The following is a 55595-nucleotide window of genomic DNA, read 5'->3' on the forward strand; positions in this document are numbered from 1 at the left end:
AACGCTGGACGTGCCGCTCGTGCTGCACGGCTCCTCCGGAGTCCCGGACGGCGAACTCGCCGCGGCGGTCGCGGGCGGCATCGCCAAGGTCAACGTCGGCACCGCGCTCAACATCGCCATGACGGGCGCGATCAGGGAGTACCTCGCCTCCCACCCCGACGCCGTCGACTCGCGCCGCTACCTCACCGTGGGCAGGGAGGCCATGGTGCGGACCGTCGCGGCGCTCACCCGGGTGGTCACCGGCGCTACCGCTTGACGGCCTTCAGCACCACGAACTTGCGGTCGCTCGCCACGAGATGGCTGTTGCCGAACAGCCGCCGCAGCTTGACGTGGTAGCCGAGGTGCCGGTTGCCGACCACCCACAGCTCACCGCCGGGGCGCAGCACCCGCTTCGCCCCGGTGAACATCCGCCACGCCGTGGCGTCGGTCGTCGCCTGGTGGGAGTGGAACGGCGGATTGTTGAGCACCAGGTCCACGCTGCCGTCCGGCACCCCGGCCAGCCCGTCGCCGACCCGGAACTCCGCCTGCCCCGGCACCCCGTTCGCCTTGTACGTGGCCTCCGCCGAGGCCACGGCCTGGAACGACTCGTCGGTGAACAGGACCTCGGCGTCCGGATCGGCCAGCGCCACCGCCGTACCGACCACGCCGTTGCCGCAGCCCAGGTCCACCACCCGCCGGGCGCCCCGGCCGTCCGGCAGGTGCTGGAGGAAGAGCCGGGTGCCGATGTCGAGCCGGTCCGCGCAGAAGACGCCGGCGTGGTTGACGACCGTCCGGCCCGAGAGCGCGCCGATACCCTCGGGCAGCGGGTAGCTGAGCGGCCACGGGTTGGCGGGCCGTGCCCGCGCGGGATCGGGCGTGCTGAAGACGAGCCGTGCCTTCTTCTCGGCGAGCGAAGTGCGGGTCGGGCCGATGATCCGCTCGAACAGCGCGAGCGTCGAGGTGTGGATCTCCTTGACCATGCCGGTGCCGACGACGACCGTGCCCTCGTGCACGGCGGGCGCCAGCCGCAGCAGCTGGTCCTCCAGCAGCGCCAGGCTCTTCGGCACCCGCACCAGCAGGACGTCGATCCGCCCGGGCGGCGGGTCCTGCGTGGTGAGCAGCCGCACCGAGCCGGGCTCCACGCCGTTGCGCGCCAGGTTGGCGCGGGTCGCCTCCTGGGCGAGGTGGGAGTCGGTGATCTGCACCGGCCGGTGCGCCGCCAGCGCCGTCACCAGCGCACCCCAGCGGTCGCCGGCCACCACGACCGTGCCGGACAGCGGGACCTCCTGGTCCGCCAGATGCCGGAGCAGGTACTCGTCGGAGGCGTCCCAGGCGCGCAGCCGGTCGCGCGGATCCTCGGGGAAGCGGGCCAGCGTGTGCTCGCCCCACGGAGTCGTCATACGGTCGCTGCGGTCGTTCATCGTGCGTCCAGGCTAGCGGAGCCGCAGCTCAGACCGGATCGGGACGGTCGGGCGGGGCGGTCGGGCAGGATGGACGCATGGACGCCGAGCTGTTCCCGAGGGACCGCACCGAGGTCGCCCCGGGCGCGGTGCACCTGCCGGACTGGCTGGACGCCGGCCGGCAGCGCGAGCTGCTGCATGCCTGCCGGGAGTGGGCACGCCCGCCCGCCGGACTGCGCACCGTCCGCACCCCCGGCGGCGGCACGATGACCGCCCGGCAGGTGTGCCTCGGCCGGCACTGGTACCCGTACGCCTACGCCCGCACCGTCGTCGACGGCGACGGCGCCCCGGTGAAGCCGTTCCCGGCCTGGCTCGGCGACCTCGGACGCCGCGCGGTGACCGACGCGCTGGGCGCGGAGGCGGCCACGGCGGCGGCCTACGACATCGCGCTGATCAACTTCTACGACGCCGACGCCCGCATGGGCCTGCACCGCGACGCCGAGGAGCGGGCGGACGCGCCCGTGGTCTCCCTGAGCCTGGGCGACACCTGCGTCTTCCGCTTCGGCAACCCCGACACCCGCAGCCGCCCCTGGACCGACGTCGAACTGCGCAGCGGCGACCTGTTCGTCTTCGGCGGCCCGTCCCGGCTCGCGTACCACGGGGTGCCCCGGGTGCACGCGGGCACCGCACCGCCCGAGCTGGGGCTCACCGGGCGACTGAACATCACCCTCCGGGTCAGTGGCCTCCAGGCACCCCGGGCCGGCGGCCTGTAAGTGCACGGCCGGCGGATCATGGGAGACTCCCCCTCATGAGCGGCAAGGCGGACCCCCGGACGGCGGGGGAAGGGACCACCTCGAGGACGCGGCTGGACCGGGGGCGCGGCGCGCTCGGACCCGCGTTGGAGCTCGTGCACACCGGACGCGCCCCCACCCGGGCCGTCCTCACCGCCGAACTCGGAGTGACCCGCGCCACGGCCGGCGCGGTCGCCGCCGAACTGGAGGCACTCGGCCTGATCCGGGTCGACGCCCGGCCCGGCGCCGCGGCCGGTTCGCAGGGCCGTCCCTCGCACCGGCTCGCCGTCGCCGAGGACGGCCCCGTCGCCCTCGCCGCCCAGGTCCACGCGGACGGGTTCCGCGCGGCCCTGGTCGGTCTCGGCGGCCGGCTCGTCGCCACCGCGCCCGGCTGCGAGGTCGTCGACGCCGATCCGGCGAAGGTGCTCGGTTCCGTCGTCGAGGCGGGCGCCGACCTGCTGCGGCAGACCGGGCGGCGCTGCGTCGGCGCGGGACTCGCCGTCCCGTCCGCCGTCGCGGAGCCGGAGGGCCTGGCCCTGAACCCGCTGCACCTGGCCTGGCCGGCCGGCGCCCCGGTGCGGCGGATCTTCGCCGAGCAGGTGCGCGCCGCCGGCATCGAAGGACCCGCCTTCGCGGCGAACGACGTCAACCTCGCCGCCCTCGCCGAACACCGGCACGGCGCCGGACGCGGCGCCCGCGACCTGCTCTGCGTCGCCACCGGCCACCGGGGCGTCGGCGGTGCGCTCGTCCTCGACGGCCGCCTGCACAGCGGCAGTTCCGGTCTCGCCCTGGAAGTCGGACACCTCACCGTCAACCCCGAGGGCCGCCCCTGCCACTGCGGCAGCCGCGGCTGCCTGGACGTGGAGACCGACCCGCTGGCCTTCCTCACCGCGGCCGGACGCAAGCCCGGCCCCGAGGTGTCCCTGCTCCAGCAGTCCAAGGACCTGATCCGCGGCCGGTACGACGACCCGGCCGTCCGCACCGCCACCGAGGCCCTCATCGACCGCCTCGGCCTGGGGCTGGCCGGCCTGGTGAACATCCTCAACCCGGACCGGATCATCCTCGGCGGACTGCACCGCACCCTCCTGGACGCCGACCCGGAACGGCTGCGCGCCGTCGTCGCCGACCGCAGCCTGTGGGGGCAGAGCGGCAGCGTGCCGATCCTGCCCTGCACCCTGGACCACAACAGCCTGGTCGGCGCGGCCGAGTTGGCGTGGCAGCCGGTGCTGGACGACCCGCTGGGGGCGCTGGTCTAGGCCCTGTCGTCCCAGGGCGTCGGCCGGTCGCCGCCGCTCGGCGCGTGACCGAGGTCGATGACGCAGAACCTATTGCCGTCCGGGTCGGCGAGGACGACGAAGTCGGGGTCGGGCGGGTAGAGGTCCCAGTCGACGGCCTGTGCGCCGAGCCCGATCAGCCGCCGCCCCTCGGCCTGTTGCTCCTCCGCCGTGTCCGTGAACAGGTCCAGGTGCAGGCGGGGATGCGGCTCGACCGGGGACTCGCTGCGCATCACGGCGAGGGCCCGCCCGGAGCCGTCGGCGTGCTCGAGCGTCCGCCATGTCCCGCTCGCCCACTCGTCACGGGCGACCAGGTCGAGCGCAGCCGTCCAGAACGCCACCGCGCGCGGCACGTCCGTGACACCGAGGACAGGGAATCCGAGTCTCAACATGGGCCAGAGCCCAGGCGCTTGGGCCGTGAGCGTCGGCCAGGGTCCGTAGGGGGCGACTCCGTGGTCCTGAGCGCCGTCCGCACCGCGCTCACCACTGGCGCCCGCGCGGCAGCCGGTCCCGCCCGGGCGCGGAGACGTGCAGCACCTCGAACACGTCCCCCTCGGCCCCGTCCGGTGCGCCGTGCGCGAAGAGCGAGAAGTGGACCAACTCCCACCGGCTGGTGTCCACGACCGCCGCCGACAGCACGGCACCGTCCAGCGCCGCCAGCCGCCCGTTCTCCCGCACCGCCTCCGTCGCCACTCCCGTCAACGGCACCCCGTTCGGCACCGGCCGGCGGCTGCGCACCGCCACCCGCGCCGGGGCACCGGCGGCGCCGCCCTCCTCGTACGCCAGGCCCGTCCACTGGCGGACCGAGGGCCGCCCGAAGTCGTCGGTGGGCCGCTGGAAGGCGCCCTCCCACAGGAAGGAGTTCATGCCCTCCACGGTGTTCCACAGATAGAACGGCGCGTACTCGTTGACCGTCGAGCCGCGCACTCCGCGCTCCCGCATCAGGTACGCCTTGAGTCCGAGACCGGTCCAGTCGTCGAGCAGGTGACCGGTCCGGGCCACCCGCTCGCGGATGACGTCCATGGAGTAGTCGGCGGGCAGGGTGAACGCGTACTGCATGGCGTGCATGTGATGTCCCCTCAGTCGTCAGCGGGCAGGGGTGCCGGCCGGTGCGAGCAGCGACAGCAGCCCCCGGACGGCCGCGTCGAAGGCGGCGGGCGATCCGGACGCGCGGGCGAGGACGTAACCGCCCTGGACGGTCGCGACGACGGCCGCCGCGATCTCCTCGCCGTCCAGCGAGGGCGTGAACTCGCCCTGCTCCCTGCCCTCCTCGACGATCCGCGCGATCCGCTCCCGCAGCCAGTCCAGCGTCTCGTCGACGGGTGCGCGCAGGGCCTCGTCGGCGAACACGTCCGGGTCCATCGTCAGCCGTCCGACCGGGCAGCCGCGCAGCACGTCGCGCTCGCGCCGCAGATACGCCTCGATGCGCTCGTACGGCGTTCCCGGACCGTCGAGCACCGCCGCGGCGGTGGCCCGCATCTCCTCGGCCGTCCGCCGGATCGCGGCGAGCGCCAGATCGGGCTTGCCCGTGAAGTGGTGGTACATGCTGCCCTGCCCGGCGCCCGCGCGCTCCAGGATCGCCTTCGGGCTGGTGCCCACGTAACCGCGCTCCCACAGCAGCTCGCGCGTGGACTCGATCAGTCGCTCCGAGGTGCTCATACCGCCACTGTACATACTAGTAGTTACAGAATTCGGGAACGGAGGGAGCAGGCCCGGACCGCCGCACTGCTCCCCGCGCGGTACGCACACTGCCGCCGGCCGTACGACGACCCGGACCCCCCGCCGGGACGACGCTCGGAAGCGACACACAGGACATCGCCACCGAGGAGCTGGACGACATGCAGACCCTGGCACACTTCGCCGACGGCGGGCCCGGCCCGTGGATCCTTCTGTTCCCGGTGATCTGGGCGCTGGTCATCGGCGGCGGCATCACCCTGCTGCGCCGCACGGTGTGGCGCGGTCGCCGCGGCCCCTGGCGCCCGCCCACCGCCGAGGCCAACTCGCCCATCGCCGTACTCGGCCACCGCTTCGCCTCCGGCGAGATCGACGAGGACGAGTACTGGCGCCGGCTGTCCGTGCTCGACGAGCAGTTCGGCCGGACCGGCAAGGGAGGTGCGGCATGACGTCGACGACCCTCACCCGCGCCGCCGCCCGGGTCGTCGACGCGGTGAAGGTGTACGGCGGTGGCGACACCGCCGTACGCGCCCTGGACGGGGTCAGCGTGGACTTCCCGGCCGGCCGCTTCACCGCCATCATGGGACCGTCGGGCTCCGGCAAATCGACCCTGATGCACTGCGCCGCCGGCCTCGACACGCTCACCTCGGGCGCCGCCCACATCGGCGACACCGACCTCAGCACCCTCGACGACCGCCGGCTCACCCTGCTGCGCCGCGACCGCGTCGGCTTCGTCTTCCAGGCGTTCAACCTGGTCCCGACGCTCACCGTCGCCGAGAACATCACCCTGCCCCTCGACCTGGCCGGGCGGCGCGGCGACGCCGAGTGGGTCGACGCGCTGATCGACGTCGTCGGGCTGCGCGGGCGCCTGCACCACCGGCCCGCCGAACTCTCCGGCGGCCAGCAGCAGCGCGTCGCCGTGGCCCGCGCCTTCGCCGGGCGGCCGGACGTGGTCTTCGCCGACGAGCCCACCGGCAACCTCGACTCCCGCTCCGGCGGCGAGGTGCTGGGCCTCCTCGGCCGGACCGTGCGGCAGACGGGCCGCACGGTCGTCATGGTCACCCACGATCCCGTCGCCGCCGCCCACGCGGACGAGGTCGTCTTCCTCGCCGACGGGCGCCTCGTGGACCGCATGGAGTCCCCGACCGCCGACAGGGTCCTGGACCGGATGAAAGCCTTCGAGGTGCCGTCATGAACGCCTCCGTCCGCCTGAGCGTCTCCTCGCTCAGGGCCCACAAACGGCGCTTCGCCGGAACGTTCCTCGCCGTCTTCCTCGGAGTCGCCTTCCTGGCCGGCACCCTGGTCATGGGCGACACACTCCGCGCGAGCTTCGACACCCTGTTCGGCAACGCCACCAGCGGCACGGACGCCGTCGTGCGCAGCGCCGACGCCATCATCACGCCCGGCGAGAGCCAGGGCGTACGGCAGCCGGTCGGCACCGACCTGCTGCGGACGGTCGAGAAGGTCCCCGGCGTCGCCGCCGCCGCGCCCAGCATCCAGGGCGCCGGCCAGCTCGTCGGCGCGAACGGCGACCCGATCGGCGGCCAGGGCCCGCCCACCCTCGCCGGCAACTGGATCACCGACCCCGGACTCAACCCGTACCGCCTCGCCGAGGGCCGCGCCCCGCAGAGGTCCGGCGAGGTCGTCGTCAACCGGGGCGCCGCCGACAAGGGCGGCCTGGAGATCGGTGACACCACCACCCTGCGCACCCCCGACCCGGTCTCGGTCACCGTCGTCGGCCTGGCGACCTTCGGCGGCGAGGACGGCATGGCCCAGGTGACCTTCACCGGCATGACCCGCGCCGACGCGGAGAAGTACCTCACGGCGCGGCCGGGCGAGGCGGCGAGCATCCAGGTGCGGGCCGGCCCCGGGGTCGGTCAGCAGGAACTGGTCGACCGGCTGGCTCCCGTCCTCCCGAAGGGCGTCGAGGCCATCACGGGACAGGAGGCCGCCCAGGAGAACACCGACATGATCTCCAGCCAGTTCCTGACCCTCTTCACGACCTTCCTGCTCGTCTTCTCCGGCATCGCCCTGCTGGTGGCGACCTTCTCCATCCACAACACGTTCGCCATCGTCGTCGCCCAGCGCACCCGTGAGAACGCCCTGCTGCGCGCCCTCGGCGCCTCCCGGCGCCAGGTCACCACCGCCACCCTCGTCGAAGCGGCCGTCGTCGCCGTGACCGCGTCCGCCGCCGGACTCGCCGGGGGCATCGGCATCGCGGCCGGACTCCAGGCGCTGTTCCCGGCGATCGGCTTCCCGTTCCCCGGCGGCGCCCTCGTGGTCAGTGCCCTGTCGATGCTGCTCCCGTTCGCCGTCGGCGTCGTCGTCTGCCTCGGCTCGGCCCTGCTGCCCGCCGCCCGCGCCGGCCGCACCGCGCCCCTGGCCGCGCTCCGCGAGACGGCCGTCGACACCTCCGGCGCCTCCCGCGCACGAGCGGTCACCGGCATGGTGCTGATCGCGCTCGCCCTCGTGCTGACGCTGACCGGCGTCCTGCTCTCCCCGTCCGTCTGGGCGGCGGGAGCGGGCGCCGTACTGGCCCTGGCCGCCTTCGTGGTCCTCGGCCCGGTCGCCTCCTCCACCGCCGTACGCGTCCTCGGCGCCCCGCTCGACCGGATGCGCGGCGTCACCGGCGCCCTCGCCCGGCGCAACGCCCTGCGCAGCCCCAAGCGCACGGCCGCCACCGCGGGAGCGCTGATGATCGGCGTGGCCGTCGTGTCGCTGTTCACGGTGTTCGGCGCCTCGCTCAAGGCGACCATGGACCAGACCGTCTCCCGCTCCTTCGCGGGCGACGTCGCCGTCAGCGCCCCGTCCTTCGGCGCGGGCGGCAGCGGCCTCAGCCCGCAGCTGGCCGGTGAGGTGCAGCGGCTGCCCGAGGTGGACACCGCGGTCGGACTCGGCCGGGGCGTGGCGGAAGTCGACGGTGAGGGACGGGCGTTGACCGTCACCGATCCGGTCGCGCTGGAGCGCACCTTCGACCTCGGCACGGTCCGCGGCTCGCTCGGCACCCTCGGCGCGGACGGTATCGCCGTGACCGCGAGCGAGGCGGACAAGCAGGGGCTGGGCACCGGCGACACGGCACGGCTCACCTTCACCGACGGCCGGAGCGAGAACTTCACCGTCCGCGCGGTCTACGGGCAGTCCGAACTCGCCGGCGACTACGTCATCACCCGCGCCGCCTGGGCCCCGCATCGCACCCAGGACTCCGACACCCTGGTCGCCGTCTCCTTCAAGGACGGCGTGAGCACCGACGCGGGCAGGGCGGCGGTCGAGAAGGTCGCCGACCGGTACGGCAACCCCGAGGTGCAGACCCGGGAGGACTACGCGCAGTCCTCCGCCGGCGGTATCGACATGATGCTGACCCTCGTCTACGCGTTGCTCGCCCTCGCGGTACTGATCGCGCTGCTCGGCATCGCCAACACGCTGACGCTGGCGGTCCACGAGCGCACCCGCGAACTCGGCCTGCTCCGGGCCGTCGGGCAGACCCGTGCCCAGCTGCGGGCCATGGTCCGCTGGGAGTCGGTGCTGGTCGCCGCCTTCGGCACGGTCGGCGGACTCGGCCTCGGCGCCTTCCTCGGCTGGGTGCTCGTCGAGGCCTCCGACGGCGCGTCGGACAGCGCCTTCGCCTTCGCCGTGCCGCCCGTGCAGCTCGCGGTGGTGGCCCTGGTCGGCCTCGCGGCCGGCGCCCTGGCGGGTCTGCGTCCGGCCCGTCGCGCGGCACGCCTGGACGTACTGCGGGCCATCGCCACGGAGTAGCTCCGCACCGCAGCCCGGCACAACCGGCCGGCATCCCCGCCCCGCGCAGCGACGCGGGCGGGGATGCCGGCGCCGTGCTGCGGGAAGGAGGAGCGGGAGGGACCAGGTGCGGGCGCCACCGTGGCTGCGACGCGGCTCACCCGAGGAGACCGACTCGGCGGTCCCGGCGTGAGGACGCGACGGAGCCTGCGCCCGGCTCACTCGCCGGTGGCATGGCCCCGCGGCCCGGCGACGCGGCGGCCCGGCAGGCGGCGGCTGTGGCTGGGGCGCCCAGTTCTGGGTCCACGTGGGGACCGACTCGGCGGTCCCGGCGCGAAGGCGCGACGGAGCCTCGCCCGGCTCGCGTCGTCGCGCCACCGCTGCCGTACCCACGAGCCCGGGGCGCGTCCGCCCCACCGGATCCCGCCGCGCCGCCCCTCGCCCCCGCCCGTACAGCGGGTGCCTGACGGGCAGTCAGGAACCGTTGCCGACAGGGACAGTGGCGGGTACCCCACGGCGCGGCCCCGCCCACCGGACGGCGCCGCACGGCCCGCGGCAGCGAAGGGTCACCGCCCGGTCAGCCGGCAACGGCCGACCGGGCGGGAGCGGGTTGCGGTCTGCCCAGTTCGACGGCGCGCTCGACCTCGGCGAACGCCCCGACGGGCACCTCGTCGACCAGGCGGCGTGGCGGCCGCGCGGCGACGGGGGCGACCGTGGGGAGCGTGAACCAGACGACCTTGCCGGACTCACCGTCCGGCCGGGCGCCCCAGCTCTCGCTCATCGCGGCCACCATCGCGAGCCCGCGCCCGCAGGTGGCGAGGGGCTCCGCGTCGTCCACCACGGGCAGACGCGGATCGTGGTCGCGCACCGAGACCGTGAGCCGGTCCAGGAGCAGTTCTATCTCCACGGTGCACGTCTTGTCGGGCGCGGCATGCAGATGGACGTTGGTCAGCAGCTCCGTCACGCCGAGCGCCGCCCGGTCGATCAGGGAGTCCATATGCCAGTAGCGCAATTGCGCAGATACGATTCTGCGGACCTGGCCGATCCGCGACGGCAGGGCTTGGAGCTCCACCGTGCAGTGTCTGCTTGGGTGACTGATCACGGCTGCGACTCCCCGACATAGAGGTCCGGAAGAACACGGAGTTCGGATCCAGCAGGGCGCACGCGGCGCATCGCCGCCTGCTGTCATGACCGGCGGGCTGGTTCGCAGCGTTATCGCCGGTAAACCCAGAGTGACGTGAGACCAGAGTGACGCAAGGGGTGAGGCACCGCAAGTTACGGACATCTTCAGCCGTTGCGCCCCGCCGCCCTGCGCACGGCCTCGATGAAACGGCGTGCGGCCGGCGGGCCCGGCTCGCCGGGAGCGGGGTCGCGTTCGCCGAGGGTCAGCAGGTACCGCTTGCCGTTGAGGTCGGCGAGCGCCCGGTCCTCCGTGGCGAACCAGGGCCGGGAGGCGCGCACGGCCTGCACCGGTGCGCTGTCTATCTCGCTGCCGTAGCTGGTGAGCAACTCCAGCCTGCCGCCGCTGATCCGGACCTGCCCGGCCCGGGTGAGCGAACGCAGCCGCTTGCCGATCCGCACCCCCGTGGCCGTGAACTCCGGCTCCGTCATGCCGCCGCCCCCTCGTGCGCGTCGGTCTGCCGGACCATGGCACCGCGGGGGGCCCGGTACCGGCTCGTGTCGTGCTCCAGTGTGCGCCCGTGACGGGACCCCGGTCCCGCCGGGTGCAGTCTGCCCGCACCCGGCGTCGAGCACCAGTACGCGCCGCTCCTTTCCGGGGTCGCCCGGAGCACTCGCGCGAATGCGCCCCCACCCGTCCACAGCCCTTGTCCCAGCCCGCCTTTGGGGCACTCAAAGGTGTGTTTATGCAGGTGAGAAGCGTGCGCAGGGTGCTTATGATCGGTGTGCACCGGCCGCGCGAGGCGCCGTCGGAGCGCAGCGTAAGGAGCCCCGTCGTGAGCACCCCCCAGCAGTCCAGGACCGGCGCCACCCTCGACGTCGACCACAGCGACGCCGACTACCGCGCCTGGCTGAAAGAAGCCGTGCGCAAGGTCCAGGCCGACGCCAACCGGTCGGCCGACACCCACCTCCTCCTGTTCCCGCTGCCGGAGCGGTGGGGCATCGACCTCTACCTGAAGGACGAGTCGACCCACCCGACCGGCAGCCTCAAGCACCGGCTCGCCCGCTCACTCTTCCTCTACGGCCTGTGCAACGGCTGGATCCGGCCGGGCCGGCCCGTGATCGAGGCGTCCAGCGGCTCCACGGCCGTCTCCGAGGCGTACTTCGCCTCACTGATCGGCGTGCCGTTCATCGCCGTCATGCCGCGCACGACCAGCGCCGAGAAGATCCGCCTGATCGAGTTCCAGGGCGGGCAGTGCCACTTCGTGGACGACTCCCGCAGGATGTACGAGGAGTCCGCCCGTCTCGCGGCCGAGACCGGCGGCCACTACATGGACCAGTTCACCTACGCGGAACGGGCCACCGACTGGCGCGGCAACAACAACATCGCCGAGTCGATCTTCCGCCAGCTGCGGCTCGAGCGGTTCCCCGAGCCGGCGTGGATCGTCGCCACGGCCGGCACCGGCGGCACCTCGGCGACCCTCGCGCGCTATGTGCACTACATGCAGTACGACACCCGCGTCTGCGTCGCCGACCCGGAGAACTCCTGCTTCTTCGACGGCTGGACCACCGGCGACCCGGACGTCACCTGCGACTGCGGCTCGCGCATCGAGGGCATCGGCCGGCCCCGCATGGAGCCGAGCTTCGTACCCGGGGCGATCGACCGCATGATGAAGGTCCCCGACGCCGCCAGCGTCGCCGCCGTGCGGGCCCTGGAGCGGGCCATCGGCCGCAAGGCCGGCGGGTCGACGGGCACCGGGCTGTGGAGCGCGCTGAAGATCGTCGCTGAGATGGTGGCCGAGGGACGCCACGGCAGCGTGGTGACCCTGCTGTGCGACCCGGGCGACCGCTACCTCGACAAGTACTACTCCGACGCGTGGCTCGCCGAACAGGGCCTGGACATCCGTCCGTACGCCGCGGCGATCGAGTCGCTCCTGGCCACCGGCGCCTGGCCCGAACGACCGCGGGCGGGCCTGGACGGACGGAGGGACCGCGCGGACGCGTCCTAGCGCACGGCCAGCCGCCGGTCCAGTGCCGCGACCGCGTCCCGGAAGGCCCGCCCCAGTGCCGGGCCGCCCAGGCGCACGACCCCGCGGAAGGGCGCCGTGCCGTCGGCGGCGAACGTCCACCGCACACGCGTCCCGGTGCCGGCCGGTGCCAGCCGCCACTCCTCGGCGATCGCCCGGGCTCCCGGCGCGTTGGTGACGTCCACGCGGTACGCGTACACCTCGCAGGGCCGGGCCGCCAGCACCGCCTCCAGGAAGCGCCCACCGCCCACGAGCCGTATCTCGCGCCCCGCTCCCTCGGCGATGGGCCGCGCGGAGGTCACCGCGGAGAACCACGCGGACCAGCCCGGCACGTCTTCGGCGAGCGCGCGGTAGAGGTTCTCGGGCGCGGCGGCGGTCTCTGCCGAGAACACCAGACGTACGGGCGCCGACTCGACGAAGTCGAGCCCCACCGGACGCAGACGGCGAGCCATGGACGACGACCCCCTCGTGACGAGCCGCGGACGCGGACGACCCGCGAAGTCCCGTCACCCTAGCGGCGGACGCGCCCGCTGTCAGCAGGGCCTCAGTCGCCGCTGTCCGGCTCGCCCGCCACGACCAGCCGCAGATGTTCCGCGATCTCCGCGCGCGCGTCCGCCGGCAGACCGCCGTCGGTCACCAGCGTGTCGACCTGTTCCAGCGCCGCGAAGGAACTCAGGCCCACCACACCCCACTTGGTGTGATCGGCGACCACCACCACCCGCCGCGCCGACTGCACCAGCCGCCGGTTGGTCTCCGCCTCCGCGAGATTCGGCGTCGACAGACCGGCCTCGGTCGATATCCCGTGCACACCGAGGAACAGCAGGTCGAAGTGGAGCGCCGCGATCGCCTGGTCGGCGACGGGCCCCACCAGCGAGTCGGAAGGGGTGCGCACACCACCGGTCAGCACCACCGTGGCCGTGCCCTGCCGGGCGCCCGAGGTGCGCTGCGCCACGTGGAACACGTCGGCCACCCGCACCGAGTTGGTCACCACGGTGAGATCCGGCACGTCCACCAGCCGGTGCGCCAGCGCGTACGTCGTCGTACCACCTGACAGCGCGATCGCGGCGCCCGGCGTGACCAGCTCGGCCGCGGCCCGCGCGATGTCCTCCTTGGCCGTCGGCTCCAGACCCGACTTGGCCTCGAACCCCGGCTCGTGCGTGCTCGCCTCGACCACCGGCACCGCACCGCCGTGCACCTTCTCCAGCACGCCCTGCCGGGCCAGCGCGTCGAGGTCGCGGCGGACCGTCATGTCCGACACACCGAGCTTCCGGGTCAGTTCGTTGACCCGGACGCCACCGCGGCGGCGCACCTCGTCCAGGATCAGGGCGCGCCGCTGCTCCGCGAGGAGGTTCGCATTCTCACTCACGTACGCTTCGGTCCTTTCGCCGCAAAACCGTCCGACACGCCCCGCCCACCCGCTCCCACGAGGAGTTCTCCCCGCTCCGGTGCGCGGACGTCCCATCCTCGCACGCCCCACCACAGGCCGCGCCACCGGCTGCGGGAGCGCACGCGCCACTCCCGCCCCGCCGGTCACACGGTTCGGGGAGATTCCGTGCCGAGGGGTGTGCGACGCCCGCGAAGTGGAGATCCTTGTGCCCGCACGGACACGGCCGACGGCGCGTCACGGGGGAGTGCGGACAGTGGAACAGGCGCAGGAGAGGACCGGAGCCGGCGGCGGGAGCGACCCCGCCGTCCCGGGCCCGCAGTCCCGGGAGACCGGCACCGCCCTGGAACTCCTGGTGCACGGCGTGGGCGGTACGACACCCGCCCAGATGCTGGACGACCCGCGCACCGTGCGGATCACCGGCGACCACATCGCGGCCGTCTTCCGGCGCACCGAGGACGCCGACGCCGAGTCCCGGCCCGAGGACTACCGCGGCCGGCCGGTGCCCGAGGCCTACGTCTGGTGCAACCTCACCTCCGGCAACGGCACCCGTGCCCTGTGGCTGCTGCTCCTGCCGTTCATGGTGGTCAACCTCGCCCACTGGATGCGGCCCATCGCCCACGGCCGGATCCGGACGGTCCGGCTCTACGGGCTGCTGGTGCGGCTCGCCGCACTGACCCTGACGGTGCTGCTGGTCGCCGCGGCCTGCGAGGTCGCGATCGACCTCGTCGCCTGGCAGTGTGCGGGCACGCGCGCGTGCGCCCAGCGGCACTCCTGGCTGGGCTTCCTGTCGCCGGCGGGTCCGGCCGCCGGCTGGTGGAGCCCGCCCGGCCGCCGGCTCGCCCTCGCGGCCGCCGTGCCCGCCGCGCTCACCGGCCTCCTGTGGTACCTGTCCCTGCGCACCTGGCGGGCGTACGAGTCCCAGCAGCCGATGGACCGCACCGCCGACCCCGAGGGCGACCCCGGCCGCACCGCCCTGAACCGGCCCGGGTTCTGGTACGGGCGACGCCTGGTGGCCCGGCTCCGGGCCACGCACACCGCCATGGGCCTGCTGACGGTCGCCGCCGCGGTCGGCGTGCCGGCGGCCCGCTTCGACCGGGCGCCCGGCGGGCCGGCGCTGCTCGACGCGCTCGGCCGGCTGCTGGAGGCCGCCCTGGTCGTCGGGGCGGTCGCGGCGGTGGGCGTGACCTGTCGCCGGGGCCGCAGCGAGCACCGCCTCGACCGGGAACTCGACCGGCACCTCGTACGACGCCTGCCGCTCGCCGCGCTCGTCCTGCTCGTCCTCGCCCTGGTGTACGGCGGCTGGGCCCGCCCGGGGTGGACGTCGGCCGGCCGGCTGCCCGGGGACATGACCTTCGGCGGCATCGCCCTGGTGCAGGGACTGCTGGTGATCCTCATCGGCGTGGTCGCCCACACACTGCACCGCGCCCTCCCCGACCCGCGCGCCGCGATCCGCGGCCTCGGCGGTCCCGCCGTCGCCATGCTGGCCTGCGCACTGGGGGGCGTGATGTCCGGCGGGGTGGCGCAGCGGGTGTCGGACTGGCTGGACGGCACCGGCACGTCCATCGACGGGCCGCCCGTCCTGCTGACCTGGCAGGCGTCCGTCATCCCACCGCTGATCCTCGTCGTGCTGCTGCTCTGTGCCGCCCTGGCCCGGCGCACCTGGCGCCTCGCCCGGGCGGAGCGGGACGCCGTGGAGGGCGATCACCCCGGAGAGGCCGGGGACCCGGCCCGCACCCGCCGCATCGCGACCGCCCGCGCCATGGCCGCCCTCACCGACCGGGGCCCCCTCGTCGTCGCCATCACCTCCGTCGCCACCCTGCTGCTGGGCGCGGCGGCCCTCGTGGGCGCCCTGGCGACCGACCAGGTGCCGGCCGACGCCGCGCGCGGGACGTACGCCGTCGTGCACGGAGCCGCGCAGACCGCGCAGGCGCTGGGCTCCTGGCTCATCGGCCTCGGCTTCCTACTCTTCGTCACCTGGGGCCGGCGCGCCTACAAGGATGCCTCCGCCCGGCGCACCATCGGCATCCTGTGGGACGTCGGCACCTTCTGGCCGCGCGCCGCCCACCCCTTCGCACCGCCCTGCTACGCCGAGCGCGCGGTGCCCGACCTGACCTGGCGCATGGCGACCTGGACCCGCGCCACCGGCGGGCGCCTCGTCATCTCCGGGCACTCGCAGGGCAGCGTCCTCGCCGCCGCCGCGGCCTGGCAACTGGCGCCCTCCGCACGCAAACGGGTCGCCCTGCTGACCTACGGCTCCCCGCTGGAGCGCCTCTACGGCCGCTGGTTCCCCGCCCACTTCGGACCCGACGCGCTCGGCTCCCTGCACCGGGACGTCGACTGCTGGCGCAACCTCTACCGGCGCACCGACCCCATCGGCGGCCCGATGCGGCTGCCCGGCGACTGCGGCCCGGCCGTGGACCGCGAAGCCCTCAAGGACCCGCTGACGTACGGCCGCACCGATCTGCACCCGCTGCCCGCGCCGATCCTGGGCCACTCCGACTACCAGGCCGACCCGGCCTTCGCCGAGGAACGGCGCCGGCTGCTGGCCCGGCTGCGCCCGGAGGTGCCGGCGCCGCGCCACACCGGCCAGGCACCGCCCGTCCCGGGCGCGGACGGCGGCCCCGGCGGCTGCTAGGGCCCCGCCCCGGCGGGGCCCTACCGGGGCGGCTCCGGCAGGTCCTCCTCGTAGAGCAGGCTCAGGTCGTCCGTGCTCGGGTCCGCCAGCTGGGCGACGCGGCTCGCGTGCCGCTCCACCATCGCCTCGAAGGTCTGGCGCGCGGTGCGGCCGTTGCCGAAGGCCGGGCCCTTGGGGATCGCCGTGAAGTACCGTGTCAGCGCCTCGGGCACGCCCGGCGCCAGCCGGTACTCGTGCTCCTCGGCCTGCTGCTCCACGATCCGCAGAAGTTCCTCGGGCCCGTAGTCGCCGAAGGTGATGGTCCGTGAGAACCGGGACGCCACACCGGGGTTGACCGACAGGAAGCGCTCCATCTCCGCCGTGTAGCCCGCGACGATCACCACGACCGCGTCCCGCTGGTCCTCCATCAGCTTCACCAGCGTGTCGATGGCCTCCTTGCCGAAGTCCCGGCCCGCGTCCTCCGGGGACAGCGCGTACGCCTCGTCGATGAACAGCACACCGCCACGCGCCCGGTGGAACGCCTCCTGGGTGCGGATCGCCGTGGAACCGATGTGCTCGCCGACCAGGTCGACGCGGGACACCTCGACGAGATGGCCCTTCTCCAGTACGCCCAGGGAGGCGAGGATCTCGCCGTACAGCCGGGCGACCGTCGTCTTGCCGGTGCCGGGGGAGCCGGTGAAGACCAGGTGCCGTTTGACCGAGGCGGCCTTCAGCCCGGCCTGCTGCCGGCGCCGGCCCACCTCGATCATGTCGGTCAGGGCCCGGACCTCGCGCTTGACGCTCTCCAGGCCGACCAGCGCGTCCAGTTCGCCGAGGACGGCCTTCGACGTCCGCGCGGGCTCCTCGGGGCCGGTGCCCGCGATCAGCGGCTCCTGCTCGGTGCTGCGCTGCCCGGGGATCGAGCCCAGCAGACCGCCGGGGGAGTGGCCCACCGTCTCCACGGCCGTCTCCCGCGCGGGGGGCGGCGCCAGAGCGCCGCCGCTCTCGTCACTGGCGCAGTCCTCGACGAGCGGTCCCGAGTCGGACGACGCGTCAGGGCCGCCGTCCGCGAACTCGAAACCGCCGCGCGCGCACCGCTCCGTACGGCACTTCCGCAGCGTCGTACGGCAACCGTCGATCACATGGAAGCCGTAGCCGGCGCTGCCCGTCACCCGGCAGCCGAGGAAGCTGCCGCGGCCGCCCGCCGACACGTACACCCCGGCCTCGGAGGGGGAGTCGACCGTGCAGCGCTCGATGGTGGGGTCGGCGCCCTTGGTGACGATCACGCCGGTGCGGTTGCCGACCAGGGTGCAGTTGTTCAGGGTGCCGCCGCTGCCGTGGTCACGGAACCACGCGCCCGTCGCCGCGTCCCGGATGCGGCAGTCGTCGAGCTGCGCGACGGCGCCGTCACTCACCGAAACCGCCGTGTTCCGCACCTGGGACAGGTCGCTGTCCACGACGTCCGCGCGCGAGCCGCGGTCCAGCACGAACAGTGCGTCCGGCACGTCGTGCACCCGGCAGGAGTCGAGCACCGCGGTGGCGCCGTCGCTGACCCAGACCGCCGGGTAGTCGCCCGTGCTGTCGAAGATCTCGCACTGGTTGGCATCCACGCGGGTGCCCGGGTCCCACACGGACAGGCCGTTGCGCCCGAACTGCCGCACGCTGGTGCGGGTCAGGGTGAGCACGGAACGGGAGCGCAGGTCGACCGCGTTCTCCGGGATGTCGTGGATGCGGCAGTCGGCGAGCGTGAGCACGGCGTCGGTGTCGAGCGTGACGCCGTCGGAGGTGGTGCGGTGCACGTCGCAGTCGGTCAGGTGCGCGGTGGCCCGGCCGGAGACCTGGACGCCGCTGCCCCGCACCTCGTAGATCTCGCACCCCACCGCTTCCAGCGCGGAGTGCTCACCGGTCGCCGTCAGCCCCGAACCGGCGGCGTGGTGGATCCGGCAGCGCTCCAGCCGGGGGTGTGCGCCGGAGCGCACCGCGACACCCGCCTGGCCGGCCGAGACGACCTCGCACTCCTCGAACACCCCGCCCCCGCCGTCGAGGACGGCGATGCCGATGCCCGCCGGGTTGTCGACGGTGCAGCGCCGCACCGTGGGCCGGGCGCTGCCGCGCACCTCGATGCCGGACGCGGACCGCGTGACCACCCGGACGTCCAGCAGCTCGGGGGTGCCCTCCTCGACGAGCACCGCGGGCGCCGCGGCGTCCTGGCCCTCGACGTGCAGGTCCTGGACGACGGCCGAGGCACGCAGCGTCAGCGGCACCCCGTCGACGGGCGCGATCCGGACCGAACCCTGGGCGCCCTCGGGCCCGCGCAGGGTCACGGCCCGCTCGACGACGAGGTTCTCCCGGTAGGTCCCGGGGGTGATGGTGAGGACGTCACCCTCGGCCGAAGCCTCCAGGGCGGCGGCGAGCGATGCGTACTCACCCGTGCGGCGCCGCCACCGCGAGGTGCCGGTGTGCGTCACCTGGACCGTGCCCTGTGCCATGGCGTTGCTGTGCCCCCACCTCGTCGTACTGATGGCTCGTTCGCCGTCGGTGACGCCCCGGCCGGGGCGGGCCGCGGCGTGGCCCGCGGGCCCGAACGCGCTCCCGACACCGGCACGCACCTGTGGCTTCCTCACGCGCGGGTTGTCGCCGATTGGTTCGGCCGGTCCACCGTAGCGTGCGCGCAGACGGTGGGTTGACCAGAGGCGGAAGCCCGTCAGCTGCCGGCGCCGGTCCGGCCCCAGTCCGGGCCCGCCCGGTCCCACTCCTGCTCCCAACGGTCGTAGCGGCGGCGGACCATGCGCCACACGACGATGCGCCGGCCGGCCTCGACCAGGACCGCGGTGGCCAGGGCAGCGCCGACACCGGCGAGTGCGGCGTGCGTCGTGGCGGTGGCGGGGTCCAGCGGGCGGGCCACCATCCGGCCCTGCGCATCGGTCCAGATCCGGAAACGGTCGCCGGGGTGCGGGTCCCGCAGGCCCGCCAGGACGGAACCGCGGTGCTCGGAGCCGTCCGCCGCTTCCCAGCGGGCGAGGACACGGCTGCGCAGGTCCCCGGCCGAGACGCCCTCCGGATCGACGTCGAACGGGGAGCGCTTCAGCTCGCGGACGACAAAGGCCGTCACCTGGTGCCGGGACTCGTGCTGGGCCCGGACCGACCGCTGCAGGGCATCCTGCGCCGCACCGCCCACGAGCGCGCCGATCAGGGGCGCGACGAGCAGGATCAGCAACAGGCCCGACAGGGCGACCCAGGCCTCGGCCAGGTCGGTCGTGCGGCGCAGCGGATTGTGCCGCCAGCGCCAGAGTCCGCTGATCGCCCGCACCGCCCGGCCCCCTTCCCGCTCCCTGCCGCCCCCGGTCGATCCGCCCGGCCACGAGCCGGTCCGCAGGACCCGACGGCACCTCGTGCCCGCGTCCTCGGCCGTCTCTTCTCACCTGCATCTCGTGAAAGCCAACGCGTGGGCCCGGGGCCGGGTTCCCGGTCACCGGGGCGCGGGCGCGTCGCTTCCGTCACTCGACGATCCGCACCGGGTCGCCGACCCGGACCGTGCCGGGACCGAGGGGCACGAGATTCTGCCCGAAGACCAGCTTGCGGCCGATACGGCGGTACCGCCCGAGGCTGTACAGGGGCTCTCTGCCGCGCTGGGCGGTGTCCTGGTCGGTGGTCGTCACCACACAGCGTCCGGACGGTTTGGCGACGCGGAAGCCGACCTCGCCGACGGAGATGCGCGACCAGCCGTCCTCGGCCCACGCGTCGGTGCCGGAGACGACCAGGTTGGGCCGGAAGCGGCTCATGGGCAGCGGGCCCTCCGCCGCGTGGTCCCCGCGCGCGATCAGGGAGTTGAGGGCGTCGAGGGACGCCGTCGTCGTGAGCAGCAGCGGAAAGCCGTCGGCGAAGGAGACGGTCTCGCCCGGCAGCGCGTACTCGGGGTCGACGGGCCGGCGGGTGGCGGGATCGTCCAGGTGCACCAGCCGCACGTTGGCCCCGAGATGGGCGCTGCACCAGGCGTGCACGGCGTCGTCCCGCACCGGGACCGCCTCGACCTTGTCACCGAAGAGCTGTACCGGGATCGTGCTCGCCGCGTCCGGGACGGGCACCGTGAGCGGGCTGCTGCCGGGCGCGGACAGCCGGATGCCGCCGCCGGGCAGGAGCTCGGCGGCGGCCAGGGCGAGGCGCGGCTGCTCGCGCTGTGTGACGACCTTTCCCCCGTCGTCGACCAGCATCCAGCGGCGGTCTCCGGCCAGCCCCCAGGGCTCCACGACGGCCTCCCGGGGCGCGAGGCCCCGGAACGCCTTGACCGGATGGACGTGAATCGACTGCAGTCGCGCGTTCCCCATGAGGTCATGGTGCCAGGCGGCACCGACAACCGGGGGAGACGGCTCAGTAGCCGCGGTACTGCTGGTTGCTGTACGGATCCTGATAGGGCGCCGGGGCGGGCCGCGGCGCCGCGGGGCGCATCGCCTCGTACCCCGCGGGGCCGGGCGCGGCCGGGCGGGGCTGCTGCGGCTGCTGGGGTCCGGGGTATCCGCGCGGGGCGCTCGCCTGCTGCGGGATGTACGCGGCGGGCGCCTGCTGCAGCGGAGCGGGCTGCTGCATCTGCTGCATCTGCATCTGCTGCGGATAGCCGTAGGAGGGCTGGGAAGGGGCCGCCGGGAGGGCGGGCAGGGCCGACGGCAGCGCCGGCAGGTGGCTGCCCGGCGCGTCGTACGCGGCGGGAACCCGGATCGGGGCGATCTGCGGAGTACCCCGCTCGGCGACGAGCGAGTCGTAGATCGGGGTGTCCGGGAAGGAGGCGGAGTAGTAGCCGCCGCCATAAGTGGAGCGGGGGGAGGTCATGGCACATAAGTTAAGCCCACGATGTGCTGGTTGGGGAGACCGATAAGAGGGTTGTTTTCCGGGCCCGCGGTGACCTGAGTTCCCCAATCAGAGCGAACTCGGCGAAATAGGGCAGCGCGGGGCGCGATCTTGGTGTAAAGGCCAAGTTCCGGGCGGGTTACCGACGGTTGGCCGGCGGTCCTCACGCCGTCTCCCTGAGCGGCCCGCGGCAGGGGGAATAGGTTGGGCGCGGAAAACCAGACGAACCGCCGGGACGCGGCCCGGCGCGGTGACACGTGATGGGGGCGGACATGTCAATGTCGAAAGGCTCGAACACCCCGGTGCCGACCACGGCGCTGCGGGTCGAACTGGGCTGGCGATCCGGCCCCGGCGTGCCCGATGCGGACGCTTCGGCACTGCTCCTCGTGGCGGGCAAGGTCCGCTCCGACGCGGACTTCGTCTTCTACAACCAGCCCGCGCACTCCTCCGGCGCGGTCCGGCACGAGGGCAAGCGGGACGCCGGCGGCCGGGTGACCGACGGCCTGCTGGTCGACCTCGCGCGCGTGGAGCCCGCGATCGAGACGGTGATCGTCGCCGCCTCCTCGGACGGCGGATCGTTCGGCCGGATCCCCGACCTGTACATCGAGGTGCGGGACGCCGCGCAGAACACCGTCGTCGCCCGCTTCGACAACCCCGGCGCCACGGTCGAAACGGCGTTCGTGCTCGGCGAGTTCTACCGCCGCCAGGGCGCCTGGAAGTTCCGCGCCGTCGGCCAGGGATACGACAGCGGCCTCGAAGGCCTGGCCACCGACTACGGCATCACGGTGGACGAGCCGCAACAGGCCGCAACGCCCCTCACGCCCCCGCCCGCCGCGGTGCCCCCGGCCCCGGCCACCGTTGCGCCGCCGGCCCCGCCCACGACGCGGCCCGCGGGCACCCCGCCGCCCCCGGCGACGGCACCCTCCGCGGAGCCGGTCCGCCTGACCAAGGTCACGCTCACCAAGGCCGCGCCCTCCGTCTCCCTCACCAAACAGGGCGGGACGTCGGGCACCATGCGGGTGAACCTCAACTGGGAGGTGCGCAAACAGTTCTCCGGCTGGGCCCGCAAGCTGGGCCGCCCGGTCGCCATGCACGACGACCTCGACCTCGACCTGTGCTGCCTGTTCGAACTCAGCGACGGCAGCAAGGGCGTCGTCCAGGCCCTCGGCAATGCCTTCGGCTCCCTGCACCAGCCGCCGTTCATCCACCTCGACGGCGACGACCGCACCGGTGCCGTGACGACCGGTGAGAACCTCACCATCAATCTCGACCACCAGAAGCACTTCCGGCGCATCCTCGTCTTCGTCACCATCTACGAGGGAGCGCGCTCCTTCGCCGACCTGCACGCCACCGTCACCCTCCAGCCGCAGTACGGCGCCGCGATCGACTTCTCGCTCGACGAGTGCACGGTCCCCTCGACGGTGTGCGCCCTCGCGCTGATCACCAACACCGGCGACGACCTCGTCGTCCAGCGCGAGGCCCGCTACCTGGTGCCCGAGCGCGGCGTGAGCCCGCAGCGGACGGTCGACTACGCCTACGGCTGGGGCATGAACTGGACCCCGGGCCGCAAGTGAACCCTCCGGGCGCTCAGCCCTCGTCGGGCAGGGCGCCCGGACGGGCGTAGGTGCGGCCCTTCCAGGCCGCGCCGCGCCCCCGGTAGTGCTGCACCGCGGAGTCGACCGTCATCAGGAGGTACAGGAACGCGGTGAACGGCAGCAGCGGAGCGAGCCACAGCGGCTGCCGGTAGTACCGCAGCATCGGCACGTACGTCCCCGCCATCACCAGCCACGCGGCGGCTCCGCACACCACCGCCGTACCGCCGGCCACCGCGCCCGCGACCACCGCGGCCGGCGGCACCAGGTACACCAGCGCCAGGCCGGCGACCGTACCGGCCAGCAGCAGCGGATTGTGCCGCAGTTGCGCGTAGGCGCTGCGGGAGACCATCCGCCACAGGTCGTGCAGCCGCGGATAGGGACGCACACTGTCGACGCCGTCGGCCAGCCCCAGCCACACCCGGCCGCCGCTGCCCTTGACCGCCCGGGCGAGGGCCACGTCGTCGATGACCGCGTGCCGGATGGCGTCCGGGATCCGCGCCCGCTCGGCGGCGTCGGCGCGCAGCAGCACACAGCCGCCCGCGGCGGCCGCCGTCCGCGTCGCCCGCCCCCCGGCGCGCTCCTTGCCGATCCGCCGGAACGGGTACAGCTGCGCGAAGAAGTAGACGAAGGCCGGCACCACGAGCCGCTCCCACGCGCTCTCGACCCGCAGCCGGGCCATCTGCGAGACGACGTCGAAACCACCGGTACGGGCCGCGGCCACCAGTTGCCGCAGGCTGTCCGGCGCGTGGGCGATGTCGGCGTCCGTCAGCAGCAGGTACTCGGGCTCCCGCGCGCGTGCCAAGCGGATGCCGTGCCGCACCGCCCAGAGCTTGCCCGTCCAGCCCGCCGGCGGCTCCCCGGGCGAGGCGACGGTGAGCGCGAGACCCTCCTGGCGTCCGGCCAGGTCGCGCGCCAGGTCGCCGGTGCCGTCCGTGCTGCCGTCGTCGATCAGGAAGACCTCCGCCCGCCCCGGATAGTCCTGGGCGAGCAGTGCGGGCAGGCTTGCCGGCAGGACCCCCGCCTCGTCGCGCGCCGGCACGACGACGCAGACCGGCGGCCACACGTCCGGCTCCACGCGGCCGGGCAGCCTGACGTCCGTACGCCAGAAGAAGCCCTGGGCGAGCAGCAGCCACAGCCAGGCGGCGAGGGACAGGGCGGATACGACGGTCACGACGGAAGTCCACGCATCGGCGCTCACGTGCGCAGTCTGCCCCACGCCGCGGCGCGCGAAGGCCCATCGTCTATCGTGGCCTGGTGAAGATCGCGCTCATGGACTCCGGAATCGGTCTGCTGGCGGCCACCGCTGCGGTACGGCGCCTGCGGCCGGACGCCGATCTCATCCTCTCCCTGGACCCCGACGGCATGCCCTGGGGCCCGCGGACCCCCGAAGATCTCACCGGCCGGGCCCTGGCCGTCGCTGAAGCCGCCGCAGCGCACCGGCCGGAGGCCCTGATCGTCGGCTGCAACACGGCCACCGTGCACGCGCTGCCCACGCTGCGGGCCCGTTTCGAACCCGGCCTTCCGGTCATCGGCACCGTCCCGGCGATCAAGCCCGCCGCGGCCGGCGGCGGCCCCGTGGCGATCTGGGCGACGCCCGCCACCACGGGCAGCCCCTACCAGCGCGGACTCATCGAGGAGTTCGCCGCCGGCACGCCCGTCACCGAGGTGCCGTGCCACGGTCTCGCCGAGGCCGTCGAACACGCGGACGAGACGGCGATCACCGCCGCCGTGGCCGCCGCCGCCGCGCTGACGCCCGAGGACGTGACGACCGTCGTCCTGGGCTGCACCCATTACGAACTGGTCGCCGAACGCATCCGCGCCGCCGTGCAGCGCCCCGGTTCACCGCGCCTCGTCCTGCACGGCTCCGCCGGCGCGGTCGCCGCACAGGCGCTGCGCCGGATCGGCGCCCGGCCCGAGCCCGGGGCCCCGGCCGCGGGCACCCTCACCGTGCTGCTGAGCGGACGCGAGGGCGCCCTGCCCGCGACCGCTGCGGCCTACGAGGAAGGCCGGCTGCTGCGCACGGTCACGCCGGCCCGCTGACCGGGGCCGCACGCCCGCTCGGCCCAGTCACCCTGCGCGACGAGGTACCCGCGCAGCGAAACATGAGTAACCTCATATCCATGAGGCATCGCCCCGGCGAGAGCACCCCCGCACCGGACGTCTGGACCGGACGTGCCACCAACCGCGTCCAGTGGTTCCTGGCGCTCATCGGCGTCGCCTGCGTGGCACTGGGCATCGCGCTGGCCGTCGACTCGGCCTGGGAGTCCGGCATCGCCCCGCTGGCCATGGCCGTCGTCGGCTGCATCGCGGCCGGACTGCTCGTGCTCTTCGGCACGCTGGCGTTCGTGCACGTCGCATTGAGAGTCGACGAGGAGTGCCTGGAGGTGCGCTGCGGCCACATCGGCGTGCCCCGCCGGCGCATCCCCCTCTCGCACGTCGTCGGAGCCGAGTTCACCCCGCACGTCACCCCGCGCCACTGGGGCGGCTGGGGCTACCGCTGGCGGCCGGAGAAGGGCACCGCCGTCGTCGTACGGCGTGGCGAGGGTCTGATCCTGCGGCTGTGGGACGGCCACACCTTCACCGTCACCGTGGACGACGCGGAAGCGGCCGTCCAGGTCATCAAGGACCGCCTCCGGCCGAAGACCCCGGGCCCGGCTGCGCACTGAGCCCGCCCCTCGCGGGCATCGGCCAGGCCGCCGCGCCGCGATCTCCCCCTCACGGCGTGCCTGGCCGACCGAGAGTCGCCCGCGCGTCACCTGAACGCCCGGCGATCCCGCTGCCCCGTCCCCGGCACCGCCGTCGGTGACTCGTCGGCGAGGGGGCGGGCCGTGGCCAGTCCCGCGAGCAGCCCCGCGCCCACCGACACGGCGGTGAAGCTCAGCGCGTTGCCCACCGAGGCGATGGCGGCCAGCCCGGTGAGCGCCACCCCCGCGGTCAGCACGACCGGCGTCGGACGCGGCGAGCGCCACAGCGCGTACAGCACCCAGCCGAAGGCCGCCCCCAGCAGGACGACGCCGAGGACGCCCTGTTCGGCCGCCTGCTGCCAGGCCGCCGAGTGAGGCCTGCCGTCGGGCACCGACGACTGCCCGGCCGTCGGACTCAGCTCACCGAAGCGGCCCGGGCCCACGCCGAGAACGGCGTCCTCGCGCAGCAGGTCCAGCGCGTCGCCCCAGAGGAGGACACGGGCGGAGGTCAGCCGTCCCTCCACGGACACGGCGAGACCGTCCGGCACGGCCCTCGCCGCGACCGCCCAGGTCAGAACGGTCACCAGGCCCGCCACCAGACCCAGCCCCGCGAGCGCGGCACCCCGGCGGCGGACGCGGCCGGCGGCGAGCGAGCACAGCAGTACCCCCGCACTGGCCGCGCAACCGGCGGCCGAGCCCAGGACGGCCGCGGTCACGGCGATCCCCGCGGCCAGCAGCCGCAGCACCAGCCGCACGGCGGGCACCGGACTGGCCCAGGCCCCGCAGCAGGCGGCACCCGCCGACAGGACCAGCAGGGCCGCGGTGGCCCCGGCGTGCCCGAGCGGCACGGTGATCCGCGGCCCGGCGACCAGGTGCGGGACGGCCACCGGCAGAGCGGCACCGGCGAGCCCGGCGGCACAGGGCGCGGCGACCGGCAGGAGCGCGCCGCAGATCCGACCCACGGCGTAGCCGGCGGCCACCGCCAGCACCGCGAGCAGCACCCCCTCCGGACGCCCGTCGCGCGCGGCGGCCGTGATCAGCGACCAGGACGCACACGCCCCGAGGATCACCACGCCCGCCGCGTCCGAACCGCTCCGTCTCGCGCCGTCCGCCGCCGCACCGGCCGCGGACTCCCGCCCCCTCGCACCCACCGTGCCCCCCGCCCGTGTCGCCCCCGACCTCGACGGGCCCCGGCGCCCGGACGACAGGACCGGACGACTGAGGCTCCGGCACACCGTAACGGCTGGTCGGCGGATTGGGGACGGCTCGGCAGCCGGTTGTGCCGAAACGATGCGGCACCCGCCGCCCGAGGCCCCACCGACCCCCTCGAACCATGCTGTCGGCGGCGAAGTCACGCGCCGTACACTCCGGGGGGTGACCGTCACCGCAACCACCGTCGGCGAGCCGGACCGGCTGAAGCCGCAGGCCGCACCCGCCTCGCGCCTCGCCGCGCGGCTCACGCGCCTGTATCCGGCCGCCGCAGCCGCGCTCTGCGGCGTGCTGCTCTACGTCAGCTTCCCGCCGCGCACCCTGTGGTGGCTGGCCCTGCCCGCCTTCGCCGTCTTCGGCGCGGTGCTGCGCGGCCGGAGCTGGAAGGCGGGCCTCGGCCTCGGCTACCTGTTCGGTCTCGGCTTCCTGCTGCCCCTGCTGGTGTGGACCGGTGTGGAGGTCGGCCCCGGCCCCTGGCTCGCCCTGGTCGTCATCGAGGCGATCTTCGTCGCGCTGGTCGGGGCGGGCATCGCCATGGTGTCGAGGCTCCCGGCCTGGCCGGTGTGGGCGGCGGCCGTGTGGATCGCCGGAGAGGCCGCACGCGCGCGCGTGCCCTTCCACGGCTTCCCCTGGGGGAAGATCGCGTTCGGACAGGCCGACGGCGTGTTCCTGCCGCTCGCCGCGGTCGGCGGCACACCGGTTCTCGGCTTCGCGGTCGTCCTGTGCGGCTTCGGCCTCGGCGAGACCGCCCGCCTGGCCGTCGGGGCCCGCCGTACCGGCACCGTACGGCGGGGCGCGGCGGCAGCGGCCCTGCTCGGCGTGGCCGTACCCGTCGTGGGCGCCCTGGCCGCCCGGCCGCTGGTCACCGACGCGGCGGAGGAGGGCACCGCGACCGTCGCCGTCATCCAGGGCAACGTGCCGCGCGCCGGCCTCGACTTCAACGCCCAGCGCCGCGCCGTGCTCGACCACCACGCGCGCGAGACGGAACGCCTGGCCGCCGAGGTCGAGGCGGGCAAGGCCGACCGCCCCGACTTCGTGCTCTGGCCGGAGAACTCCTCCGACATCGACCCCTTCGCCAACGCCGACGCGCGCCACGTCATCGACCGGGCCGCCAAGGCGATCGGCGTCCCCATCTCGGTCGGCGGTGTCGTCGAACGCGACGGCAAGCTGCTCAACGAGCAGATCCTGTGGGACCCGGACAAGGGCCCCGTCGACACCTACGACAAGCGGCAGATCCAGCCCTTCGGCGAGTACCTGCCGCTGCGCTCGCTGATCGGGGCGATCAACGACGACTGGACCTCCATGGTCAGCCGGGACTTCAGCCGCGGCAGCGAGCCCGGCGTCTTCACCATGGCCGGCACCGAGGTCGGGCTCGTCACCTGCTACGAGGCCGCCTTCGACTGGGCCGTGCGCTCCGAGGTCACCGACGGCGCCCAGCTGATCTCCGTGCCCAGCAACAACGCGACCTTCGACCGCAGCGAGATGACCTACCAGCAGCTCGCGATGTCCCGCATCCGCGCCGTCGAGCACAGCCGGACCGTCACCGTGCCGGTGACCAGCGGGGTCAGCGCCATCATCATGCCGGACGGCCGGATCACCCAGAAGACCGGCATGTTCGTGGCGGACTCCCTGGTCCAGGAGGTGCCGCTGCGTTCCTCCGAGACCCCCGCCACCCGGTGGGGCGTGGGGCCGGAGATCGCCCTCGTGCTCGTCGCGGCCGGCGGGCTCGGCTGGGCCGTCGGCGCCGGTGTGCGCGGGCGGCGCGCCCGTGGCGTGTGACCGTCCGCCCGCCGCACGCCCCGCGACCTCGCCGGGATCGGCCCGCCCGGCCCGTTAGGGTCGGGCGCATGCCTACTCCCGACTTCATCCGCGACCTGCGCGCTTCTGCCGGACACCAGCTGCTGTGGCTCCCCGGAGTCACCGCCGTCGTCTTCGACGAGGAGGGGAGGGTGCTGCTGGGCCGGCGGGCCGACAACCGGCGCTGGTCGCTGATCGGGGGCATCCCGGAACCCGGGGAGCAGCCCGCGGCCTGCGCCGTGCGCGAGGTGGAGGAGGAGACCGCCGTCCGGTGCGTCGTCGAGCGGCTGGTCCTCGTCCAGGCACTCAGCCCGGTCACGTACGAGAACGGCGACGTCTGCCAGTTCATGGACGTCACCTTCCGCTGCCGGGCGGTCGGCGGCGAGGCCCGGGTCAACGACGACGAGTCGCTGGACGTGGGCTGGTTCGCCGTCGACGCCCTGCCGGATCTCGGGGAGTTCGGGCAGTCCCGGATCAAGCAGGCACTGTCCGACGCTCCCACATGGTTCGACCCCACTGGTTCCGTCTGAACTATGGGGCGTGCCCACATGGGGCGTGGGGTGGGCCCTGCCTAGGGTCGGGACATGACCTCGCCCAGTGTCCTCCCGGCCCCCCACGCCTCCCCGCTCGACCTCGGCGGCCGCACCGCCCTCGTCACCGGCGCCGCCGGCGGCATCGGCCGCGCCTGCGCGCTGCGGCTCGCCGCCGCCGGGGCCAAGGTCAGAGCGGTCGACCGGGACGCCACGGGGCTGGACGCGCTCGCCGAGCTGGCCGTGGACCTCACGGGCACCGTCGAACCCCAGGTCCTGGACCTGACCGACCTGGACGCCGCCGAACACGCGGCCGCCGGCACCGACGTCCTCGTCAACAACGCCGGGCTGCAGATGGTGCGGCCCCTGGAGGAGTTCCCGCCGGACGTCTTCCACACGGTGCTCACCGTCATGCTGGAGGCCCCCTTCCGCCTGATCCGCGGCGCCCTGCCCCACATGTACGGGCAGGGCTGGGGCCGCATCGTGAACGTCTCCTCCGTGCACGGACTGCGCGCCTCCGCCTACAAGTCGGCCTACGTGTCCGCCAAGCACGGACTGGAGGGCCTGTCCAAGACCGCCGCCCTGGAGGGAGCCGCCCACGGCGTCACCTCCAACTGCGTGAACCCCTCCTACGTCCGCACCCCGCTCGTGGAGAAGCAGATCACCGACCAGGCCCGGGCGCACGGCATCCCCGAGGAGCAGGTGCTGTCCGACGTGCTGCTGCGCGACAGCGCGCTGCGGCGGCTCATCGAACCGGAGGAGGTCGCCGAGGCCGTGGCGTACCTGTGCGGCCCGCAGGCGTCCTTCGTCACCGGCACGTCCCTCGTCCTGGACGGCGGCTGGACCGCGCACTGAGCGGGGCGACGATGCGCGCTCCGAGCGGGACGATGCGTGTGCCGATCAGGGCGACGCCCCCGGCGGCCCGGGTTTTCCACAGGGCTGCCGGGACGACCGTGCGATGGGGAATCCTGTGAGCATGTCCCGCGATCACGCGCAGTCCGCCGAGCGTCCCGTCCACCATGCCGCGGCGCCGGTGCCCCCCGCGGCGCCCGCCGGTGCCGAGACGCCCTTCCTGGAACTGCTGGCCAGGGGAGCCTCCGCCGACGCCTACGAGCAGCCGGTGCTCCTCGCCCGCGCGGAGGGCGGACCGGCCGGACGGATCGCCGCGCTCGAGCGGGCCAAGCTCCTCGCGCTGCGCGTGCGCTCCGAGCTGGAGGGCCGGCGCAGGCGCGAGGCCGAACTGTCGGCACTGTTCGAGACGGCCCACGACCTCGCCGGGCTGCGCGACCTGGACGCCGTACTGCGCGCGATCGTGCAGCGGGCCCGCTCGCTGCTCGGCACGGACGTGGCCTACCTCAGCCTCAACGACCCGGCACGCGGTGACACCTACATGCGCGTCACCGAAGGCTCGGTCGCGGCCCGCTTCCAGCAGCTGAGGCTCGGCATGGGGGAAGGGCTCGGCGGCCTCGTCGCCCAGACCGCCCGGCCCTACGTCACCGAGGACTACTTCAAGGACGCCCGTTTCCAGCACACCAGCACCATCGACACGGGCGTACGGGACGAGGGACTCGTCGCGATCCTGGGCGTGCCCCTGATGCTCGGGCACCACGTCATCGGCGTGCTGTTCGCGGCCGACCGGCGCGCCCGGGTCTTCGAGCGGGAGCAGATCGCCCTGCTCGGTTCCTTCGCGGCCCTCGCGGCGGCGGCCATCGACACCGCCAACCTGCTCGCGGAGACCCGCTCGGCCCTCGCCGAGCTGGAGCGGGCCAACGAGATCATCAAGGACCGCAGCGGCGTCATCGAACGCGCCTCCGACGTCCACGACCGGCTCGCCGAGCTGGTCCTGCGCGGCGGCGGCGTCCACGACGTGGCCGCCGCGGTCTCCCAGGTCCTGGCCGGCACCGTCGAGTTCACCGAGGCCGCCGCGGCACCCGCCCGGGCCCTGGAGACGTCCCGCGCGGAAGGACACGCGGTGCGGCACGACGACGACTGGATCGCCGCCGTCACCGCCGGCGGCGAACTGCTCGGCGCCCTGGTCCTGCGCGGCCATCCGGGACTCGACCCCGTGGACCAGCTCACCCTGGAGCGGGCCGCGATGGTCACCTCCCTGCTGCTGCTCGCCCGGCGCTCCGCCGCCGAGGCCGAACAGCGGGTGCGCGGCGAACTGCTGGACGACCTCCTCGACGCCCGCGACCGCGACCCGCGCCTGCTGCGCGAACGCGCCCGACGGCTGCACGCCGACCTCGACGCCACGCACGTGGTGCTCGCCGCCCGCCTCGACGCCGTCGCGCCCGACGCCGACCAGGAGGCGGACGCCCGCCGGCGCCTGTGGGCCGCGGCCTCCCACCTCGCCGCGACCCGGCACGGCCTGGCCGCCGCCCGCGACGGCGGCACCGTCCTGCTGCTGCCCCTCGGCCCCCGGGACGGTGCCACGGAGCTGGCCCGCCGTACCGCACGGGAGCTGGGCACCGCCGTCCACGAGGCCGTCACCGTCGGCGCCTCCGCACCCCTCGAGGACCTCGCCGCCCGCCCCGAGACCGTGGCCGCCGCCTACCACGAGGCCAGACGCTGCCTGGACGCCCTGCGGTTGCTGAGCCGCTCCGGGGACGGTGCCGCCGCCGAGGACTTCGGGTTCCTGGGACTGCTCCTGGCCGGCGACCGGGACATAGCCGGCTTCGTCGACCGCACCATCGGCCAGGTCGTGGACTACGACGAGCGACGCGGCACCGAACTGGTGCGGACCCTCGACGCGTACTTCGCCTGCGGCATGAGCCCCGCACGCACCAAGGACGAGCTGCACGTCCACGTGAACACGGTCGCGCAGCGCCTGGAACGCGTCGCCCGCCTCCTCGGCGACGACTGGCAGAGCCCCGCCCGCACGCTGGAGATACAACTGGCCCTGAGGCTGCACCGGTTGTCGGTCCCGGCACAGCGCTGACCCCCGCACGCGGGGGCGTACGGGGGTCAGCGGCGCGGCAGTCAGGCGGTACGCGCACCGGTGGGGCGGGAGCCGGCCGGCTCCTCGGCACCCTCCTCCGCGGACGCGACGTCGGTGAGATCCCGGTGGCGGGTCTCCTTGGCCACGCCCACGGCGACCAGTGTGATCAGCACCGCGGCGATGACGTAGAGGGAGATGAACGTCGAGCTGTCGTACTCGTTCAGCAGCGCCGTGGCGATCAGCGGCGCGGGGGCGCCTGCCGCGACCGACGCGAACTGGGCGCCGATGGAGGCACCGGAGTAGCGCATCCGGGTCGCGAACATCTCGGAGAAAAAGGCCGCCTGGGGCGCGTACATCGCGCCGTGCAGCACCAGGCCCACGGTCACCGCGAGGAGGAGGCTGCCGAAGTGACCGGAGTCGATGAGCATGAAGAAGGGGAACATCCACAGCCCCACGCCGGCCGCCCCCAGCAGGTACACCGGACGGCGGCCGATCCGGTCCGACAGCGCACCCCAGGCCGGGATGACCGCGAAGTGCACGGCCGAGGCGATCAGCACCGCGTTGAGCGCCGTCTGCTTGGAGACCTCGGCCGCGGTGGTGGCGTAGACGAGGATGAAGGCCGTGATGACGTAGTAGCTGATGTTCTCCGCCATCCGCGCGCCCATCGCGATCAGCACGTCACGCCAGTGGTGCCGGAGCACGGCGACCAGCGGAAGCGGCTCGGCGTCCGCCTTGCGCGCCTCCGACTGCGCCAACGCCTGCTTGAAGACGGGGGATTCGTCGACGGACAGGCGGATCCACAGACCGACCATGACCAGGACGCCGGACAGCAGGAACGGTATCCGCCAGCCCCAGCTGGTGAACGCGGCGTCCGACAGCACCGCCGTCAGCAGCGACAGCACGCCGGTCGCCAGCAACTGTCCGGCCGGCGCTCCGGTCTGCGGCCACGAGGCCCAGAACCCGCGGCGCCGGGCGTCCCCGTGCTCGGACACCAGCAGCACGGCACCGCCCCACTCGCCGCCGAGCGCGAACCCCTGCACGAGCCGCAGCACGGTCAGCAGCACCGGAGCGGCCGTGCCGACGGTGGCGTGCGTCGGCAGCAGCCCGATGGCGAAGGTGGCCCCGCCCATCAGCATCAGGCTCAGCACCAGCAGCTTCTTGCGTCCGAGCCGGTCGCCGTAGTGCCCGAAGACCAGCGCGCCGAGCGGACGGGCGGCGAACCCGACGGCATAGGTCAGGAACGACAGCAGGGTGCCGACCAGCGGGTCGGAGTCCGGGAAGAACAGCTTGTTGAAGACGAGGGCGGCGGCGGAGCCGTAGAGGAAGAAGTCGTACCACTCGATGGTGGTGCCGATGAGGGACGCGGCGACGATGCGCTTGAGAGTGCCGGGTGTCGGGGGAGCGGATGCTGCTGAGGCCATGTGCGCCACTTCCTCGTGTGCGGTGGGGACGGGTACGTGTCGGCACACCGTAGGAAGCCGCAGGTCAGGGGCACATGTGGCGGGGCACCATAGTTCGGCGGCCGGCTATGCGCGCGGCCACCATGCCGCCGTACGCACCTGCGGAGCGTCGAGCGGTCTCGCTCACCGCGTCGCCGATGCCCATGTGTGAGTGCACCCGTCCGGGGCACTGCGGCGCGTGAGGCGGAACAGCCCTCCGCATGGCATCGTGAGAACGGAGAGACGCGACCGAGGCGGGGGAGACCACGGGAGATCCGCAGTCGTGGAACATGCAAAGGTCTCGCAGGGCTACGGGCCGCCGACGTCGCTACCTCCGGGCGTGGCGCGACAGCTGGGCGTGGAGACGGCGGCGGCGCTGCTCGACATCGTGTGCGCCGAGGCGCCGGTCGGCCTGTACATCCTGGATGCCGACCTGCGCAGCCCGCGCTTCCGCAGCGGCACCCAGGGCACGCCGGCGCAGGCGGACCCGGACGAGAGCGTCTCCCTGGAGGCCTGTCTGTCCCTTCCCGACGTGCGACGGGCGCTGCACACGGTCCTGGAGACCGGTGAGGCAGTGCGCGATCTGCGCTGTGCTGTGCACCTCGGCCGCCGGGAGCGACGCAAGCGTGCGCTGTCCCTCTCGGCCTATCCCCTGCATCATCTGGAGCACCGCACGCTCGGGCTGGCCGTGACCCTGACCGACCGCACGGCCCGTGAGCGCGCCGAAACGCGGCTGGGTGTGCTCGAACGGGCGGACTCGGTGATCGGCAGCTCCCTGGATGTGTTCCGCACCGCGCAGGAACTGGCCGAGAGCGCTGTTCCCGGGCTCGCGGACGCAGCCGCCGTCGACGTACTCGACGCCGTCCTGCACGGTGACGCTCCCCCGCCGGGGCCCCTCCTGGACTCCGTCACCGTCCGCCGGGCGGGCTTCGCGACGGCAGGGCGAGCGAGCGGGAGCAGTGTGCACGAGGTGGGCGGCGTGCGCGTCCTGCGGCAGGGCCGGCCGTACGCCTACGTGCTCGCCGATCTGACCCCCCGAGTGATGAACGATCTCGGCCGTGACGACTCGGCACCGTGGCTGTCGCACGACCCGGACCGCGCGGCGGCGTTCCGGAGAGCCGGCGTGCACTCGGTCCTGATCGTCCCCCTCGCCGCTCGTGGCGTGGTGCTGGGCGTTGCCGCGTTCTACCGCGCGGGGGAGTCGGATCCGTTCGACGACGCGGACGTCGGTGTTGCCGGGGAACTGGCGGCGCGGGCCGCGCTCTGCCTCGACAACGCGCGTCTCTACACGCGCGAGCGAACCTTGGCGCGGATCGCGCAGCGGGAGCTGCTGCCGAGGCACATGCCGGCGATGCGTGCCGTCGAGACGGCCCACGCGTATCTCCCCGTGGCGGCGGGTGGCTCCTGGTTCGATGTGATTCCGCTGTCGGGGGCCCGCGTGGCGTTGGTGGCGGGTGAGGTGCGGGGCAGCGGGCTGCGCGCAGCCACGGCGATGGGGCAGCTGCGCACGGCCGTTCACGCGTTCGCCGCGATGGACCTGGAACCCGTCGAACTCATGACACGGTTGCACGAGTTGACTGCCTCCGTCTCTCTGGACGAGACGCCACGGGACTCCCAGCCGCAAGGCGGCGGTTCCGCGCCGCACACTCCGCCGGCGAGCTGCCTGTACGTCGTGTACGACCCGGCGAGTCTGCGGTGCGAGGCCGTCAGTGCGGCGCACCCGCCGCCCGTCGTGGCGCCCCCACAGACGCGGCCGTATCTTCTGGACCTCACCCCCGGGCCCGAACTGGGCCGCGGGACCGCCTCGTACGGGTCGACGACCGTCGAGTTGGCGGCAGACACCGTACTCGCCCTGTTCAACCGGGGCCTGGTGTACGGCACAAGGGGAGACGGCGATCGACTGGCCGTGCTCAGGGACCACCTGACCCGGGCCTCCGAGCGTCCGCTGCGGCAGCTGTGCGACACGCTGGTGACCAGGGTGCTGCCGGACGGGCCCGAGGGGGACGCGTTGCTGCTCCTCGCCCGCACCCGGGCCCTCGGCCCCCGCGAACTCGGATGCTGGACCTTGGCCGATGACCCGCGGAGCGCCTCCAGGGCCCGGAGGCTGGTCGCCGACACGCTGGCCGAATGGGGGTTGGACGACCTCGTCCCCGGCGCTGAACTGATCGTCAGTGAACTGGTCACCAACGCCGTGCGTTACGCCGAGGGCGGCATCGGTCTGCGTCTGATCCGCGACGACACGCTCACCTGCGAGGTCACGGACTCCACCAGTGTCGCACCCCACCTGCGTCTCGCCGACGAGTCCGACGAGGGGGGCCGTGGCCTCTACCTCGTCGGACGGCTCGGCAGGCGCTGGGGGACGCGCCACTCCGCTCGCGGCAAGACGATCTGGGTCGAGCTGTGATGGACCTCCTGGCCCTCCTCCACCGCGTTCACGATGGTGCTCTGCATCGGGTGGCGGGGGCGTCGCCGAAGGCCGCGGGGCGGGACTCCTTCGCCACGCGGCCTTCGGCTCGGCGCCGGCCGCCGGACCGGTGCGGGCCAGGGACATGCGGGGGTCGTCAGCGTGGTTGTCGGATGCTGTCGATGATGCGCGTCCAGTTGTCGCTGCCGTGTCCGTCCTTGATCGCGCGCTGGTAGTGGGCCTGCACGGCCAGGGGGAGCGCGAGGTCGAGGCCGAGTGACGTGCTGGTCTCGACGATGTGGTCGGACGTCGCACCCATCATGGTGACCGTGCTGAGGTCGCCGGGATGCTCTCCGGCGTCGAGCGCGGCACCGGGGTGTTCCTCTCCCGCCCGCAGGATGTCGCCGATGGAGTCGGTGAAGGAGAGCAGCTCCGGCAGGGCTTCCCCGGCCTTCATTCCCGCGGTGCCCAGCATCGCGGTGGCGTGCATCAGACCGGACAAGGTGGTCAGGAACACCGCGAGTTGAGCCTGGTACATCATCTGGGCGAGGCCCGGTTCCTCACCCAGGTACTTCGGCGTCCCGAGCAGGGCCAACGTCTCCCGGTGACGGGTCATCACCTCGTCGCGGCCGCTGTAGAAGACGTACGCCGCCTCCGTGCCGACCATCGGCGCGGGGACCATGACACCTCCGGTGAGGAAGGCGGCGCCGTGGCCCGCCGCCCAGGTCGCCGCCTCGCGTGTGCGGTCGGGAGTGTCGGAGCTCAGATTGACCAGCGTTCGGCCGGCGAGCGATTCGGTGGCGGTGCCGAGGATGTCGTACATCGCCTGGTAGTCGGTGAGGCTGAGGATCACGAGGTCACTCGCCTCGACCGCCGCGCCGGGTGTCGGCGCGAGCGTCGCCCCGTCGGCGACGACGCCGTCGGCCCGGCCGGCGGTGCGGTTCCAGACGGTGACCCGGTGGCCGGCGGCGAGGAGGGTACGGGTCATCGCCTGTCCCATCGGGCCGAGCCCGATCACGGTGACAGTGCTGTTCTGCCTCGTGGTGCGGTTCTGTTGTTCGTTCACCCCTCCATCCTCGGAGAGCACGACTAGGCTCGGAAGTACCCACTAATTACTGCGGTACTTACCTTTTCGTAAGGGGATCAGCGATGGCCGAGGCGCCGAGGTGCGGGCCCTACATCTGCGGCATCGACGCCGCGCTCGACGTGGTCAGCGGCAAGTGGAAAGGACTGATCCTCTGGGAGCTCGACACCCATCGCGTACGCCGCTTCGCCGAACTCCGCCGCGGTCTGCCGGGGGTGAGCGAGAAGATGCTGACACAGCATCTGCGTGAGATGGAGGCGGACGGTCTCGTGCACCGGAGGGTGTACGCCGAGGTACCGCCGCGGGTCGAGTACTCCCTGACCGAGCACGGGCACACCCTCAACCAGGCGCTCGCGCCGCTCGGCGCCTGGGGGACCGAGCGGATACGCCGCGAAGGCCGCGAGACGGTCGACGTGGCCGGCGCCGGCGTCACCCCGGCGTGAAGCGCACCGGTGTCCCGACCGCGGCCTGGGCCGCCGCGGAGAGGGCGCCTTCGGTGACGACCGCGATCACCGGGTAGCCGCCGGTCGTCGGATGGTCGTGCAGGAACACCACGGGACGTCCGTCCGGCGGGACCTGGACGGCGCCCAGGACCATGCCCTCGCTGGGCAGTTCGCCCGTCGACGCCCGTTGCAGCGGCGGCCCCTCCGTGCGCAGGCCGATCCGGTTGCTGTGCGGCGAGACGCGGTACGTCGCCGAGGTGAACGTGTGCAGCGCGGCGGGGGTGAACCAGTCGGCGCGGGGGCCGGGACGCACCGGGAGGATCAGTTCGGCGGGCGGGCCCGGCCAGGGGGCGGCGACGGACGGTGCCGGCCGTGCGGGCACGCCCACCGGGAGGACGTCCCCGTCGCGCAGGGGAGTGGGACCGAGCCCGGAGAGGAGGTCCGTGGAGCGGCTGCCCAGGACAGGTTCGACGGCGATGCCGCCGGCGACCGCCACGTACGACCGCACGCCCGCGGTCACCGCCCCCACGTCCAGGACGCCGCCCGCCGGCACCCGGACCGGCGCGCCCCAGGCCACCGGCCGCCCGTCCACCGTCACCGGGCAGGGCGCCCCGCCGACCACGACCGTGACGGCACGGTCGGACCGCAGGGCGCAGCCGGTCAGGGTGGTCTCCAGGACGGCGGCGTCGGCGTCGTTGCCGGCCAGCCGGTTGGCGAGCCGCATCGCGTACGCGTCCAGGGCACCGGAGCGGGGAACCCCCAGGTGGGCGTGGCCGCGTCGGCCCGCGTCCTGCACCGTGGTCAGCGCGCCGGCGCGCACGGTCGTGAGCTTGGTGTTCATGCCGCGCCCCCCGCCTCGACGAAACGCACCCGGGTGCCCGGTGTGAGGAGTGCGGCCTGTTCCCTGTCCGGGTCCCACAGGCGGCTCGGGTCCGGCATCGTGCCGATCAGCTGCCAGCCGCCGGGGGTGGAGCGGGGGTAGACCGCGCTGTAGGGGCCGGCGAGGGCGACCGCCCCGGCCGGGACCCGGGTCCGCGGTGTGGCGCGGCGGGGGACGTGCAGCTCCGGGGGCAGTCCGGTGAGGTAGCCGAAGCCTGGTGCGAAACCGCAGAACGCGACACGGTACGTACCGGAGGAATGGAGGGCCGCCACCTCGTGCGGGGCGACTCCCCACAGGGCCGCCACGTCCGGCAGGTCGGGTCCGTCGTAGCGCACGGCGATCTCCACCACGTCCCCGTCGTCCGCGGCGCCCGCCGGTATCTCCCAGCCGGCGAGCCCGCGGGCCAGCGCCTCGGGGTCCCGCACTCCGTCCAGCAGGACGGTCCGTGCTCCCGGCACGATCTCCTCCACCGGCGGCAGGCTCCCCGCCGCGCGCCGGCGCAGCAGTTCGGCGTGGAAGGCAGCGGTGCGCTCGGCGTCGGGCAGTTCGACGAGGAGTGCGTGCCGCCCGGCGGGGCGGGCCGTGAGCAGCGGGTTCCCGGTCATGCGAAGGCCCCGACCCCGACCCCGGCCGCTTCGAGCGCCGCGCGCACCCGCGTCGCGATCCGGGCCGCGCCCGGGGTGTCGCCGTGGACGCACAGGGAGCGGGCGGCGACCGCGACGCTCGTACCGTCCACCGCCTCGACCGCGCCGTCCACCGCGAACGCCAGCGCCCGCCGCACCACCGCGTTCTCGTCCGTCACCACGGAGTCCGCCTCGCGGCGCGGGACGAGGGTGCCCCCGGGGGTGTAGGCGCGGTCCGCGAACGCCTCCGGCACGCCGGTGAGCCCGGCGTCCTCGGCGGCGGCGAGCAGGCGCGAGCCCGGCAAGCCGAGGACGGGCAGGTCCCCGCCCGCCAGCCGCACGCCCGCCACCACCGCGCCGGCCTGCTCCGCGTCGTGGACGGTGCGGTTGTACAGCGCGCCGTGAGGCTTCACATAGGCCACCTCCGCCCCGGCGGCCTCGGCGAAGACCCTCAGGGCGCCGATCTGGTACGCGACCTCGGCGGCGAGTTCACCGGCGGGCACGTCCATGGAGCGTCGCCCGAAGCCGGCCAGGTCGCGGTAGGACACCTGGGCCCCGATGCGCACCCCGCGCTCGGCGGCGAGGTCGCAGACGCGCCGCATCACCGAGGGGTCGCCCGCGTGGAAACCGCAGGCGACGTTGGCGCTGGTGACGACGGAGAGCAGGGCGTCGTCGTCGGTGAGGGTCCAGCGGCCGAAGCCTTCACCGAGGTCTGCGTTGAGGTCGATCACAGAACGAACGTAAGGGATTGTTGAACGATTCGACAAGAGCCGAGCGGGGTCCGTGTCGGCCGTCGGACGGTGAAAGTCACCTCTTGTTAGATCGTTGAACGATCGTCTAGGGTCCGTGCATCTGCCACGTACCCGGAGTCGTGGTCCGCGGACCGCCGAAGCGACGACTCCGAGACTCCCGGGTCCGTGCCCCGCCCCCAACGCCTGAAGAAGGCCACCGAATGATCGTTCTCCTCGGTGTGGTCGTGGTGATCCTCGGATTCGTCACGCGCCGCAATCCCGTCCTCGTGGTGGGCGTCGCCGGAATCGTCACCGGACTGCTCGGCAAGATGAACCCGCTCGAGGTCCTCGCGGCCTTCGGCCGGTCCTTCGCCGACAGCCGCTCGGTCACCGTCTACGCCATCGTGCTCCCCGTGATCGGGCTGCTCGAGCGCTACGGCCTGCGCGAGCAGGCCCGCCGTCTCATCGGCCGCCTGGGCAGGCTCAGCGCCGGCCGGTTCCTCACCGTCTACCTGCTGGTCCGGCAGGTCACCGCGGCCTTCGGCCTGAACAGCATCGGCGGCCCGGCACAGACCGTGCGGCCGCTCGTGGCGCCCATGGCCGAGGCCGCCGCCGAGCGCACGACGGGAGCCGGACTGCCCGACCGCCTGCGGGAGAAGGTGCGCTCCTACTCCGCGTCGGCCGACACCGTGGGCGTCTTCTTCGGCGAGGACTGTTTCATCGCGATCGGCTCCATCCTGCTGATCACCGGGTTCGTGAACTCCACCTACCACCAGGACATCGAACCGACCCAGCTGGCCCTGTGGGCGATCCCGCTCGCCGTCTGCGCCTTCGTCATCCACGGCGCCCGCCTGCTGCTCATGGACAGGCAGCTGGAGCGCGAGATGGCGCTCGCCGCCGCCGAGCACGACCTGCCGCTACCCGAGGGGGCCGAGAAGTGATCAAGGTCGAATGGCTGTACTGGCTGATAGGCCTCGTCTTCGTCGTCATGGCCGTGCAGATGGCCACCGACCGCAGCAACCCCAAGCGGTGGACGTCCGCCGCCTTCTGGGGCCTGCTCGGACTCACCTTTCCCTACGGCACCGGCGTCGCCAACGCCACCGCGGACAACGGCGGCTGGACCCTGCCCGCCGAACCGCTCGGCGTCGCGGTCCTCACCCTGATCGTGCTCGCCGGGTTCAACTTTCTCGGCAAGGGCGTCCCGGTCACCACCACCGGCGAACAGCGTGAGGCCTCCGCGGCCCGGCTCGGCAGCAAGATCTTCATCCCCGCCCTGACGATCCCCCTGGTCGCCATCGTCTGTGCCTCCGTGCTGGACGAGTCCGGCCTGTTCGAGACGGGCAAGGCCACGCTCCTCGGACTCGGCCTCGGCTGCGTCGCCGCGCTGGTCGTCGGCATGATCGTCACCGGCGAGAAGAAGGTCTCGGTCCCGATCCACTCCGGCCGCTCCATGCTGGAGGCCATGGGCTCCGCCCTGCTGCTGCCCCAGCTGCTGGCCGTGCTCGGTTCGATCTTCGCCGCGGCGGGAGTCGGCGACCAGGTCGGCGACCTGGTGAACAAGGTCCTGCCCGACGACTCCAAGAACCTCGCGGTGATCGCGTACTGCGTCGGCATGTTCCTGTTCACCGTCATCATGGGCAACGCCTTCGCCGCCTTCCCGGTGATGACCGCGGCGATCGGCTGGCCGGTGCTCATCCAGCAGATGCACGGCAACGAACCCGCGGTCCTCGCGATCGGCATGCTGGCCGGCTTCGCCGGCACGCTCTGCACGCCGATGGCCGCCAACTTCAACATCGTCCCGGCCACCCTGCTCGAACTGAAGGACCAGTACGGACCGATCAAGGCCCAGCTGCCCACGGGACTCGCGCTCCTCGTCTGCTGCACCGTGATCATGGCGGTCTTCGCCTTCTGAGCCGCCCGCCCGTCACCGTGCCGCCCGCCCCGTCACCGTAAGGAAGTGCCTTGACCCGCGTCCTCATCACCGGCTTCGCCCCCTTCGGCGGCGAGCGCGTGAACCCGTCCTGGCAGGCGGCGTCCCTGGTGGCCGCCGAACCGCCCGCCGGGCTCTCGGTCACCGCCGCCGAACTGCCCTGCGTGTTCGGCGACTCCCTCGACGCCCTGCGTGACGCCGTCCGCGCGACCGCCCCCGACCTGGTGCTCTGCCTGGGGCAGGCGGGCGGGCGCCCCGGCGTGACCGTCGAGCGCGTCGGCATCAACGTCGACGACGCGCGCATCCCCGACAACGCGGGCCGGCAGCCCATCGACGAACCGGTGGTCCCGGGCGGCCCCGCCGCCTACTTCGCCACCCTCCCCGTCAAGGCCTGCGTCGCCGCGATGCGCGAGGCCGGAGTCCCCGCCGCCCTCTCCAACACCGCCGGAACCTTCGTGTGCAACCACGTCGCCTACGGCCTCGGTCACCTCATCGCCACGGAGTTCCCGCACGTCCGGGGCGGGTTCGCCCACGTCCCCTGGGCGCCGGAGCAGGTCCCCGACGGCCAGGCGCCGTCCCTGCCGCCCGCCACCGTCGCCCACGGCCTGCGCGCCCTGCTGGCCACCGCCGCCCGCACGCCGGCCGAACAGGACCTGAAAGTCACCGAGGGAGCCACCCACTGATGCCGCTCAGCACCCACGCCGCCCCCTTCGCGCGGCTCGCCCTCGCCAACATCACCCGTGAGTACCCCAACTTCCCGGCCCACCTGACCCTCTCCGCCGACGAGCGCGTCGAGCCACGGTCCCTGCATCCGGCCTTCTACGGCGCCTACGACTGGCACTCCTCGGTGCACATGCACTGGCTGCTCGTCCGTCTGCTGCGCCGCCACGGCGGCACGCCCGCCCTGCCGGACACCGGGACGGCCGTCGACGTACTCGACCGGCACCTGACCGCCGGAAACCTCGGCGTCGAGGCCGCCTACCTCCGCGACCACCCCTCCTTCGAGCGGCCCTACGGCTGGGCCTGGCTGCTCGCGCTCGCCGCCGAGTGCCGCGCGTACCGGGGCCCGGAGGGCGCCCGCTGGACCCGGGCTCTGGAACCGGCCGTCGCCGTCGTCGACCGGCTGCTGGCCGACTGGCTGCCGAAGGCCACCTATCCCGTACGCCACGGCAACCACCCCAACAGCGCCTTCGCGCTGGGCCTCGCACTCGACTCGGGAGAGCTGTCGGCGATGACCGACCGGGCCGTACGGGGACGTCTGCTGTCCTGGTTCGCCGACGACCACGACGCGCCCGCGCACTGGGAGCCCTCGGGACAGGACTTCCTGTCCCCGGCCTTGAGCGAGGCCGACGCGGTGCGCCGGGTGCTCCCGGAGGACGAGTTCACACCGTGGCTCGACCGTTTCCTGCCCGCGCTCGGCTCCGGTGCCCCCTGTCCGCTGCTGGACGTCCCGGTCGTCTCCGATCACGCCGACCCGCAGATCGGCCACCTGCTCGGCCTGACCCTCAGCAGGGCGGCCGCGCTGCGCTCCCTCGCGCAGGCCCTGCCCGACGGACCGGTCCGCGGCCGTCTGGGCGCGGCGGCCGGGGCGCACCTCGCGGCGGGCCTGCCGGCCGTGGAGCGCGGCGACTTCACCACCGACCACTGGCTGGCGACCTTCGCGACGCTGGCCCTGGACCCCGTCACCCGCCGCTGACACCCGGCCCGCCCCGGGCGGCCGGCGGCGATGCGCGAATCCAGCGGATTCACGCGATGTGCTCGACCCGTCCCCCTTGGCACGGTGTGCACCAGACACACTGACCGAAAAGGGCGGAGACCATGCTGCCGGATTCATCCCCACCGGAACCGCTCGCGCGGCCGTCGGGCACCGTTCGCACCACGGCCCGGCTGGGCTGTCTGAGGGTCGTCACGGCGGTCGGCGATCCCTCGCCGGGGCCGTGGGCCGCACGGCTGATCGCCCCGGGGGACGACGAGTACCTGGTCGTCATGCTCCTGGACGGCGGTGACGCCGACGTCGAGCAGGACGGCCGTGAGATCCACCTGCGTCCGGGCGAGGTCGTCTTCTGCGACGCCGCGCGTCCGAGCCGGATCACGTTCCACCAGCCGTTCCGGTGGACGTCCCTCGTCCTGCCGCGCCGGCTCATGGGTCTGCGGGAGGCCGACCTGCGACGGCTCACGGCGACCGCCATCGGCCCGGACACCCTGCTCGGTTCGCTGCTGCCGCCCCTGCTCGGCCGGCTCGCGGACACGACCGCGGTCTGCCCGGCGGGCACGGGCGAGGTGTTGGCCCGCAGCATCGTCGACCTGCTGACGGTCCTGATCGAGGAGCGAGCGGCGGGGGAGGCGGCCGAGGCGCCGACAGCGGCCCAGGTGTGGCTGACGCGCATCCGGGACCACATCGACCGGCACCTCGCCGACCCCACTCTGTCACCGGAGGCCGTCGCCGCCGCTCACCACATCTCCGTGCGCTACCTGCACCGGCTCTTCCAGGCCGAGGACACCACCGTCGGACGGTGGATCCAGCGCCGCCGGCTGGAGGAGTGCCGGCGCGAGCTGGCCCGCCGGGACGCGGCGGACCGGACCGTCGCCGCGGTGGCCCGCCGGTGGGGGTTCACCAACCCCACCCACTTCAGCCGGGTCTTCCGGGCCGCCTACGGAATGTCCCCCGGCGAGTGGCGTGACTCCGTGCTGCCGAAGCCCCGTACGGCTGCCCCGGTACGGCGCGGGCGCGTGGTGCCTCGGGCCGCGGCGGCCTGAGGCCGGCAGGTTCGCGGCGAGGAGCCTGTCCCCCCAGGTGTTCGCCCAGGTCAGTACCATGGTGGGTGCCCGGCACGTCGTCCGTACCTGCCGGAACCGCCCCGACGCACCGGCAGTCGACGCCGTCGCTCGGTTTCGCCGCGTCCGGCGCACACGCGGCGGCGGCACGGGTGCTGCGGGACCGGGGCGCCGCGGACGCGGGCGGCCCTCGAGCGGTGATCAGGCAGCGGCCCGTCCAGGGATGGGAGGCGCTCACCGCCTCCGAGAAGAAGGTCGCCCGCCTCATCGCCGAGGGCCACACCAACCGGTCGGCCGCCGACCGGCTCGTCGTCTCCCCGCACACCATCAACACACACCTGACCTCCGCCTTCCGCAAGCTGTCGGTCGACTCCCGGGTCCAACTCGCCCATGTCGTCATGGCCTTGCGCGAGGACTGAACGGAGCGCCTGGTACGTTCACGCGATGCCCGCCCGCACCGCCGGACGGGAGCATGCCCGTTGTTCACAGGGCGGTCACACACACCTCCCTCGCGGCGTCTACGCTGACCGAGCCGTCACGGAGGGCCCGAAACCACTCGTCACCTCCCGGGACCGGCAATCGGGACATGCACGTCACGCGGGAGCAAGCACCATGACCTCACCTGCCGGACCGGCGGCACGGCGTATCGCCGGCCTCTTCGGAACCGTCGCCCTGCTGCTGGCCGCCACCGGCTGCGGCCCCACGCCCGGCACGGCGGCCGCCGGGGGCGAGGTCACCTCCATCACCGCGCTCGACTACTACACCGACGACACCGAACACGCGCAGTGGAGCGGATGGCTCGACGCCTGCGGCAAGGCCGCCGGGGTGAAGGTCGAGCACACGAGCGTTCCCGGTCCGTCGCTCGTCCCGACGGTGCTGCGGCGGGCGTCGTCGCGGACCCTGCCCGACCTGCTGATGCTGGACAACGCCGACCTGCAGCAGATCGCGGAGACCGGGGCGCTGACGCCGCTGGACCGGTACGGCATCGACTTCGACGGCTTCGGCGAGGCGATCCTGTCGGCTGGCACCTACGACGGGAAGGTGTACGGGCTGGCGCCGACCGTCAGCACGGTCGTCCTCTTCTACGACAAGGACGCCCTGTCCGAGGCCGGCGTGGCGGTGCCCGGGACCTGGGACGAGCTGAAGGCGGCGGCCGCCGAACTGACCCGCCCGGGCCGGTACGGCATGGCGGTCGACGCCGACGCCACCTTCGAGGCCGCCTGGCAGTTCCTGCCCTTCCTGTGGTCCAACGGCGGGGACGAGCGGCGGCTGGACTCCCCGCAGGCCGGACAGGCACTGCGGCTGTGGGCCGACCTGGTCGAGAGCGGCTCCATGTCGAAGTCCGTGCTGAACTGGAACCAGGCCGACCTCCACGACCAGTTCGTCGCCGGCCGGACGGCGATGATGATCAACGGGCCCTGGCGGATCCCCGCCATGAACAAGACCGAGGGCCTGAACTGGGGGATGGCGCCGGTTCCCGTCCCGAGGGCGGGCCAGTCTCCGGTCACACCGATCGGCGGTGAGGTGTGGACCGTTCCCGAGAGCGCGTCCACCGCCCGGCAGGAGAAGGCCGCGCAGGTGCTCGCGTGCCTGAACGACTCACGGACCATGCTGGACCAGGCCGAGCAGCGGTACACCGTGCCCTCGCGCCCCGCGGTGGCCGCCCGGTACGCCGACCGGGTCCCCTCGATGTCGGCCTTCGTCGAGAGCGTCCAGGGAGCCCGCTCCCGGACCAGCCGGCTCGGCGTGGACTGGCCCGACGCGGCGACCGGGATCTACACGGCGATCCAGTCCGCGCTGACGGGTGAGCAGACACCGGAGGAGGCGCTGGGCCGGGCGCAGCGGACCGCGACCGGTTCCTGACGCCGGCCCCCTGCGCACGTCAGGCCCGTACGAGGGGCGTGTCGACCAGATGCTCGGCCAGGAACCACGCCTGCAGTTCGCCGGTGCGGATCACCTGGGAGACCAGGAGGTCGTTGGTGCCGTCGTCGCCCAGCTCGGCGGTCCGGGACGCCGCGTCGTGGGCCTGGGTCAGGATGGTCTCGTGGGCCTGGAGCAGGCGGGAGAGCATGGCCGGGACCTCCTCCACACCGTCCGGCGGACGCGGGATCGAGGTGATCTCCGCGACGTGCCGGGGGTCTCCCACCGCGACCCCGCCCAGCGTCTGGACCCGCTCCGCGACGGTGTCGACGAGTTCCAGCTGCTCCCCGGCGTGCTTGTCGAGGAGGAGATGCAGCTGGTAGAAGGTCGCGCCGCGCAGGAGCCAGTGGTGCTTCTTGTACAGGCCGTAGAGGATCTGGGTGTCGGCCAGGACCTTGTTCAGCCGCTGGCAGGAGTACATGCGGGCGTCGTACGACAGTCCGAGGGGGAACTGCTTGACGGTGCCGAACTCCTGGATGACCGCGCCCTTCTGGTGCAGCCACGGCTGGCTGCTCGGGGGCTTGCTGGTGGTCATGGCCGCCTCCTGCGGTGCTGTGCCCTACGTTCCCGAGGGACGTCAGGCGCGGGAAGCGGCGGGCGGTTGTCCGGCAGCGCACACGGCCGTGTGCGTGAGCGCACCGCGTGCCGCCGTGCTCGCCGGCGGTGCGCTCCGGGAACGGCGGCCGTGCGCCGGGAGGCACACGCCGGGTCCTGCCCGGGCCTAGCCTCGCGGTCGGACGTCCGCACCGGCCGGGACCGACCGTCGGCCTGTCAGCGTTCCCTCCGCACCGGGTGCCTGCTCATGACGGAGACCCGGTTGAAGGCGTTGATGGTGACCGCCACCCAGATCACCGCCGAGATCTGGTCGTCGGTGAGCACCTCGCGGGCGGCCGTCGCGGCGGCGTCGCGCGCGGCGGTGTCGGCCGGCCGGGTCGTCGCCTCGGCCAGGGCGAGGGCCGCGCGTTCCACGGGGGTGAACAGCTCGGTCTCCCGCCAGGCGGCCAGCACCCCGAGGCGCTGCGTGGTCTCACCCGCGCGAAGGGCGGCCCGGGTGTGGACGTCCAGGCAGTACGCGCAGCCGTTGATCTGGGAGACGCGCAGGTTGACCAGTTCCACCAGGAGCCGGTCGAATCCCGCTGCGGCGGCCGCCGCGCGGACCGCCTCCGACGTGTGCACCAGGGCCTGGTAAGGCTCGGGGCTCTGCTTGTCGATGAAGATCCGTCGGTCCTCGGACATCGGCAGGGGGCTGCTCAACCTGGGGCTCCTTCGGACGCGGCCGGCATGGACGGCATGGGCCACAATGGCGGATAGTTGAATGTGAAAATATCATGATGACGGGAGGTGCTTCTCCATGAGCAATGTCGAAACAAGCCCCGCGGAAGTCCGCTGTGGAGCGGTGGACGAGGGTGAGGGCCCGGACGCGACACGGGTCGAGGTGCTCACGCCGCGCGACGTGCCGCTGGGCGGTCCGCGCGCCATGACGGTCCGGCGCACGCTGCCGCAACGGACCCGGACCCTCATCGGCGCGTGGTGCTTCGTCGACCACTACGGTCCCGACGACGTCGCCCTCACCGGGGGCATGGACGTCGCCCCGCATCCGCACACCGGACTGCAGACGGTGAGCTGGCTGTTCAGCGGCGAGATCGAACACCGGGACAGCCTCGGCAGCCACGCCCTGGTGCGGCCCGGCGAGCTGAACCTCATGACCGGCGGGCACGGCATCAGCCACTCGGAGGTCTCCACCCCGCGGACCACGGTCCTGCACGGCGTACAGCTGTGGGTGGCCCTCCCGGACGAACACCGGCACACCGCACGCGACTTCCGGCACCACGTGCCCGAGCCCGTGCTGACCGACGGCGCCGAGGTCAGGGTGTTCCTGGGCCGGCTGGCGGGCGCCGTCTCCCCCGTGCCGACCTTCACGCCCCTCCTCGGCGCCGAGATCACCCTCGCACCGCACGCCTCGCTCGCCCTGACCGTGGACCCCCACTTCGAACACGGCCTCCTCGTGGACCGCGGGGACGTCCGTCTGGCCGGCACCCCGCTGCGCCCGGCGGAACTGGGCTACGTGCGTCCCGGCACCGGCACACTGACGCTCCGCAACGAGTCCGACGAGCCGGCGCGCACGGTGCTGCTCGGCGGGACGCCGTTCGACGAGGAGATCATCATGTGGTGGAACTTCATCGGCCGGTCGCACGAGGAGATCGTGCGGGCCCGGGAGGACTGGACGAACGGGACGACCCGTTTCGGCGAGGTGCAGGGATACGACGGAGCACCACTGCCGGCGCCAGAGCTGCCGAACGCGCCCCTGAAGCCGCGAGGAAAGGCGCGCTGACCTGCGACAACACGCATCGTGTGCCAAGAAGCCCGGGACCTTGCCGTACTGCGGGCTACCAGCGGTGGGTACGTCGCAGGAGGCTGCGCAGGACTCTGCGCGCCGAGCGCAGTGCGGGCCGGGGCCCCGGGGGCAGGGTGCTGTCGGATCGGCCCAGCGGTATCTCAGTCATGGGGTGCCTGCGTCCGGCGATCTCCATCATGCATGTGGCGGAACGCTCCGCGGTCCGGCCGGTGTGGAGAGTGACTTCGAACGGGCGGGGCGGGTCGTCGGGTAGCTCGGCCGTGAGCGTCAGTGTGTCTTTGCGGTGCTGTGTCCGCTGGTAGCCGACCACCTTGCCGTCCACCAGCAGCTCGGCTTCGGCTGCTGCGTGGCGGGTCTGCACCGTGACGGAGTGGCTGCCCACGTCGAGGTGGAAGTGGTGAGTGCGGGGCACGGCACACCTCCCGGGTTCCCGAGGCCGGCACGTGTCTACAGCGTAGACGCCGCCCCGAGGCAGCGCGGGTCCGTGCCGCCGAGAAGAGCCCCGTCACGCTGGGCCCGGCCGCACGACGCCCCAGCAGTGGGGGTACCCCCCGGCCGGATACGGCGCTGAGCCCCATCGCGGTTGCCCGCCCGCTCCAGCAAGCTCCTTGCCTACGGGCCCGATCGCACCGCGGACCTTGCCACGGGGACGGATGCGAGTCGGCCGCCTTACTCATCGGGAGGTCGGGATGAAGCGCGTGCATCGGGTGCTGGTGACGGTGACGACGGCGTTGACGCTGCTCGCGGCGCCGACCGCCGCCCTTGCCGGGTCGGAGCGAGCGCATCGCGCCGGACTGCAGGAAGGACTGGACGACATCACCGCCAGGAGCGCCGTGGGCGCGCTGATGGAGGTGCGGGACGAGGACGGCGTGTGGCGCGGCACCAGCGGGGTCGCCGAACGGGGCACGACGCGGGAGGTCCCGGCACACGGCCGGTTCCGGGTGGGCAGCCTCACGAAGACGTTCGTCGCCACCGTCACCCTGCAACTCGTGGCCGAAGGCCGGCTGGAGCTGGACGACACGGTCGAGGCGTGGCTGCCCGGCGCCGTCCCCGACGGTCACCGGATCACCGTGCGGCATCTGCTCAACCACACGAGCGGGGTGCCCGACTACCGTCGCACGCTGCCGATGCCGCCGAGGCCGGAGTTCCTGGACAACCGCCTGCGGACCTGGTCCGCGGCCGAACTGCTGCAGCGGGCGGTGGCCGACCCGCCGACCTTCGAACCACCGGGATCCGACTACGCGTACTCCAACACCGGCTACCTCCTCCTCGGCCGGATCATCGAGGAAGTGACCGGCCGGCCGTACGGCGAGGAGACCGAGCGCCGGATCGTCCGGCCCCTGCGGTTGCGCGGCACCTCGCTGCCGGGGGCGTCCCCGCACCTTCACGGACCGCACCCGCACGGCTACGTGCCGATACAGCAGGGCACCGAGAAGCGTCTCGTCGACATCACCGAGATGAATCCGTCGGTGATGGGCGCGGGTGGCGAGATGATCTCCACGACAAGTGATCTCAACCGTTTCATGGCCGCACTGCTCGATGGGCGCCTCCTGCCGGGTCGCCTGCTCGACGAGATGAAGACACCAGGTGTCACAGACGGGACGTACGGGCTGGGGCTGCGATGGCGGGACACCTCGTGCGGGGCCCGTGTCTACGGCAACGACGGTGATGCCCTGGCGTATCAGTCCTGGTCGTTCTCCACGGGGGACCGGCGCCGCCAGGTCACGATCGCGCTCACGCCCGACTTCCGCGGTGATCCCGACGACGCCGTCGACGCGCTCCTGGACAAGGCATTCTGCGACTGACCCCCCGCCCAGGCGAACCAGGAGGCGGTCCCTCGCCTCCGACAGCCCGGGTCGCCTCGGCGATCCGGCGGGCGAGGAACGGGCCGCCGTGGCTTCCCCTCACGCATACAGGACCGGAAAGCCGACCTCGGCCCAGAGGGCACGCGGTGCGGCGGGCCTGTCGGCGGTCGGGTGGGCGTCGGTGGACCATGTCCTCGCGTGGGTGGCGGAGCTGTCGACCGATGGCCAGCCCGGGTCACCGGTCGCCGCGAAGTCCGCCCATGCCCGCACCATGCGGTGTGCCAGGTCATGGTCCTCGGGGGTGGGGGCGCCCCCGATGAGGAAAGCGAGACGGTCGTCATCGACGTTGCCGAAGGCGAAGGGGACGTCCGCACAGTGCCATGCCCGCACCACACCGTTCGGCCCGGCTCCCCCGCGATCGAAGCGCGCCAGGTAAGCCCGGCCGCCGGCTCGGCCGTGAACCTCGGCGAGTCGGTTGCTGTACTCGCCGAACAGCAGATCGCCGAAGACGGCGAGGTAGACATCGAGCACCGGCGCGGAGGGCATCACGGCGCGATAGCCGGCCACCAGGTCCTCAGGAAGGCCGAAGTCTTCGGCGAAGCACGCCAGTTGCGCATCGGTGGTGATCTTCGCGCTGCTGCCCACGGCATCGAGCAACCAGTACTCCTCCGTGGTGTGACAGACCAGCAGGTCCACGTCCCGGGCCACTCCGGTGGACATTCTCGTGAGGGGATCGCCGGGCAGGACGTCACCGTCGAGGACCGGAGCGTAGAGCGAAGGGTCGTAGTGACGGGACCCGGAGGCGGGGTCCCGCCGGTAGTCCTCGACGACCCGGTCGGAAGCGGCGACCAGTGCCTGGGGACTCGCTGCCGTCAGGCCTTCGCGCGTGGCGGGGCAGCCTGCTGCCTCGGCGACTTCACGCGTGGTCGCCCCCGCGATGCCGGGCGTGTAGCAGGGGCTGGCGGGGCTGTGGGCGATGGCGCGGTGGAACAGGCCGCGGGCGCGGTCCATCACCATCAGGCAGGCCACTGACGCGGCACCGGAGGACTGGCCGGCGACCGTGACGTTGTCGGGGTCGCCACCGAACCCGGCGATGTTCTCCCGCACCCAGCGCAGGGCCGCGATCTGGTCGAGCAGGCCCCGGTTGTCCGGGTGGCCGGTCGTTTCGCCACCCGGGACGTGGCCGAAGCCCTCGAAGCCGAGACGGTGATTGAGGGTGACCACGACGAGCCCGGAGCCTGCCAGGACCGTCCCGTCGAAGTCGGGCTGAGCCGAGGATCCGAAGGTGTACGCACCGCCGTGGATCCACACCAGGACGGGCAGGCGGCCTCCTTCCGGAACCGGTGTCCACACGTTGACGGTGAGGATGTCCTCGTCGCCCGGTGACCACACGGGCGCGCCGGGCAGCTGCGCCGACTGCGGGGCGACGGGGCCGAAGTCCGTGCAGTCCCGCACTCCCGTCCATGCCGGTGCGGGGAGAGGTGCCCGGAACCGATTGGCGCCGAACGGCGGTGCGGCATAGGGGATGCCGAGGACGGCAACGACGTCGTCGGAGGCCCGGAAGCCCCGGGCCGCACCGTTCCTCGTCTTGAAGACATCCATGGAAACTGCCTCTCTTGACACGCCTGATCGCCGGCCTGCGGCGAGGCCCTCAGCTTTCCGCCACCCGGCACGCCAGGTCCAACAACAAGATCCTCGCGATTGACGCACCACTGATGTCAATGCCGTTGTTGAACGTGTTCGAAAATGGGAGATACGCCGCCGGTCGGCAATTACGGAATCAGGAATTCCAGCTCGGGCCGGTCCCACGCCACCGCGGGCGGATTCGCGCAGACGGTCCCGGTCGGCCGCGCGCCGACGCTGCGGTAGAACCCCTCGGCCGGAGGATGCGACACCACGCGGACGCGGTCCAGCCCCGCCGCGCGCGCCTCGGACTTCATGTGCTCGACGAGCAGCCGCCCGATCCCTCGGCCCTGCGCCTCGTCGGCGACGAAGAGCAGATCCAGCTCCGGCGGCGCGAGGAGCAGGGAGTAGAAACCGAGCACCCGCCCCGTGGGGTCGTCGGTGTCGACGGTCACGAAGACCCGGTGGGCCTCGATGTAGTCGGGCCCGACGCGGTAGCCCGCGACCATCGCCGCGTACGGGCCCCCGTAGGCGCGTGAGCCACGCACGAGCCGCGTGAGCCGCTTGCCGTCCCGCGCGACGGCTCGTCGCACGGCGAGCGCACCAGACGTGGGCGTAATGCTCGGAGTCATGTGGAGAGTATTACGCATCAGGAAGGTGCCGTGCCCGGTGGGCCGGTCCCCGCGCGCCCCGGGCCGCCCGGAACGCTGCGCCCCGGCTCAATCAATAGCTGTGCCCGTGGGCAGAGGTTTTGACGGAACGTGCAGACAGATTCTCTGCCGTAATAAGTGGAGTGGAATTTTTCACCGCACACAAGCCGCTGCGGCGTGCTACTGTCGATCTCAGTTGCAGTTGTGGTTCCCGAAACTTCAAGTGCTCCCGGTCGGTCCTGTGCCACCGGAAGTGCTTTTGTCCATCCGGTCTTTTTCCGGGCGGGGTGATCATCGCGGCGACACGGCGTCCGCGCAGTGCGGACGCCGAGGCACTGCCCCAAAGGAGAAATGACATGGCTGCTGGTACCGTGAAGTGGTTCAACGCGGAAAAGGGCTTCGGCTTCATCGAGCAGGACGGTGGCGGCGCCGACGTGTTCGCCCACTACTCGAACATTGCCGCCCAGGGCTTCCGTGAGCTGCTCGAAGGCCAGAAGGTGACCTTCGACATCGCGCAGGGCCAGAAGGGCCCGACGGCCGAGAACATCGTCATCGCCTGACGCTGACGCGTACGTGTGCAGCTGGGGCCCGCATCCCTCGGGGTGCGGGCCCCAGCTGCACGTATTTCCGCAACGCTTTTTCATCGCGGTGGACGCCCGGACACCGGGTGCACTTCGCGCCGCTCATTCCAGCGTCTGCCGCCGCACGGATTATCCGTCGGCCGAATTCGCATCGCGTTCCACCGGCCCATTCTCGCAATTCTCCGTGCTGCTCCTCGCCGCGGAAATTCCTTGATATGTGCCGCGTCGAGGAAGGTTCCGCATGAACCGCGCACGCACGAACGACCGCTTCGCCCGCACCCGCAACGGCAGTGCCGATTCCCAAAGGGGCGGGAGCCGATTCGGCAGCCGCCGGCCCACCGCGGTCCAAGGGGAGTTCGCCCTCCCCAGGACGATCACCCCCGCGCTTCCCGCCGTGGACGGCTTCGCCGACCTCGACATGCCCGGGGAACTGCTGGCCGCGCTCGGCTCGCAAGGCGTGACCGTACCGTTCCCGATCCAGGCCGCGACCCTGCCGAACTCCCTCGCCGGCCGGGACGTTCTCGGCCGTGGCCGCACCGGCTCCGGCAAGACCCTCGCCTTCGGGCTGGCGCTGCTGGCCCGTACGGCAGGGCGGCGCGCCGAGGCCCGGCAGCCGCTGGGGCTGATCCTCGTACCGACGCGTGAGCTGGCGCAGCAGGTCACCGACGCGCTGGCGCCGTACGCCCGCTCCGTGCGGCTGCGGCTGGCCACGGTGGTGGGCGGGATGCCGATCGGCAGGCAGGTGAGCGCGCTGCGCGGCGGCGCCGAGGTCGTCGTCGCCACACCGGGACGCCTCAAGGACCTCATCGACCGCGGCGACTGCCGGCTGGACCAGGTCGCCGTCACCGTCCTCGACGAGGCCGACCAGATGGCCGACATGGGCTTCATGCCACAGGTCACCGCCCTGCTCGACCAGGTGCGCCCGGAGGGGCAGCGGATGCTGTTCTCCGCCACCCTCGACCGCAACGTCGACCTGCTCGTACGCCGCTACCTCAGCGACCCCGTCGTGCACTCCGTCGACCCGTCGGCCGGCGCCGTCACGACGATGGAGCACCACGTGCTGCACGTCCACGGCGCCGACAAGCACACGGCCACCACCCAGATCGCCGCACGCGACGGACGCGTGATCATGTTCCTCGACACCAAGCACGCCGTCGACCGCCTCACCGAGCACCTCCTGAACAGCGGGGTGCGGGCCGCCGCGCTGCACGGCGGGAAGTCGCAGCCGCAGCGCACCCGCACGCTGACGCAGTTCAAGACCGGGCACGTCAACGTGCTGGTGGCGACCAACGTCGCGGCGCGCGGCATCCACGTCGACAACCTGGACCTCGTCGTCAACGTCGACCCGCCCACCGACCACAAGGACTACCTCCACCGCGGCGGCAGGACCGCCCGCGCCGGCGAGTCCGGCAGTGTCGTCACCCTGGTCACCCCCAACCAGCGCCGCGACATGACCCGCCTCATGGCAGCGGCCGGCATCGTCCCGCGGACCACCCAGGTCCGCGCCGGCGAAGAGGCCCTGCACCGCATCACCGGAGCCCAGACACCCTCCGGCATCCCGGTCGTCATCACCGCACCGGTGACCGAACGTCCGAAGAAGCGCGGCGCCACCTCACGCGGCCGACGCCGCCCCGCCTCGGCGGCCCGCCGCGGGCCCGTACAGCAGTCGTCCGCCGGTGCGGCGGCATAGAAACGCTCGTGATCAGGAAGCCGGCACCACTCCTCAGGAGGCACCCTTGACGCTCGTACAGACGCAGTTCCGCCCGTCGGGCACCCGCCCCGTGCTCCGCACGGTGGCCGACCCCATGGACGCGGCCGGACCGCAGGTCTGGGCGGACATGACCGTGGAGGTGGCACTGTCCGTGATGACCGCCGCCCGGACGGGTCATCTGATCGTCTGCGACGAGGACGGTCTGTGCACCGGCCTGGTCACCCGGGACAGGCTCACGGCCGTTCGTGACGGTTCCGGATACACGGACCGGACCCGCCTGCGTGACATCACCGTGGCCGACGGACACGGCAACGTTCCGGGCGTCCTCGCCCTCTCCCGCTGAACCGCTGCACGACGGTCCGCCCCGTCCGTCCCTCTCCCTGTGAGGCATCATGCGCTGTGTCATCGCCCGCTTCCCGTTCGACCTGACCAAGAGCGGAGTGCTGGAATCGATGAAGGGCGTCAAGCCCGAACCGGTCACCGGCGAGTCCGTGATCATCGGACGACGCCACTACCCCGTCAAGCAGGTCGGCCAGGTCGTCACCCGTCAGGACCGCCGCGATTTCAGTGCCGCCGAAGTCCTCCGGGCCATGTCCCGGCTCGGTTTCACCTGTCGTGGCCTTCCCGAGGCCGCACCCGCGCGCACCGAAAACCCGGTGCAGCGGGCTTCCGCACTGCTCGGCACCTCTCTGCCCGTCTGACCGACGGGACGGACGCGAGCCGAACAGCCAGGTGTGGGCCCCGCGACCGCCGTCGGCCGCACGCGCGGGCGCCGGTCATCCCGAGGTCCGGTGGACGACCTTCCCGCCGACCATGACGAGGTCGCACACGGTTGCGGGAATGGCCGCGGGGTCGGCCGTGAGCACGTCACGGGAGAGGACGACCAGGTCGGCGAACTTGCCGACCGTCAGCGAACCCCGGTCGTTGTCGAGGAAGTTCGCGTACGCCGATCCCATCGTGTAGGCGTGGACGGCTGTCTCGATGTCCACGGTCTCCTCTGGGATCCACGCCTCGCCCCCGGTCAGCGGCCGGCGGGTCACCGCCGTGT

At 73.2% G+C, this 55595-nt stretch carries 55 protein-coding genes (2 of these 55 only partly in view); 30 read left to right on the forward strand and 25 right to left on the reverse strand.

Annotation, left to right across the window (positions count from 1 at the left end; all coding sequences use genetic code 11):
• Positions 1–256, forward strand: partial view of a class II fructose-bisphosphate aldolase gene (locus IEZ05_RS19270; RefSeq protein WP_189231379.1) — the end only. 605 nt of this gene lie to the left of the window's left edge; the window shows 256 of its 861 coding nt (coding positions 606–861); its start codon lies off the left edge, out of view; the stop codon is at positions 254–256.
• Here IEZ05_RS19270 and IEZ05_RS19275 read toward each other — a convergent pair.
• The gene (locus IEZ05_RS19275) at positions 246–1379 is read right to left on the reverse strand and encodes a methyltransferase (protein ID WP_189231457.1); all 1134 of its coding nucleotides are present in this window, start codon (positions 1377–1379) and stop codon (positions 246–248) included. The two genes, IEZ05_RS19270 and IEZ05_RS19275, sit on opposite strands and share 11 nt — an antisense overlap.
• A 98-nt stretch (positions 1380–1477) precedes the next feature.
• Between IEZ05_RS19275 and IEZ05_RS19280 the strand changes: the two genes are divergently transcribed.
• Together IEZ05_RS19280 and IEZ05_RS19285 are read left to right on the forward strand one after the other, a co-directional pair.
• Positions 1478–2152, forward strand: a complete 675-nt coding sequence (locus tag IEZ05_RS19280) for an alpha-ketoglutarate-dependent dioxygenase AlkB family protein (protein ID WP_189231380.1) — start codon at positions 1478–1480, stop codon at positions 2150–2152.
• Positions 2153–2187: 35 nt separating this feature from the next.
• Positions 2188–3426 (forward strand): ROK family protein, encoded by a 1239-nt coding sequence (locus IEZ05_RS19285; protein WP_189231381.1) that lies wholly within the window; start codon positions 2188–2190, stop codon positions 3424–3426.
• Here IEZ05_RS19285 and IEZ05_RS19290 read toward each other — a convergent pair.
• The 3 genes from IEZ05_RS19290 to IEZ05_RS19300 form a co-directional block, all read right to left on the reverse strand.
• The gene (locus IEZ05_RS19290; RefSeq protein ID WP_189231382.1) at positions 3423–3836 is read right to left on the reverse strand and encodes a VOC family protein; all 414 of its coding nucleotides are present in this window, start codon (positions 3834–3836) and stop codon (positions 3423–3425) included. The genes IEZ05_RS19285 and IEZ05_RS19290 overlap by 4 nt on opposite strands.
• An 88-nt stretch (positions 3837–3924) precedes the next feature.
• The gene (locus IEZ05_RS19295) at positions 3925–4512 is read right to left on the reverse strand and encodes a DUF4865 family protein (RefSeq protein ID WP_189231383.1); all 588 of its coding nucleotides are present in this window, start codon (positions 4510–4512) and stop codon (positions 3925–3927) included.
• 18 nt (positions 4513–4530) lie between these two features.
• Positions 4531–5103 carry a TetR/AcrR family transcriptional regulator gene (locus IEZ05_RS19300; protein WP_229869754.1) on the reverse strand — a complete coding sequence of 191 codons (573 nt, stop codon included), beginning with the start codon at positions 5101–5103 and terminating at the stop codon, positions 4531–4533.
• A 179-nt stretch (positions 5104–5282) separates the two neighbouring features.
• Between IEZ05_RS19300 and IEZ05_RS19305 the strand changes: the two genes are divergently transcribed.
• Genes IEZ05_RS19305 through IEZ05_RS19315 form a run of 3 tightly spaced genes read left to right on the forward strand, consistent with a single transcriptional unit; the run spans position 5283 to position 8871 of the window.
• A complete protein-coding gene (locus IEZ05_RS19305; RefSeq protein WP_189231385.1) occupies positions 5283–5567 on the forward strand; it encodes an SHOCT domain-containing protein in 285 nt (94 codons plus the stop codon).
• Positions 5564–6313 (forward strand): ABC transporter ATP-binding protein, encoded by a 750-nt coding sequence (locus IEZ05_RS19310; protein ID WP_189231386.1) that lies wholly within the window; start codon positions 5564–5566, stop codon positions 6311–6313. Before IEZ05_RS19305 ends, IEZ05_RS19310 begins: the two co-directional genes overlap by 4 nt.
• On the forward strand, positions 6310–8871 hold the full coding sequence (locus tag IEZ05_RS19315) for an ABC transporter permease (protein ID WP_189231387.1): 2562 nt from the start codon (positions 6310–6312) through the stop codon (positions 8869–8871). Before IEZ05_RS19310 ends, IEZ05_RS19315 begins: the two co-directional genes overlap by 4 nt.
• A gap of 556 nt (positions 8872–9427) precedes the next feature.
• Here the strand turns inward: IEZ05_RS19315 and IEZ05_RS19320 are convergent.
• Both IEZ05_RS19320 and IEZ05_RS19325 read right to left on the reverse strand, forming a co-directional pair.
• Positions 9428–9952 (reverse strand): ATP-binding protein, encoded by a 525-nt coding sequence (locus IEZ05_RS19320; RefSeq protein ID WP_189231388.1) that lies wholly within the window; start codon positions 9950–9952, stop codon positions 9428–9430.
• A gap of 185 nt (positions 9953–10137) precedes the next feature.
• Positions 10138–10461, reverse strand: a complete 324-nt coding sequence (locus IEZ05_RS19325) for a hypothetical protein (RefSeq protein WP_189231389.1) — start codon at positions 10459–10461, stop codon at positions 10138–10140.
• Positions 10462–10805: 344 nt separating this feature from the next.
• On the opposite strand from IEZ05_RS19325, the gene cds1 reads away from it, so the two are divergent.
• Entirely contained in the window at positions 10806–11978 is a 1173-nt protein-coding gene (gene cds1 / locus IEZ05_RS19330; RefSeq protein WP_189231390.1) for an L-cysteine desulfhydrase Cds1, read from the forward strand.
• Here the strand turns inward: cds1 and IEZ05_RS19335 are convergent.
• Positions 11975–12448, reverse strand: a complete 474-nt coding sequence (locus tag IEZ05_RS19335; protein ID WP_189231391.1) for an SRPBCC family protein — start codon at positions 12446–12448, stop codon at positions 11975–11977. The two genes, cds1 and IEZ05_RS19335, sit on opposite strands and share 4 nt — an antisense overlap.
• A gap of 92 nt (positions 12449–12540) precedes the next feature.
• Positions 12541–13362, reverse strand: a complete 822-nt coding sequence (locus IEZ05_RS19340; protein WP_189231392.1) for a DeoR/GlpR family DNA-binding transcription regulator — start codon at positions 13360–13362, stop codon at positions 12541–12543.
• A 274-nt stretch (positions 13363–13636) separates the two neighbouring features.
• On the opposite strand from IEZ05_RS19340, the gene IEZ05_RS19345 reads away from it, so the two are divergent.
• Positions 13637–16018, forward strand: a complete 2382-nt coding sequence (locus IEZ05_RS19345) for a hypothetical protein (RefSeq protein ID WP_189231393.1) — start codon at positions 13637–13639, stop codon at positions 16016–16018.
• Positions 16019–16038: 20 nt separating this feature from the next.
• Here IEZ05_RS19345 and IEZ05_RS19350 read toward each other — a convergent pair whose 3' ends face one another.
• The 4 genes from IEZ05_RS19350 to IEZ05_RS19365 form a co-directional block, all read right to left on the reverse strand.
• Complete coding sequence (locus tag IEZ05_RS19350) at positions 16039–18486, reverse strand: right-handed parallel beta-helix repeat-containing protein (RefSeq protein WP_189231458.1); 2448 nt, start codon at positions 18484–18486, stop codon at positions 16039–16041.
• A gap of 215 nt (positions 18487–18701) precedes the next feature.
• Positions 18702–19307 (reverse strand): Rv1733c family protein, encoded by a 606-nt coding sequence (locus IEZ05_RS19355; protein ID WP_189231394.1) that lies wholly within the window; start codon positions 19305–19307, stop codon positions 18702–18704.
• A gap of 187 nt (positions 19308–19494) precedes the next feature.
• Positions 19495–20322 (reverse strand): MOSC domain-containing protein, encoded by an 828-nt coding sequence (locus IEZ05_RS19360; protein WP_189231395.1) that lies wholly within the window; start codon positions 20320–20322, stop codon positions 19495–19497.
• 43 nt (positions 20323–20365) lie between these two features.
• Positions 20366–20821 carry a DUF6643 family protein gene (locus IEZ05_RS19365; RefSeq protein WP_189231396.1) on the reverse strand — a complete coding sequence of 152 codons (456 nt, stop codon included), beginning with the start codon at positions 20819–20821 and terminating at the stop codon, positions 20366–20368.
• Between the two features lie 296 nt (positions 20822–21117).
• On the opposite strand from IEZ05_RS19365, the gene IEZ05_RS19370 reads away from it, so the two are divergent.
• Positions 21118–22413 (forward strand): TerD family protein, encoded by a 1296-nt coding sequence (locus tag IEZ05_RS19370; RefSeq protein ID WP_189231459.1) that lies wholly within the window; start codon positions 21118–21120, stop codon positions 22411–22413.
• A gap of 13 nt (positions 22414–22426) precedes the next feature.
• On the opposite strand, the gene IEZ05_RS19375 is transcribed toward IEZ05_RS19370, so the two are convergent.
• Positions 22427–23650 carry a glycosyltransferase gene (locus IEZ05_RS19375; protein WP_189231397.1) on the reverse strand — a complete coding sequence of 408 codons (1224 nt, stop codon included), beginning with the start codon at positions 23648–23650 and terminating at the stop codon, positions 22427–22429.
• Positions 23651–23688: 38 nt separating this feature from the next.
• Between IEZ05_RS19375 and IEZ05_RS19380 the strand changes: the two genes are divergently transcribed.
• On the forward strand, positions 23689–24474 hold the full coding sequence (locus tag IEZ05_RS19380; RefSeq protein ID WP_189231398.1) for a glutamate racemase: 786 nt from the start codon (positions 23689–23691) through the stop codon (positions 24472–24474).
• A gap of 80 nt (positions 24475–24554) precedes the next feature.
• Positions 24555–25100: a hypothetical protein gene (locus IEZ05_RS19385; RefSeq protein WP_189231399.1), complete on the forward strand. Its 546-nt coding sequence runs from the start codon at positions 24555–24557 to the stop codon at positions 25098–25100.
• Between the two features lie 86 nt (positions 25101–25186).
• Here the strand turns inward: IEZ05_RS19385 and IEZ05_RS19390 are convergent, their stop codons facing one another.
• Positions 25187–26188: an O-antigen ligase family protein gene (locus IEZ05_RS19390; RefSeq protein WP_189231460.1), complete on the reverse strand. Its 1002-nt coding sequence runs from the start codon at positions 26186–26188 to the stop codon at positions 25187–25189.
• 304 nt (positions 26189–26492) lie between these two features.
• Between IEZ05_RS19390 and lnt the strand changes: the two genes are divergently transcribed.
• From lnt to IEZ05_RS19410, 4 genes are all read left to right on the forward strand, one after another.
• Positions 26493–28106 carry an apolipoprotein N-acyltransferase gene (gene lnt, locus IEZ05_RS19395; protein ID WP_189231400.1) on the forward strand — a complete coding sequence of 538 codons (1614 nt, stop codon included), beginning with the start codon at positions 26493–26495 and terminating at the stop codon, positions 28104–28106.
• 68 nt (positions 28107–28174) lie between these two features.
• Positions 28175–28654 (forward strand): NUDIX hydrolase, encoded by a 480-nt coding sequence (locus IEZ05_RS19400; protein ID WP_189231401.1) that lies wholly within the window; start codon positions 28175–28177, stop codon positions 28652–28654.
• A 54-nt stretch (positions 28655–28708) separates the two neighbouring features.
• On the forward strand, positions 28709–29509 hold the full coding sequence (locus IEZ05_RS19405) for a 3-hydroxybutyrate dehydrogenase (RefSeq protein WP_189231402.1): 801 nt from the start codon (positions 28709–28711) through the stop codon (positions 29507–29509).
• A 121-nt stretch (positions 29510–29630) separates the two neighbouring features.
• On the forward strand, positions 29631–31592 hold the full coding sequence (locus IEZ05_RS19410) for a helix-turn-helix domain-containing protein (protein WP_189231403.1): 1962 nt from the start codon (positions 29631–29633) through the stop codon (positions 31590–31592).
• A 41-nt stretch (positions 31593–31633) separates the two neighbouring features.
• Here IEZ05_RS19410 and IEZ05_RS19415 read toward each other — a convergent pair whose 3' ends face one another.
• Positions 31634–33013 (reverse strand): MFS transporter, encoded by a 1380-nt coding sequence (locus IEZ05_RS19415; RefSeq protein WP_189231404.1) that lies wholly within the window; start codon positions 33011–33013, stop codon positions 31634–31636.
• Between the two features lie 301 nt (positions 33014–33314).
• Between IEZ05_RS19415 and IEZ05_RS19420 the strand changes: the two genes are divergently transcribed.
• Positions 33315–35435: an ATP-binding SpoIIE family protein phosphatase gene (locus IEZ05_RS19420; protein ID WP_189231405.1), complete on the forward strand. Its 2121-nt coding sequence runs from the start codon at positions 33315–33317 to the stop codon at positions 35433–35435.
• Between the two features lie 157 nt (positions 35436–35592).
• On the opposite strand, the gene IEZ05_RS19425 is transcribed toward IEZ05_RS19420, so the two are convergent.
• Positions 35593–36501 carry an NAD(P)-dependent oxidoreductase gene (locus IEZ05_RS19425; protein ID WP_189231406.1) on the reverse strand — a complete coding sequence of 303 codons (909 nt, stop codon included), beginning with the start codon at positions 36499–36501 and terminating at the stop codon, positions 35593–35595.
• A gap of 83 nt (positions 36502–36584) precedes the next feature.
• Here IEZ05_RS19425 and IEZ05_RS19430 point away from each other — a divergent pair, with 83 nt between their 5' ends.
• Complete coding sequence (locus tag IEZ05_RS19430; protein WP_189231407.1) at positions 36585–36962, forward strand: winged helix-turn-helix transcriptional regulator; 378 nt, start codon at positions 36585–36587, stop codon at positions 36960–36962.
• Here IEZ05_RS19430 and IEZ05_RS19435 read toward each other — a convergent pair.
• The 3 genes from IEZ05_RS19435 to IEZ05_RS19445 are packed head-to-tail and all read right to left on the reverse strand — an operon-like array spanning position 36949 to position 39196.
• Positions 36949–37803: a 5-oxoprolinase subunit C family protein gene (locus tag IEZ05_RS19435; RefSeq protein WP_189231408.1), complete on the reverse strand. Its 855-nt coding sequence runs from the start codon at positions 37801–37803 to the stop codon at positions 36949–36951. The two genes, IEZ05_RS19430 and IEZ05_RS19435, sit on opposite strands and share 14 nt — an antisense overlap.
• Positions 37800–38447: a 5-oxoprolinase subunit B family protein gene (locus tag IEZ05_RS19440; protein ID WP_189231409.1), complete on the reverse strand. Its 648-nt coding sequence runs from the start codon at positions 38445–38447 to the stop codon at positions 37800–37802. The genes IEZ05_RS19435 and IEZ05_RS19440 overlap by 4 nt, the downstream gene beginning before the upstream one ends.
• Positions 38444–39196, reverse strand: a complete 753-nt coding sequence (locus IEZ05_RS19445; protein WP_189231410.1) for a LamB/YcsF family protein — start codon at positions 39194–39196, stop codon at positions 38444–38446. Before IEZ05_RS19445 ends, IEZ05_RS19440 begins: the two co-directional genes overlap by 4 nt.
• 221 nt (positions 39197–39417) lie before the next feature.
• Here IEZ05_RS19445 and IEZ05_RS19450 point away from each other — a divergent pair, with 221 nt between their 5' ends.
• The 7 genes from IEZ05_RS19450 (at position 39418) to IEZ05_RS19480 (ending at position 45764) form a co-directional block, all read left to right on the forward strand.
• On the forward strand, positions 39418–40137 hold the full coding sequence (locus IEZ05_RS19450) for a DUF969 domain-containing protein (protein ID WP_189231411.1): 720 nt from the start codon (positions 39418–39420) through the stop codon (positions 40135–40137).
• Positions 40134–41108: a DUF979 domain-containing protein gene (locus IEZ05_RS19455; protein WP_189231412.1), complete on the forward strand. Its 975-nt coding sequence runs from the start codon at positions 40134–40136 to the stop codon at positions 41106–41108. The genes IEZ05_RS19450 and IEZ05_RS19455 overlap by 4 nt, the downstream gene beginning before the upstream one ends.
• A 50-nt stretch (positions 41109–41158) precedes the next feature.
• Positions 41159–41809 (forward strand): pyroglutamyl-peptidase I, encoded by a 651-nt coding sequence (pcp, locus tag IEZ05_RS19460; protein ID WP_189231413.1) that lies wholly within the window; start codon positions 41159–41161, stop codon positions 41807–41809.
• Entirely contained in the window at positions 41809–42822 is a 1014-nt protein-coding gene (locus tag IEZ05_RS19465; protein ID WP_189231414.1) for a DUF2891 domain-containing protein, read from the forward strand. Before pcp ends, IEZ05_RS19465 begins: the two co-directional genes overlap by 1 nt.
• 122 nt (positions 42823–42944) lie before the next feature.
• Positions 42945–43883, forward strand: a complete 939-nt coding sequence (locus IEZ05_RS19470; protein ID WP_189231415.1) for a helix-turn-helix domain-containing protein — start codon at positions 42945–42947, stop codon at positions 43881–43883.
• 65 nt (positions 43884–43948) lie between these two features.
• Positions 43949–44320, forward strand: a complete 372-nt coding sequence (locus tag IEZ05_RS19475) for a response regulator transcription factor (protein ID WP_229869755.1) — start codon at positions 43949–43951, stop codon at positions 44318–44320.
• A 193-nt stretch (positions 44321–44513) separates the two neighbouring features.
• A complete protein-coding gene (locus IEZ05_RS19480) occupies positions 44514–45764 on the forward strand; it encodes a sugar ABC transporter substrate-binding protein (protein ID WP_189231416.1) in 1251 nt (416 codons plus the stop codon).
• A gap of 19 nt (positions 45765–45783) precedes the next feature.
• Here IEZ05_RS19480 and IEZ05_RS19485 read toward each other — a convergent pair whose 3' ends face one another.
• Positions 45784–46356: a Dps family protein gene (locus IEZ05_RS19485; protein ID WP_189231417.1), complete on the reverse strand. Its 573-nt coding sequence runs from the start codon at positions 46354–46356 to the stop codon at positions 45784–45786.
• A gap of 236 nt (positions 46357–46592) precedes the next feature.
• Positions 46593–47057 carry a carboxymuconolactone decarboxylase family protein gene (locus IEZ05_RS19490; protein ID WP_189231462.1) on the reverse strand — a complete coding sequence of 155 codons (465 nt, stop codon included), beginning with the start codon at positions 47055–47057 and terminating at the stop codon, positions 46593–46595.
• A gap of 115 nt (positions 47058–47172) precedes the next feature.
• On the opposite strand from IEZ05_RS19490, the gene IEZ05_RS19495 reads away from it, so the two are divergent.
• Positions 47173–48153, forward strand: a complete 981-nt coding sequence (locus tag IEZ05_RS19495) for a pirin family protein (protein WP_189231418.1) — start codon at positions 47173–47175, stop codon at positions 48151–48153.
• Positions 48154–48208: 55 nt separating this feature from the next.
• On the opposite strand, the gene IEZ05_RS19500 is transcribed toward IEZ05_RS19495, so the two are convergent.
• Complete coding sequence (locus IEZ05_RS19500; RefSeq protein ID WP_189231419.1) at positions 48209–48589, reverse strand: hypothetical protein; 381 nt, start codon at positions 48587–48589, stop codon at positions 48209–48211.
• 277 nt (positions 48590–48866) lie between these two features.
• Between IEZ05_RS19500 and IEZ05_RS19505 the strand changes: the two genes are divergently transcribed.
• Positions 48867–49982 carry a serine hydrolase domain-containing protein gene (locus IEZ05_RS19505; protein ID WP_189231420.1) on the forward strand — a complete coding sequence of 372 codons (1116 nt, stop codon included), beginning with the start codon at positions 48867–48869 and terminating at the stop codon, positions 49980–49982.
• Positions 49983–50081: 99 nt separating this feature from the next.
• On the opposite strand, the gene IEZ05_RS19510 is transcribed toward IEZ05_RS19505, so the two are convergent.
• Positions 50082–51584 (reverse strand): carboxylesterase/lipase family protein, encoded by a 1503-nt coding sequence (locus IEZ05_RS19510; protein ID WP_189231421.1) that lies wholly within the window; start codon positions 51582–51584, stop codon positions 50082–50084.
• Between the two features lie 170 nt (positions 51585–51754).
• Positions 51755–52237: a GNAT family N-acetyltransferase gene (locus IEZ05_RS19515; protein WP_189231422.1), complete on the reverse strand. Its 483-nt coding sequence runs from the start codon at positions 52235–52237 to the stop codon at positions 51755–51757.
• Positions 52238–52611: 374 nt separating this feature from the next.
• Here IEZ05_RS19515 and IEZ05_RS19520 point away from each other — a divergent pair, with 374 nt between their 5' ends.
• The 4 genes from IEZ05_RS19520 to IEZ05_RS19535 all read left to right on the forward strand — a co-directional run bounded on the left by IEZ05_RS19520 (position 52612) and on the right by IEZ05_RS19535 (position 55248).
• The gene (locus IEZ05_RS19520) at positions 52612–52815 is read left to right on the forward strand and encodes a cold-shock protein (protein ID WP_048455366.1); all 204 of its coding nucleotides are present in this window, start codon (positions 52612–52614) and stop codon (positions 52813–52815) included.
• 262 nt (positions 52816–53077) lie between these two features.
• Positions 53078–54526 (forward strand): DEAD/DEAH box helicase, encoded by a 1449-nt coding sequence (locus tag IEZ05_RS19525; RefSeq protein WP_189231423.1) that lies wholly within the window; start codon positions 53078–53080, stop codon positions 54524–54526.
• Positions 54527–54572: 46 nt separating this feature from the next.
• On the forward strand, positions 54573–54890 hold the full coding sequence (locus tag IEZ05_RS19530) for a CBS domain-containing protein (protein WP_189231424.1): 318 nt from the start codon (positions 54573–54575) through the stop codon (positions 54888–54890).
• Positions 54891–54939: 49 nt separating this feature from the next.
• Positions 54940–55248 (forward strand): SCO5918 family protein, encoded by a 309-nt coding sequence (locus IEZ05_RS19535; protein ID WP_189231425.1) that lies wholly within the window; start codon positions 54940–54942, stop codon positions 55246–55248.
• Positions 55249–55323: 75 nt separating this feature from the next.
• On the opposite strand, the gene IEZ05_RS19540 is transcribed toward IEZ05_RS19535, so the two are convergent.
• On the reverse strand, positions 55324–55595 hold the final stretch of the coding sequence (locus IEZ05_RS19540; protein ID WP_189231426.1) for an amidohydrolase. The gene runs 1381 nt beyond the window's last position; only the last 272 of its 1653 coding nucleotides appear in the window; its start codon lies off the right edge, out of view; its stop codon occupies positions 55324–55326.

The sequence above is a fragment of the Streptomyces flaveolus genome (genome assembly GCF_014648815.1).
In the GTDB taxonomy this organism is placed as follows: Bacteria; Actinomycetota; Actinomycetes; order Streptomycetales; family Streptomycetaceae; genus Streptomyces; species Streptomyces flaveolus.

What these genes read in the sequence shown, in the direction of transcription:
- IEZ05_RS19365 (WP_189231396.1), bottom strand. Translation starts at nt 20,821, where the DNA reads ATGACCTCCCCCCGCTCCACTTATGGCGGCGGCTACTACTCCGCCTCC.
- IEZ05_RS19310 (WP_189231386.1), top strand. Translation starts at nt 5,564, where the DNA reads ATGACGTCGACGACCCTCACCCGCGCCGCCGCCCGGGTCGTCGACGCG.
- IEZ05_RS19450 (WP_189231411.1), top strand. Translation starts at nt 39,418, where the DNA reads ATGATCGTTCTCCTCGGTGTGGTCGTGGTGATCCTCGGATTCGTCACG.
- IEZ05_RS19405 (WP_189231402.1), top strand. Translation starts at nt 28,709, where the DNA reads ATGACCTCGCCCAGTGTCCTCCCGGCCCCCCACGCCTCCCCGCTCGAC.
- IEZ05_RS19515 (WP_189231422.1), bottom strand. Translation starts at nt 52,237, where the DNA reads ATGACTCCGAGCATTACGCCCACGTCTGGTGCGCTCGCCGTGCGACGA.
- IEZ05_RS19430 (WP_189231407.1), top strand. Translation starts at nt 36,585, where the DNA reads ATGGCCGAGGCGCCGAGGTGCGGGCCCTACATCTGCGGCATCGACGCC.
- IEZ05_RS19410 (WP_189231403.1), top strand. Translation starts at nt 29,631, where the DNA reads ATGTCCCGCGATCACGCGCAGTCCGCCGAGCGTCCCGTCCACCATGCC.
- IEZ05_RS19510 (WP_189231421.1), bottom strand. Translation starts at nt 51,584, where the DNA reads ATGGATGTCTTCAAGACGAGGAACGGTGCGGCCCGGGGCTTCCGGGCC.
- IEZ05_RS19505 (WP_189231420.1), top strand. Translation starts at nt 48,867, where the DNA reads ATGAAGCGCGTGCATCGGGTGCTGGTGACGGTGACGACGGCGTTGACG.
- IEZ05_RS19385 (WP_189231399.1), top strand. Translation starts at nt 24,555, where the DNA reads ATGAGGCATCGCCCCGGCGAGAGCACCCCCGCACCGGACGTCTGGACC.
- IEZ05_RS19275 (WP_189231457.1), bottom strand. Translation starts at nt 1,379, where the DNA reads ATGACGACTCCGTGGGGCGAGCACACGCTGGCCCGCTTCCCCGAGGAT.
- IEZ05_RS19470 (WP_189231415.1), top strand. Translation starts at nt 42,945, where the DNA reads ATGCTGCCGGATTCATCCCCACCGGAACCGCTCGCGCGGCCGTCGGGC.
- IEZ05_RS19285 (WP_189231381.1), top strand. Translation starts at nt 2,188, where the DNA reads ATGAGCGGCAAGGCGGACCCCCGGACGGCGGGGGAAGGGACCACCTCG.
- IEZ05_RS19280 (WP_189231380.1), top strand. Translation starts at nt 1,478, where the DNA reads ATGGACGCCGAGCTGTTCCCGAGGGACCGCACCGAGGTCGCCCCGGGC.
- IEZ05_RS19525 (WP_189231423.1), top strand. Translation starts at nt 53,078, where the DNA reads ATGAACCGCGCACGCACGAACGACCGCTTCGCCCGCACCCGCAACGGC.
- IEZ05_RS19490 (WP_189231462.1), bottom strand. Translation starts at nt 47,057, where the DNA reads ATGTCCGAGGACCGACGGATCTTCATCGACAAGCAGAGCCCCGAGCCT.
- IEZ05_RS19465 (WP_189231414.1), top strand. Translation starts at nt 41,809, where the DNA reads ATGCCGCTCAGCACCCACGCCGCCCCCTTCGCGCGGCTCGCCCTCGCC.
- IEZ05_RS19325 (WP_189231389.1), bottom strand. Translation starts at nt 10,461, where the DNA reads ATGACGGAGCCGGAGTTCACGGCCACGGGGGTGCGGATCGGCAAGCGG.
- IEZ05_RS19400 (WP_189231401.1), top strand. Translation starts at nt 28,175, where the DNA reads ATGCCTACTCCCGACTTCATCCGCGACCTGCGCGCTTCTGCCGGACAC.
- IEZ05_RS19335 (WP_189231391.1), bottom strand. Translation starts at nt 12,448, where the DNA reads ATGGCTCGCCGTCTGCGTCCGGTGGGGCTCGACTTCGTCGAGTCGGCG.
- IEZ05_RS19290 (WP_189231382.1), bottom strand. Translation starts at nt 3,836, where the DNA reads ATGTTGAGACTCGGATTCCCTGTCCTCGGTGTCACGGACGTGCCGCGC.
- IEZ05_RS19360 (WP_189231395.1), bottom strand. Translation starts at nt 20,322, where the DNA reads ATGGGGAACGCGCGACTGCAGTCGATTCACGTCCATCCGGTCAAGGCG.
- IEZ05_RS19485 (WP_189231417.1), bottom strand. Translation starts at nt 46,356, where the DNA reads ATGACCACCAGCAAGCCCCCGAGCAGCCAGCCGTGGCTGCACCAGAAG.
- IEZ05_RS19440 (WP_189231409.1), bottom strand. Translation starts at nt 38,447, where the DNA reads ATGACCGGGAACCCGCTGCTCACGGCCCGCCCCGCCGGGCGGCACGCA.
- IEZ05_RS19370 (WP_189231459.1), top strand. Translation starts at nt 21,118, where the DNA reads ATGTCGAAAGGCTCGAACACCCCGGTGCCGACCACGGCGCTGCGGGTC.
- IEZ05_RS19535 (WP_189231425.1), top strand. Translation starts at nt 54,940, where the DNA reads ATGCGCTGTGTCATCGCCCGCTTCCCGTTCGACCTGACCAAGAGCGGA.
- IEZ05_RS19520 (WP_048455366.1), top strand. Translation starts at nt 52,612, where the DNA reads ATGGCTGCTGGTACCGTGAAGTGGTTCAACGCGGAAAAGGGCTTCGGC.
- IEZ05_RS19480 (WP_189231416.1), top strand. Translation starts at nt 44,514, where the DNA reads ATGACCTCACCTGCCGGACCGGCGGCACGGCGTATCGCCGGCCTCTTC.
- IEZ05_RS19315 (WP_189231387.1), top strand. Translation starts at nt 6,310, where the DNA reads ATGAACGCCTCCGTCCGCCTGAGCGTCTCCTCGCTCAGGGCCCACAAA.
- IEZ05_RS19300 (WP_229869754.1), bottom strand. Translation starts at nt 5,103, where the DNA reads ATGAGCACCTCGGAGCGACTGATCGAGTCCACGCGCGAGCTGCTGTGG.
- IEZ05_RS19415 (WP_189231404.1), bottom strand. Translation starts at nt 33,013, where the DNA reads ATGGCCTCAGCAGCATCCGCTCCCCCGACACCCGGCACTCTCAAGCGC.
- IEZ05_RS19350 (WP_189231458.1), bottom strand. Translation starts at nt 18,486, where the DNA reads ATGGCACAGGGCACGGTCCAGGTGACGCACACCGGCACCTCGCGGTGG.
- IEZ05_RS19295 (WP_189231383.1), bottom strand. Translation starts at nt 4,512, where the DNA reads ATGCACGCCATGCAGTACGCGTTCACCCTGCCCGCCGACTACTCCATG.
- IEZ05_RS19495 (WP_189231418.1), top strand. Translation starts at nt 47,173, where the DNA reads ATGAGCAATGTCGAAACAAGCCCCGCGGAAGTCCGCTGTGGAGCGGTG.
- IEZ05_RS19305 (WP_189231385.1), top strand. Translation starts at nt 5,283, where the DNA reads ATGCAGACCCTGGCACACTTCGCCGACGGCGGGCCCGGCCCGTGGATC.
- IEZ05_RS19435 (WP_189231408.1), bottom strand. Translation starts at nt 37,803, where the DNA reads ATGAACACCAAGCTCACGACCGTGCGCGCCGGCGCGCTGACCACGGTG.